The organism is Cyanobium sp. Cruz-8D1, assembly GCF_024345975.1.
Taxonomy (GTDB): domain Bacteria; phylum Cyanobacteriota; class Cyanobacteriia; order PCC-6307; family Cyanobiaceae; genus Cyanobium.
This window is the reverse complement of sequence record NZ_JAGQCD010000021.1, coordinates 1-56115: the sequence shown is the minus strand read 5'-3', so window position 1 is coordinate 56115 and position 56115 is coordinate 1. Positions and strand designations below refer to the sequence as shown.

Sequence of the window (56115 nt, the reverse complement as noted above, 5' to 3'; positions counted from 1 at the left end):
AGCTGGAAGTCGCAGGCCACCGGGATGATCCGCAGGTCCGGGGCGGCCCGACGCAGGGTGGCCAGCGAACGGGGCAGGTGGGTGGCGCTGGTGACCAGCAGCAGGGAGTTCCAGCCCCGCTGCCGGGCCACCCGCACCAGGGCGCCGGCCTCCTCGCCGGTGTTGCGCCCCTCCTCGCTGGTCACGATCCGATCGGCGGCCACCCCCAGGCTGGTGGCCAGGGCCTTGGCCAGCAGGGCTTCACCGGCCGCCGGGTCATTGGCCATGAAAGTGACCTTGCCGCCGGTCACCAGCAGCCAGGGGGCCTTGCCCTCCCGCATCAGGGCCACGGCGCGCAGCAGCCGGTCGCCGGCTTCGTTCACCTCCACCCCCTGACGGGGCGGCAGGGCGGGCCGCAGGCCGCCGCCCAGCACCAGCACCGCATCGGCGCTGGGGATCGGCGAGGGCGTCAGCCGGGCGGCCCGCTCCTCCAGGCTCCAGACCAGCTGGCGGCTCAGCAGGGGCGTGGCCGCCAGCCAGAGCAGGGCGATGCCCACCCCGGAGAGCACCGGGCCGAAGCGGCGCTGGCCGCCCAGCAGGCCGGCGATCTGGAGCAGCAGGGCCACGCCGAGGGGGTAGAGGCCGAGCGGCAGCAGTTTGGAGAGCAGGAAACCCATGGGGTGGCAGGGTTCAGCGCTGGCTGCGGCGCTTCAGCTCCTGCAGCTCCTGCTGGGCCTCGAACCGGGCCCAGTCGGCCTCTAGGTCGGGGGTGGGGGCAGGGCCGGAGTTGCGCTGGCGGGTCAGTTCGGCCAGCTCCTGCTCGACGCTGGCGAAGCGCTGGCCCAGGTCGGTGAGGGCCTGCCAGCGCTGGCGGCCCTGGTCCATCAGGCCCGCCACATGGCTTTCAGCGCGGCCGGCCAGCTCCCCGGCCCCGGCGCTCCGGGCCCGACCGATCCGCCCCTGCCACTGGCGGATTTCCTCGGCCAGCTTCAGCAGCTGCTGCCGCTGCTCCTCGGCCTGCTGCCGCAGGCGCACCCGTTCGGCCAGCAACTGTTTCTGACGGTCGCGGGCGGCCTGGCCCCGCAGCAGCTCCTCCTGTTGGGGATTGGTGCGCAGGAAGCCCTCCAACTGCTGATCCAGCCGCGCCTCCAGTTCCTCCAGCCAGCTGCTCATGGCACGGGTTCGCCGGGGGCGCGGGTGATCAGGGGCGCTTCGATCTCCTCCTGCAGGGGGGTGATGGCCGCCTCGCGGGAGCGCAGCAGCAGCTGGGTGAGCCGGGCGATGGCCCCTTCCCCCAGGTCCTGCTCGCCGATGCGGTCGAAGGCCCGGCGGTAGAGATCCTCGAGTTCCTCGATCAGCCCTTCACGCACCCCGCGCATGGACTGGCGCTGCTCCTCCCTGCTCATCGATCGCTCCGCTGCTGTTCCGAGTCTGCCTGCACCAGCAGATGCAGGGCGAAATCGCCGGCCGGATCGCTCCAACGGCCCGCCCCCTGCCAGCCGGCGCTGGCCGCCAGGGCGAGGAAGGCCTCGGGGGCGTACTTGTAGCTGTACTCCGTGATCAGCGGTTCGCCGGCCGCGAACGGCCAGCACCGGCCCGCCAGGCGTACCTCCAGAACCCGCTGGCTCACCAGGGCCATGGCGATGCGGGACTGGCCGGCCTCCCACCAGGCCCGGTAGTGGAAGTCGTCGGGGTGGAAATCGCCCTCCAGATCCCGGTTGAGTCGGGTCAGCAGGTTGCGGGCGAAGGCCTCCGACCAGCCGGCGGCGTCGTTGTAGGCCGCCTCCAGCCGCTCCACCGCCTTGGGCTGGTCGATGCCGATCAGCAGGCGGCTGTCCGGCCCCAGCAGCCGGCGGAACTGGCGCAGCAAGTCCCGGGCGCCGACGGGGTCGAAGTTGCCGATCGAACTGCCCGGGTAGAAGCCCAGCCGGCCGTGGCCCTCCAGGGCGGGGTGGTCGGGCAAGTGCTCGAGGCGGCTGTAGTCGCAGCAGATGCCGAGCACCGGCAGGTCGGGATGGCGTTGCTGCAGGGCCCGGCAGGCGGGCGCCAGATGGTCGGCGCTGATGTCGAGGGCCACATAGGCGGCCGGTTGCAGGGCGCTGAGCAGGGGGCTCACCTTGCGGGCGCTGCCGGCCCCGAACTCCACCACCACCCCCGGTCCGAGGGCGGCGGCCAGTTCGGCCGCCCGCGCTTCCAGCAGGGCCGTCTCGGTGCGGGTCAGGCCGTATTCCGGCTGCTCGCAGATGGCGTCAAACAGCCGCGACCCCTCGGCGTCGTACAGCAACCAGGCCGGCAGTTGCTTCGGGCAGCGGCCCATGCCTTCGATCACCAGCCGGGCCATGTCGGCCGGCTCGGGATGGAGGTCGATCAGCATCGGTCGGTGGCACCATCACTGGCCAGCCGCAGGCCGGCGGCCATCCAGCGGCAGTGGGGCGCAAAGAAGTTGCGGTAGGTGGCTCTGGCATGGTCTGCCGGAGTGAGGAAGCTGCTGCCCCGGAGCACGAACTGGGAGGTCATGAACTTGCCGTTGTATTCCCCCACCGCACCGGCGGCGGGCCGGAAGCCTGGGTAGGGACGGTAGGGGGTGGCGGTCCACTGCCACAGGGCGCCGAAGGCTTGTGGCAGGGGGCGGCCGCAGGGTTGCGCGGCCTCTGTCGCCACGAGCTCCCATTCGGCCTCGCTGGGCAGCCGGGCGCCGCTCCAACGGGCAAAGGCCTCGGCCTCGAACCAGCTCAGGTGCCGCACCGGCGCCTGGGGGTGGCGCGGCCGGCGGCCGGCCAGTCCGAATTCCCACTCCCCACGCCAGTAGCGCGGAGCGCACCAGCCACGCTCCTGCACCACCGCCCAGCCCTCGCTCATCCACAGCTCCGGGCGCTGGTAGCCCCCATCGGCGATGAAGGCGGCGTAGGCCTCGTTGGTCACGAGGGTTTCGGCGAGGCTGAAGGGCTCCAGCCACTGCCGGTGGCGGGGGGCTTCGTTGTCAAAGTGGAAGCCGACGCCGTCATGGCCGATCGCCACCAGGCCGCCGGGGTGGGAGCGCCAGCCGGCGGGGGCCTCAGAAGCCTCTGCCCCAGACGGTTCCTGGCCGTAGGCGGGCTCCAGCGGGTTGCGGCTGAAGCCGTCGAGCAGATCCATCAGCAGCAACTCCTGGTGCTGCTGCTCGTGCTGCAGGCCCAGTTCCACCAGCTCCAGCAGGGGGGGCGCGGCCTCAGCGGGGCCGCGATCCAGCTCCAGCAGCAGCGTCTCCAGCCCGGCGTCGACGCGCCGGCGCCAGGCCAGCACCTCGCCGATGGCCGGGCGGGTGAGCAGACCCCGCTGGGGGCGGGGGTGGCGGCTGCCGATCGCCTCGTAATAGGAGTTGAACAGATGGCCCCAGCGGCGATCGGGCGTTTCATGGCCCGGGAGGTGGGGTTCCAGCAGGAAGGTTTCGAAGAACCAGGTGGTATGCCCCAGGTGCCACTTGGCCGGACTGGCATCGGCCATGCCCTGCAGGCAGAGGTCCTCCGGTTCCAGACCCTCGATCAGGCGCTCGCTGTGCTGCCGTACCGCCTGGAGCCGTTGCAGGAGCCTGGTGATGTCCGCCGGGGTGTGTGCCCTGGAGCCCATGGACCTGCCCTTCTCTGGGGCCGACCATAGGGATGTTCCCTACGATCCGGCCACGCAGCCAAGGAGAAGGCCAGCCGGATGGGAGCCCACAGCGATGGCATGACCACAGGGATCACCGAGGGCTTCAGCGGCGCGGTGGGCCGGACGCCACTGATCCGGCTCCATGCCCTCAGCGCCCTCACCGGGTGCGAGATCCTTGGCAAGGCGGAGTTCATGAACCCCGGTGGGTCGGTCAAGGACCGGGCCGCCCTTGGGATCCTGCAGGAGGCGGAGGCCAGCGGCCAGCTGCAGCCGGGGGGCACGGTGGTGGAAGGCACCGCCGGCAACACCGGCATCGGCCTGACCCACCTCTGCAATGCCCGCGGCTACCGCTGCTTGATCGTCATCCCCGAAACCCAGTCGGCGGAGAAGATCGGCCTGCTGCGCAGCCTCGGCGCCGAGGTGCGCACGGTGCCCGCGGTGCCCTACAGCGACCCGGCCAACTACGTGCGCCTCTCCGGCCGCATCGCCGCGGAGACGCCCGGGGCCCTCTGGGCCAACCAGTTCGACAACCTCGCCAATCGGCGCGCCCATTACGGCAGCACAGGGCCAGAGATCTGGCAGCAGACCGGCGGCCGGCTGGATGCCTGGGTGGCCGCCACCGGCACCGGCGGCACCTATGCGGGGGTGGCCCTGTATCTCAAGGAGCAGGATCCCAGGGTCCGCTGCGTCCTGGCCGATCCCTGCGGCAGCGCCCTCTATCGCTGGGCCACCGACGGCACGCTCAAAAGCGAGGGGAACTCGATCACCGAAGGCATCGGCAACAGCCGTGTCACCGCCAACCTTGAGGGGGCCCCGATCGACGATGCCGTCCGCATCGATGACCCCATGGTGCTGCGCACGATCTACGGGCTGCTGTGGCAGGAAGGCCTGTTCATGGGGGGCTCGGTGGGCATCAACGTGGCGGCGGCGGTGGAGACGGCCCGGCGTCTCGGGCCGGGCCATCGCATCGTCACCGTGCTGTGCGACAGCGGCGATCGCTACCGCTCCCGCCTCTACGACCCTGATTGGCTCGCGGGCCGCGGCCTGGAGCAACCCGAGCGCAGCGGCGCCGCCCTGATCCCATGACGGCAGCCCAGGGTCAGGTGATCGGCGGCCGTTACCGGCTGGAGCGCTGCCTTGGCACGGAGAACGCCGGGCCGCAGGGGTCGCTGTGGTTGGCCAGCGACCAGCTCGCCGCCGATGCGCCCGTGGCCCTGCGCCGCATCGGACCGGAGCAGGACCAGGCCAGGGCCCGCGAGCTCTGGTCGAGGCTGCAGGGGGTGCTGCATCCCCAGGTGCCTCGCATCGGCGCCGTGATCGAGGCCGACGACCAGCTCTGGCTGGTGCGGGAGTGGCAGGCGGGCCGCACCTACCAGCAGCTGCTGGAGCTGCGCTCGGAGCGCCAGCTGGTGTTCGGGGCCGGGGAGGTGCTGCTGCTGCTGCGCCAGCTGCTGCCGGTGATCGCCGCCCTGCACAGCCAGGATCTGCTGCACGGCGACCTGAGTCCCGCCAACCTGTTGCGCCGCGACAGTGACGGCTTGCCGGTCCCCCTCGATTTCGGCCTGCTGCGGGGCACCGCCGGCGGCGGCGCCGGGGAGCGACTGCTGGGCGCCACGCCGGGCTACGCCCCGCCGGAACTGGCCAGGGGGGAGCCCGCCCAGCCCTGGATGGATCTGCACGCCCTCGGGGTGGTGGCCCTGGTGCTGCTGAGCGGTGAGGCCCCAGGGGGCCTGCTCGATCCGACCACGATGCAGTGGCGCTGGCCGGCGGCGCTGGAGGCCGAGCCGGAGCTGCGGCATCAGTTGCAGCGCCTGCTGAGCCGCCATCCCGACGAGCGTTTCGCTTCGGCGGGCCAGGCCCTGGTGGCCGTCCAGTCCCTGGCCATGCCCGACAGCACGGGACCCGTGCCCCGGGCTGATCGCACCGTGATCCTGGTGCCTCCTGCGGCGCCGGCGGCGCCCGGCGCCAGCGAGGTGGTCGCCGCTGACATCCGCACGCCCGAAAAGCCCCGGGTGGAGCCCCAGCTGCCGCTTCGCATGGCGCCGCCGCCCCCGCCAGCTCCGGTCGTGACGGCCCCCGATACGTTGCGGCGCCGCTACGAGGAGCGGGAGGAGGCCGCTGAGGGGGGCTTCTGGCCGGTGCTGATCGCCCTGGTGCTGTCGGCCGTGGTCGGCACGGCGGTGGGCTGGTGGTGGCTGAGCCGCGGCAAGGTGGCTACACCGCCCCCCGGCGGGGTGCCCGAGCTCCCCAGCAGCCTGCCCCCCTCGGAGGTGGATCAGCGCCAGCAGCTGCTCAACCGTCTGCGGGCGATGCAGGTGGACCGGGCCTGGTTCCTCAGCCTGGTGGATGCGGCCCTGCTGGCCCAGTACCCCGAACGCAACGGGCGGCTCCCCTCCGACACCCTCGAAGACGCCCCCCTGCGGCGCGTCTGGAACGAACTGGCCGAAGAATGGCTGGCCCGGGTGGAGCAGCTGCCCCTGCCCCTGCGCCGGCGCCTGGGGAACTTCAGCGCCACCGACTGGGAGGCGCGCCAGGCCGGCTTCGTGCGCCAGGGCCTGAGTCCGGCGGTGCTGCGGGAGCTGGTGTCGGCGAGTGTGCAGAACCTGCTGCCGAGCCGCGCCTCCCAGGCGATGCCACCGGAGCCCTTCCGCCAGATCTGGTATGCCGCCGGCGAGCTGACCCTGGAGAACCTCAGGATCGAGCCGATCGAGGCCCCCTCCGGCGCCACCCAGGTCCTGAGTGCCGAAGTGCCCGCCAGCGGCGCCCGGCTGTTCCCGATCCGGCTCCCCGCCGGCCATGGCCTGGCCCTCGGGGTCAACGGCTCCCCCCTGCTGCAGATGAGCGTCTTTTCCGCTGAGGGCACAGCCCTGGAGGCCAGGGGGCCGCTGCGGGTGGTCACCCTCGGCTCCCAGAAGAGCTCGCCGGTGCAGCTGCTGCTCACCAACGACGGCGTCGCCCCGGCCCTGATCCGCTTGTCGTTGCGGGCCGATCCGCCGGCTCCCACCCCCCAACCGGCCCTGGAGGCCCGACCGGCTCCTGAGGAGACACCGGAAACGCCGGACGTGCCCGCACCGGCCAGCCCCGTCCCCAGCCAGACGCCCGCCAGCCCAGCGGCCCCCACACCGCCACCGCCGGTGGAACCCGCCAACCCCTGAGGGCGCTGCTCAGAGCCGGGCGACGGCGGCCCGGGTCTCCTTGGCGATCTGCTTGTTCTTTTCGTCCTGGCGCTTGTCGTGCAGCTTGCGGCCCTTGCCCAGGCCGATGGTGATCTTGATCCAGGAGCCCTTCAGGTGCAGGTTGAGCGGGATCAGGGTGAGGCCCTTCTGATCCAGGGAGACGCGCAGCTTGTCGATCTCGCGCCGATGGGCCAGCAGCTTGCGCACCCGCAGTGGCTCGTGGTTGAAGAACTTGCCGGCGTGGCTGTGGGGGGAGATGTGGACGTTGTGGAGCTGCATCTCGCCGTTGCGGATCAGGCAGAAGCCGTCGCGCAGGTTCACCTGGCCGGCCCGGATCGACTTCACCTCGGTGCCGAGCAGTTCAACCCCGGTCTCGAGCGTTTCGAGAATCTCGTACTGGTGTCTGGCCAGACGGTTGTCAGCCAGCAGCCGGTTGGCCGGATCAGCGCTCTTGGCGCCACCGCCCTTTCTGCCTGGCCCCTTCGCCATCGGATCTGAACAACGTTCAACATCATGAGGCTAGACGCAGGCTAGGCAGATGATCCCCGGTCATTCCCAGGACGGGAAGGACGGGGTGGTTGATGGCAGGTCATCGGAGCGAAGCAACAGAACAGATCAGAGATCAGGAGAGATGCCAGTTGGTGGTCGAAAACCAGAGGCGGTAACTCCACACATTTACGGCGATGGCGAGAGTCAGCCAGCCTGCAAGCAGCGCCCTGTTGCGGCCGAAGAAAAGAGCTATGAAAAGCAGTACTGGCGCCTGCCACCAGATGTAACGGGAGAGACCCCAGCAGTCGGAGGTGAGTGGGATAATTGTGCTGAATAAACTGAACGAGGCAAGCGAGGTATATCTGCCCCGTAGAATGAAGAAGAGGCTAATTAGCAAAACTACAATTCCAGAAATGCCCCAATAGCGATAAAGCCACCAGTCGCTTGATAGTGCTTTGCTCAAGGCCACCAGCCAACTGGTTGGCCCAGCAGGAGTAGCTCTTCCCCACGCTCGTTGGATATGGATGAAGGCCAGCGGGTCACCAGTGCGTTCTTGAAGATGCAGCATGAAGACGACAAGTCCCGTAGGGATCAGTGCCATGGCCCCCAGAGCCTGGAAGCGATTCTTCCATCGCCATGATGGCCAAAGCGGCGTCAAGCTGATCAGGTAGGAGATCACTGAAACCACCCCGACCAGTCTGGTTGCAGAAAGTAATGCCCCGGCTATACTTGCCTTCAGATACAGCCTCCTCTCTAGAAGCGCAAAGAAGATACAAGTAAGAAGCAGAAACAGGGGTTCTGTATAGCCTGCATTGCCATAGATTGAATAAGGATTAAATGCTGCGATGCTGCCATTCGTAATTGGGTTGGTCGATGGCGCTATTGTTTGGACCATTTTGATAAATGCATAAATAGAGATCATGAAAAAAAACTTGGAAGTCAGCACCACGCCCGTCTGCGATGTCAGGCCAAGCAAATGGGACATCACAGAAGCGGCGCCAGGGAATAGGGGAAAGAAGGCAACATTAGCCATTCTTGAGTAATCGAACTGACCTAGTTGCAACCTCTCGTAGCCTTCTCCGGCAATCTTTCTGTACCAATGACAATCGAGTTGGCAGAGATCACTGTATCCATTGGATGCAAACCAGTGTAATAAGATGCTTTCCATGGCTTGGTGGGCTAGAAACAGCGTCACAGAGATGATTATGAGGCGAAGCTCACGCTGGATTCTTTGACTTCCCATTGCATTGGCCAGTCTCATCTCGTCTCTCTAGAGGTCTTTCTCCTTTCATTATGGCATCATGCCGTGACCTTGTGGACTCGTCTGCTCACCGTCGAAACTGGGGTAGTCCTGATGTCACATAGAGCAGAAGATAGTTGATGGCAGCGGGTACAAGGGGAAGGAGTACTCGATACTTGTCACGCAGGAAGGCTCCAAGTGCGATTGCGACCAAAATGTTGACGAGGAAAAGAACACCCATGGCCAACAGGTTGAGCTTCTGCTTGCCCAGCCTGTCCTTAAACGTGAACGCCTGCTGGGCCTTGAACGAGAAAGCAAACGCAATCACAAAGCTGATCATATTGGTGACTCCGCCCCCCAAGGAAGTCAACGAGGAGAGAATGATCAGGGAACTGGAGTGGATTGCTGTAGCGACAATGCCCACTGTCCCAAAGCGCACAATGCGAAGCTGTTTCACTCCAATTCGGTAGTGCTTTCAATGATGTATTGGGGTCTTTGCTTCGTCTCAATATAGACGCGGCCTATGTACTCCCCAAGCACTCCTATGCCCACCAATTGCAGCCCTCCGAGAAAAGTCACAGCGGTGAAGAGTGATGCATATCCGGGAACATCTACGCCGAAGAACAGGGTGCGAACCATCGCAACCATCCCGAGAACAAAAGCGATCAAGGTGACAATGAGTCCAAGATAGCTCCAGATTCTGAGAGGGGACGTGGAAAAGCTGAAGATTCCATCCAAGGCATAATTCCACAGCTTCCAGCCCCCCCACTTGGTTGCCCCATCCTTTCTCGGTGGACGTTTGAAGTAGACATTGGCTTGCTTAAAGCCGACCCAGGCAAAGAAACCCTTGGAAAAGCGTATGCTTTCGTTGCAGGAAAGGATCGCGTCAATGGCGACACGATCTAGCAATCTGAAATCGGAGGAATTGAACTGAATTCTGAGGTGGCTGAACCGATCAAAGATTTTGTAGAATGCCTTTGCCGTCAGTCGCTTGAAGAGCAGGTCGTCCGAGCGATCCATGCGTACCGCGTTGACTATCTTGTAGTTGTTCAGCCAAAGGTTGATCATCTCTAGTATAAGATGAGGTGGATCTTGAAGATCCGCATCCAAAATGATGCAGGCTTCGCTCCGGCACTGCCTAAGCCCTGCCAGCAGAGCCGCTTCCTTGCCGAAGTTTCTGCTCAAGTTGATCAGGATCTTCCGATCGAAGCCGGCGAGAACCTCAAGTTCGTGGGTAGCAAGCGACTGGGTGTCATCGGTGCTGCCGTCATTCACGAGTATCAAGCCAAGGCTCAGTGGCTCGGAGAATGAATTTCCAATTTCCTCGGCAAGGCGCGCTATCTCCATCAACAGTGCAGGGATACTCTCCTGCTCGTTGAAACAGGGAATCAGGCAATCGATGGTGCGTGATGGACTCATGTCACTTGAAATGTGAATATTGCCACATGTCCCTCAGGAAGTAGCCTTCCCAGGCCAGTGTTCCTATGCCACACGTCCATAGGATCGGCTTGGCCCACTTGTTCGTGGTGCTCAGTTCATGGCAGCCGCCCACGACAATCACCACAATAGCTGGAAATAACTTTACCACATATCGTAGTCTGACGTAGATCACTAGCCAGGCGGGGATGAGGGTGCAGCCAATGGCCAACAGAAGGATGATCAGAAAGGGGCGAAGCGTTGAAAGTTTCTTGTTCTGAATCACAACCAGACCAAGTGGGAACAGCAACAGCTTTCCCGCATGAATGACGTTTGGCAAACTGCGCGCCGCTGAGACGGCGACGAAGTCGAAATACAGCTGAGGATACTTCGTGACAATATCCAGAAGGTTGTTTACGCCTGGGAAAATTGCCTCCTTGGCTATTTTCATGGTGTCGATCCCAGCAGCTGCAGGAATGCCTGTGAACTGGTGATAACCCAGGAATTCTGTATAGGCACTCATGAATGCCAGCAGACTCCTATTGCCGGCCAATGGATCCGAGCCTTGGATCAGGAATGCTGGCGCAAGAAAGAGAAGCAGCCAGCCGAAGGTGAATAGTGCAAGTCTTTCGGGATTCTGTCGGCCTTTTTGTTGCTCCCAGAACCCCCAGAGAACTGCGATCATGATCGCCGCCACGATCATGTCGACCTTGGTGAGCCCAAAAATTGCCAGCAACAGTGACGTAATAAGAACAGGCCATGCCTGTCTGAGTGCGACCAGGGAAAGGTTGAAGAAGGAGCCAGCGAACAAATCACTGGATGGCTGGATGAATTGAAACCCTGAGATGCAGATCAGCAAATAGGCTAGGATTCTGATTGGTGCCGCAGAGATCAAGCTGCGAATCATCCACCAACTGCTGCCCAGGTACATGACCATGGCCAGAATTCTGATGTGCCAGTTGAGGTTTGTCTTCGACGTGGGAATGATCAGCTTGTAGATCCCGGCGATCAGACTTGATGTGATGCCACCCGAGTTCTGCAGAGCAGGATAGTGAAAGGTCCAATTGCCTTTTGTGTAGCGGATTGCAAGGTCAACTGACTCGACGAAGTGCTGATCCATCGGATGACTAGGCACAACACCGCTGTCGCGCAGAATCAATGTGGCTGAGATGATCACGGAGGCCACCAGCAGTGCGGTTAGGATCACGGGGAATTGACGTTGCCCCCTTGCGATGGCCGTGCTGAGATTCATAGAGCTTTTAAAACCTGAGGCGATTACCTTACTGTGATCGTTGCGTTCAAGACACCATCTCGACTGATGCCATCGACCCTGTCCCAGAATTGAACCCTGATCGCTAAATGGACATGGACATGCCATCGGATGGTTTCGTGCCCCTCACCATCTGAGGCTGGGGGCCGGTACCCTCCACCCATGGCGATCATCTCTTCGGGAGGAACGACCTCACCCGGTCCTCCGGTCCAGCGGCTGGTGGATCCCACCGCCCGACCCGAGGAGGAGCCGGTGGTCCGGGAGGACGGACTCCGGCCCCGACGCCTGGACGACTACATCGGTCAGAGCGAGCTCAAGCAGGTGCTGGGCATCGCCGTGGAGGCCACCCGCCGCCGCCAGGAGGCCCTCGACCACGTGCTGCTCTACGGGCCCCCCGGCCTCGGCAAGACGACCATGGCCCTGGTGCTGGCCGAGGAGCTGGGGGTGCGCTGCCGGATCACCAGCGCCCCGGCCCTGGAGCGTCCGCGCGACATCGTTGGCCTGCTGGTGAATCTGCAGCCCCGTGAGGTGCTGTTCATCGATGAGATCCACCGGCTCAACAGGGTGGCCGAGGAGATCCTCTACCCGGCGATGGAGGACTTCCGCCTCGATCTCACCGTGGGCAAGGGCACCACCGCCCGCACCCGCAGCCTGGCGGTGGCCCCCTTCACCCTGGTGGGGGCCACCACCCGCGCCGGTTCGCTGAGCTCGCCGCTGCGGGATCGCTTCGGCCTGATCCAGCGGCTGGAGTTCTATGGACTCGACGACCTTGAGGCGATCGTGGTGCGGGCCGCCGGCCTGCTGCAGCTGCCCCTGCGGCCCTGCGCCGCCCAGGAGGTGGCCCGCCGCTGCCGTGGCACGCCCCGCATCGCCAACCGCTTGCTGCGACGGGTGCGGGACGTGGCGGCGGTGGGCGGGCACGGCCAGATCGATGCGGCGCTGGTGGAGGAGGCCCTCTCCCTGCACCGGGTGGATGGCCGCGGCCTGGATGCCAGCGACCGCCGCCTGCTGCAGCTGATGCTCGGGGCCTACGGGGGCGGCCCGGTGGGGCTCGACACCCTGGCGGCGGGCCTGGGGGAGGATCCCGCCACCTTGGAGGCCGTGGTGGAGCCCTATCTGCTGCAACTGGGGTTCCTGCAGCGCACCCCCCGGGGACGGATCGTCACGGCCGCCGGCCGCGCCCACCTCGATGGCCCTGCTGCGGTGGCGGCGTGAGACACCGAACGGGGGCGGTTCTGTCTGTGCTGGCCCTGCTGCTGGCCGGGCTGCTGACCTGGGCGCCGGCGGTGTGGGCCGCGGCGGGGGAGGGGACAGCCTCGTTGCCGGTGCTGTTCGACCGGGCCCTGGTCGCCAGCCGTGAGGGCCGTTTCGGCGACGCCCTGCCCCTGTGGGACCAGGTGCTGGAACTGGCGCCGCAGGACGCCTCGGCCTGGAGCAACCGGGGCAACGTGCAGCTGGCGCTGGGGGATCCGGTGGCGGCGATCGCCGACCAGGACCGGGCCATAGAGCTGGAGCCCGGCAGCGCCGACCCCCACCTCAACCGCGGCACCGCCGAGGAGGCCCTGGGCCTGTGGCCAGCGGCCGCCGCCGATTACCGCTGGATCCTGGAGCGGGATCCCCTGGAGGCCTCCGCCCTCTACAACCTGGGCAATGTGGAGGGCTCCCAGGACGACTGGCCGGCGGCCCGCCAGTGCTTCGAGGCGGCGGCCGCCGCCCGGCCGGGCTTCGCCATGGCCCGCTCCAGCGCCGCCCTGGCCGCCTTCCAGCTGGGGGACACCACGGCCGCGGAGAAGCAGCTGCGCGACCTGATTCGGCGCTACCCCCTGTTCGCCGATGCCCGGGCCGGACTCACGGCGCTGCTCTGGCAGCGGGGCGCCCGGGGGGAGGCGGAAAGCCACTGGGCCGCGGCCTCCGGCCTCGATCCCCGCTACCGGCAGGAAGAATGGCTGCAGCAGATACGGCGCTGGCCGCCCGTTCCCGTGCAGGCTCTGGCCCAGTTCCTGGCCCTCGCCCCCTGAACCGGTTTCGCACCTCCGCCCATGACCCCGTTGTCCTTTTCCCCCATGGCCCCGGCTGATGCCACCTGGGAGGCGCTGGGGATGGACGCGACCCTGCAGGCGGCGTTGCCGGAGCTGATCCAGCTGCGGCGCCACATCCACCGCCACCCCGAGCTGAGCGGCCACGAGCAGCAGACCGCCGCCCTCGTGGCCGGGGAGCTGCGGCGCTGGGGCTGGGAGGTGCGCGAAGGGGTGGGTCGCACCGGCGTTGTGGCCGAACTGGGTCCGCTGGGGGCTCCCCTGGTGGCCCTGCGGGCCGATATGGACGCGCTGCCGATCGAGGAACGCACCCAGCTCGCCTATGCCTCCAGCCGCCAGGGCCTGATGCACGCCTGCGGCCACGACATCCATACCACCGTGGGCCTGGGGGTGGCCCGGCTGCTGTCCAGCGTGGCCGACCGACTCACGGCCCGGGTGCGGCTGCTGTTCCAGCCGGCGGAGGAGACGGCGGAGGGGGCCGCCTGGATGTGCGCCGACGGTGCCATGGACGGCGTCCAGGCCCTGTTCGGGGTGCATGTGTTCCCCAGCCTGGAGGTGGGCACCGTGGGGGTGCGCAGCGGCAGTCTCACGGCCGCGGCGGGCGAACTGGAGGTGGAGGTGCTGGGGGAAGGGGGGCACGGCGCCCGACCGCACCAGAGCACCGACGCGATCTGGATCGCCGCCCGGGTGGTGAGCGGGCTGCAGGAGGCGATCAGCCGCCGGCTCGATCCCCTCCATCCGGTGGTGGTCAGCTTCGGGCTGATCGAAGGCGGCAAGGCCTTCAACGTCATCGCCGACCATGTGCGGCTGCTCGGCACGGTGCGCTGCCTGGATCTGGAGGTGCATGCCCAGCTGCCGGGCTGGATTGAGGACACCGTCCATGCCCTCTGCCGCGGCCACGGCGGCGAGGCCCGGGTGCACTACCGCTGCATCTCGCCGCCGGTGCACAACGATCCGGAGCTCACCCAGCTGGTGGCGGATGCGGCCGTGGCCCTGCTGGGCCGCTCCCGGGTGCAGTGGCTGGAGCAGCCGTCTCTGGGGGCCGAGGACTTCGCCGAACTGCTGGAGGGCACCCGCGGCACGATGTTCCGCCTGGGGGTGGCCGGACCCGCTGGCTGCTCGCCCCTGCACAGCAACAGCTTCGATCCGGACGAGGGCTGCCTGGAGGTGGGCATCAAGGTGCTGGCCCTCAGCCTGCTGCGCTGGATGGAGCGGCCGGTTTGAACGGCCGTCGCCCCCCCCGGTTCCGGGCCGCCCTGCTGGCGCTCTCCGCGCCGCTGCTGATCCTGCTGGCCCTGCTGGTGCTGCTCACCCGCCAGGGGGCCGATCGGCTGCCGGCCCTGCCGGCCCTGGTGATCGGCTGCGGACTTTTAACCACCAGCGTGCTGCGCCGCCGCCGCCGCCGGGCCGAACTGCTGCGGGCGCTGCGCCAGGGGCCGCAGGCCTGAAGCGTGCTGCGCCAAGGTGAAGGATCCCCGCCGTGATCCCCGTGAGTGAAGCCACCCCCGATCTCGAAGCCGCGCGGCAAGCGATCGCCTCCGGTGACCCCAGCCGGGCGATGCCCGCCCTGGCGGGACTGCGGGCGGTGGAGGCCGAGGCGGCCATTCCTTTGCTGTTGCTGGGGCTGGAGCAGACCACCTTCGTGATTCGTTCCCTGGCCTGTGCTGGTCTGGGGGTGAAGCGCAATGAGGTGGGCTGGCAGGCCCTGGAGACGGCGGTGCGGCAGGACGAGGATGCCAATGTGCGCGCCGAGGCCGCCAATGCCCTGGCCAGCTACGGCGTGGTGCGGGCCTGGCCCCTGTTGCGGGACGCCTTTGTGGCCGACGACCAGTGGCTGGTGCGCTGCAGCATCCTCTCGGCGCTGGCTGAGCAGGAGGCGATGCCGGCGGGGTGGCTGCTGGAGCTGGCGCAACTGGCCATCGTCGATGGCGACGGCACGGTGCGGGCCGGTGGGGCCGAGATCCTGGGCCGCCTGGTGCGCGAGGGGGAAGAGCCGCAGGCGACCCAGGCCCGCGAGGCCCTGGCGGGCTTGCAGAGCGATGGCGACCACCGGGTGACGGCCGTGGCACTGGACGGTCTGCAGGCCTGACGGCTCGTCTTCCCTGGGGAGGTGGTGGCGCGCTGGTTCCCGATTGTGTACAGCCTGTACAGAATCGGGAATCATTGCTGCGCAGCCCTGCCCCCGTTCAGCCTTGGCCCCACCCCCTTCCAGCCTTGCTAGGTTTCGGGCGTCACTAGGGGTGCCCGGCGCAGGATCCACCGATCGCTTCGCCCAGGGCTGAGATCACACCCTCCGAACCTGATCCGGGTCATGCCGGCGCAGGGAAGTGCGGAAGCTCTCAGGCTGCGCCCAACAGTCCTTCGTCATTCCTGTCATGCGCAGCGCCTGGATCCAGAAGCGTCGTGGTCAAGCCAACGTCACCCAGCTGCATTACGCCCGCCAGGGGCTGATCACCGAGGAGATGGCCTTCGTGGCCAGCAGGGAAAATCTGCCCGAGTCGCTGGTGATGGAGGAGGTGGCCCGGGGCCGCATGATCATCCCGGCCAACATCGAGCACCCTGGCCTGGAGCCGATGGCGATCGGCATTGCGTCCCGATGCAAGGTGAACGCCAACATCGGCGCCTCCCCCAACGCCTCCGATCTCAACGAGGAGGTGGAGAAGCTGAAGCTGGCGGTGAAGTACGGCGCCGACACGGTGATGGACCTCTCCACCGGCGGGGTGAACCTCGATGAGGTGCGCACGGCGATCATCAACGCCTCCACGGTGCCGATCGGCACGGTGCCCGTGTACCAGGCGCTGGAGAGCGTGCACGGCTCGATCGAGAAGCTTGGCGAAGACGACTTTCTGCACATCATTGAGAAGCACTGCCAGCAGGGGGTCGACTACCAGACGATCCATGCCGGCCTGCTGATCGAGCACCTGCCGCTGGTGAAGGGCCGCCTCACCGGGATCGTGAGCCGCGGCGGCGGCATCCTGGCCCAGTGGATGCTCTACCACCACCGCCAGAACCCGCTGTTCACCCGCTTCGACGACATCTGCGAGATCTTCAAGCGCTACGACTGCAGCTTCTCCCTGGGGGATTCGCTGCGGCCCGGCTGCCAGCACGATGCCTCCGATGCGGCCCAGCTGGCCGAACTGAAGACGCTGGGTGAACTCACCCGCCGCGCCTGGAAGCACGACGTGCAGGTGATGGTGGAGGGTCCGGGCCACGTGCCGATGGATCAGATCGAGTTCAACGTCAAGAAGCAGATGGAGGAGTGCAGCGAGGCGCCCTTCTATGTGCTCGGTCCGCTGGTCACCGATATCGCCCCCGGCTACGACCACATCACCAGCGCCATCGGCGCCGCCCTGGCCGGCTGGCATGGCACGGCCATGCTCTGCTACGTGACGCCGAAGGAGCACCTGGGCCTGCCCAACGCCGAAGATGTGCGCGAGGGCCTGATCGCCTACAAGATCGCTGCCCACGCCGCCGACATCGCCCGCCACCGCCCCGGCGCCCGCGACCGCGACGACGAGCTGAGCCGGGCCCGCTATGCCTTCGACTGGAACAAGCAGTTCGATCTGAGCCTGGATCCGGAGCGGGCCCGCGAGTACCACGACGAAACCCTGCCGGCCGACATCTACAAGCAGGCCGAGTTCTGCTCGATGTGCGGCCCCAAGCACTGCCCGATGCAGACCAAGATCACCGACGAGGACCTGGCGGGCTTGGAGGAGGTGCTCAAGGCGCAAGCAACGCTCAAGCCCGTAGGGATCGTGGGCAGCTGAGCCGTCAGGCATTCGAGCTGGAACTTGTCTCCAAGGTGTGATCTGGTCGTTTGATCCGGCTTGCTAAGTTGCCCCAGCGCCTTGGCCTGCAGCCATGTAGGACATCGCAGGGCAGCACCCCACCCCCCCACTTTCCTTCCTGATGAAAGCCGTCATCCTGGCCGGTGGACTGGGTACCCGATTAGCGGAAGAAACCCACCTGCGGCCCAAGCCGATGGTGGAGATCGGCGGCAAGCCGATCCTGTGGCACATCCTCAAGATCTACAGCCACCACGGCATCAACGATTTCATCATCTGTTGTGGCTACAAGGGCTATGTGATCAAGGAATACTTCGCCAACTATTTCCTGCATACCAGTGATGTCACCTTCCATATGGATCTCAACCATATGGAAGTGCACCGCCAGAAGGCCGAACCCTGGAAGGTCACCCTGGTCGACACCGGCGACGCCACCCTCACCGGTGGTCGTCTGGCCCGGGTGCGCAGCTACCTCCCCGACGACGAGTCCTTCTGCTTCACCTACGGCGACGGCGTCGCCGATGTGGACATCACGGCCCTGATCGCCCACCACCAGCGCGAGGGCCTGCAGGCCACCCTCACCGCCGTTCAGCCCCCCGGCCGCTACGGCGCCCTGCACCTGGATGGCGATGGGGTCACCGATTTCGAGGAGAAGCCCGACGGCGACAATGCCTGGATCAACGGCGGTTTCTTCGTGCTCGAGCCCCCGGTGATCGACCTGATCGACGGCGACCAGTGCGTCTGGGAGCAGGCGCCGCTCAAGGCCCTGGCCACCAGCGGCCAACTGAACTCCTTCAAGCACCGCGGCTTCTGGCAGCCGATGGACACCCTGCGCGACCGCCAGCGGCTGGAGGATCTCTGGCAGCAGGGCCGCGCCCCCTGGAAGGTCTGGGGTTGACCATGACCAGCACCTCCCCTGGGCGGGCCTGGCAGCAGCCCGATCCCACCTTCTGGCAGGGCAAGCGGGTGCTGCTCACCGGCCACACCGGCTTCAAGGGCAGCTGGCTGGCCCTCTGGCTGTGCGAGCTGGGGGCCCATGTGTCTGGTTTCGCCCTGGCGCCGGACACCGAACCCTCCCTGTTTGACCAGCTGGGCCTGGCCGGCCGCCTCGATCACCACGTGGGTCATCTGCGCGATCTGGCCGCCCTTTCTGCGCTGGTGGCCGCCACCCAGCCGGAAGTGGTGCTGCACCTGGCGGCCCAGCCCCTGGTGCGCCGCAGCTACGCCGAGCCGGTGCTCACCTGGCAGACCAACGTGCTGGGCACCATCCACCTGATCGAGGCCCTGCGGCCCCTGGCCCATCCCTGCGCTGCGGTGCTGATCACCACCGACAAGGTGTACCGCAACAACGAATGGCTCTACGGCTATCGGGAGAACGATCCCCTCGGCGGCCACGACCCCTACAGCAGCAGCAAGGCCGCCGCCGAGCTGGCGATCAGCTCCTGGCGCGCCAGCTACTGCGGCACCCTGCCCCACCAGTCGCCCCAGCTGCGCCTGGCCAGCGCCCGGGCCGGCAACGTCATCGGCGGTGGCGACTGGGCCGCCGACCGCATCATTCCCGACACCGTCCGCTCCCTGCGCGCCGGGGAGCCGATCACCCTGCGCAACCCCGCCGCCACCCGTCCCTGGCAGCACGTGCTCGAACCCCTCGGCGGCTACCTGGCCCTGGCCGAGGCTCTCGCCGAGCCGGCCGGTGGCGCGGCCATGGCCGAGGCCTTCAACTTCGGGCCCCAGCTGGAGGCCAACCGGCCCGTGCAGGAGCTGGTGGAGCAGGCCCTGCACCACTGGCCCGGCCGCTGGATCGATGCCTCCGATCCCAGCGCCCCCCATGAGGCCGGCCTGTTGAACCTGGTGGTCGACAAGGCCCACCACCGCCTCGGCTGGTCGCCCCGCTGGGATTTCGCCACCACCACCGCTCGCACGCTTCAGTGGTACCGCCGCGTGATCGAGGCGGGCGACGACCCCCTGGCCTGCTGCCTCGACGACCTCACCGCCTATCTCGCTTCTCTCCCGCCGGGCCGATCCACCCCATGACCGCCGACCTCGACCAGCTCAAGCAGGAGATTCTCCGGCTCACCCGTGATTACGCCCGCCGGGCCCACGCCGGCTTCCGTCCCGGCGACGACCCGGAGCGCACCCCGCACGCCGACGGCCAGGCCATCCCCTACGCCGGCCGTGTCTTCACCGAAGACGAAGTCGAGGCGGCCGTGGGCACCACCCTCGACTTCTGGCTCACCCTCGGCAGCGAAGGGGCGGCGATGGAGAGCGAGCTGGCGGCCTTCCTGGGGGTGCGCCACAGCCTGCTGGTGAATTCCGGCTCCTCAGCGAATCTGGTGGCCATCTCGGCCCTCACCTCCCACCGCCTGCCCGCCGAGCGGCGTCTGCGCCCCGGCGATGAGGTGATCACTGTGGCGGCGGGCTTCCCCACCACCGTGGCGCCGATCCTGCAGGTGGGTGCGGTGCCGGTGTTCATCGACGCCGATCCGGTCACCGGTAACGTCCGCTGCGACCAGCTCGAAGCCGCCTTCACCCCCGGCCTCACCAAGGCCGTGATGATGGCCCACGCCCTGGGCAACCCCTTCGACCTGGCGGCCGTGCTGCGCTTCTGCCGCGCCCACGACCTCTATCTGGTGGAGGACAACTGCGACGCCTTGGGGTGCTCCTATTCCATGCCCCGGGAGCTGGCCGAATCCCTCGGCTTCAGCGACAACAGCCCCGGCCTTGATGAGGGCCCCGAACGCGTCATCCGCTGGACCGGCACCTGGGGCGACCTCAGCACCCAGAGCTTCTACCCACCCCACCACCTCACCATGGGCGAGGGCGGCGCCGTCAACATCGTGAGTGACCAGAAGCTCAAGGTGGTGGCCGAGAGCTTCCGCGACTGGGGCCGCGACTGCTGGTGCCCCTCCGGCAAGGACGACACCTGCGGCAAGCGCTTCGACTGGCAACTGGGCGAACTGCCCGCCGGCTACGACCACAAGTACATCTACAGCCACCTCGGCTTCAACCTCAAACCGCTCGATCCCCAGGCTGCCATCGGCCGGGTGCAGCTGCGCCGCCTGCCGGAGTTCATCGAGGCCCGCAAGCGCAACTGGCAGACCCTGCGCGAGGGCTTGGTGGCCACCGAGCACGTGCTCGAGTTCTCCCTGCCCACCCACGCCACCGGCTGGGATCCGCAGGCCGGCTTCTCCTGGGACGCCAGTGGCTGCCGCACCGACTGCTCCTGGTTCGGCTTCAAGATCGCCGTCAAGCCCGACGCCCCCTTCCGCCGCACCGACCTGGCCCGGGAGCTCGATGCCCACCGCATCGGCAACCGCATGCTGTTCGGCGGCAACCTGGTGCGCCAGCCGGCCTTCGTGCAGCTGCGCGCCGATCGCCCCGACGCCCTGCGGGTGGTGGGCGATCTGGCCGGTGCCGACGCGATCATGGTCGACACCCTCTTCCTCGGCACCTACCCGGGCCTCACGGCGCCGATGCTGGCCAAGGAAATCGATGTGATCCGGGCCTTCTGCCAGGCCTGATGCGGCTGTTCCTCACCGGCGGCACCGGCTTCATCGGCTCCCACGTGCTGGCGGCGGCCCTGGCGGCGGGGCACCGGGTGCTGGCCCTGCGGCGCAGCCCGGCGTCCACCCCGGTGATTCTGATGCCGCGCCAGCCCCAGTGGTGCGAGGGCGATCTCGCCAGCCTGGAGGCCGCCCAGCTGGCGGGGGTCGATGCGGTGCTGCACCTGGCTTCGGCGGGGGTGAGCCCCAAGCAGGTGCCCTGGGCCGAGCTGGTGCAGGCCAATGTCGCCGGTAGCCTGCGGCTACTGGAGCTGGCGGCGGAGGCGGGGGTGCGCCGCTGCGTCGTCACCGGCACCAGCCACGAGTACGGCAACGCCGCTCGCCATTTTGCGGCCATTCCCCCCGATGCCCCCCTGGAGCCCCTGAGCGCCTACGGGGCCAGCAAGGCGGCGGCTTTCCAGCTGCTGCGCACCTTCGCCATCGAGCGGCGCCTGGAGCTCTTCTACGGCCGGATCTTCACCGCCTACGGCGAGGGCCAGTTCGCGGGCAACTTCTGGCCCTCCCTGCGGCGCGCCGCCCTGGCCGGGGAGGATTTCCCCATGACCTCCGGCCGCCAGGTCAGCGACTTCATCCCAGTCGCCGCCGTGGCGGCCCATCTTCTCGAGGCCTGCAGCCGGCCCGATGTGGACCCGGGCCGCCCCCTGGTGACCAACATCGGCTCGGGCGTCGCCACCAGCCTGCTGGCCTTCGCCGAGGCGGAATGGGACCGCCTGGCGGCGACCGGTAGATTGCACCCCGGTGTGCTTCCCGACCGCCCCGATCAGATCGAGCGATACGTTCCGGACCTGGCTGGTTTGAGGCTTCCCGCGTCCCCTCTGCCCTGATTCCGATGAAGGTCCTGATCACCGGTGGTTGCGGCTTTCTGGGCTCCAACCTGGCCGCCTCCTACCTGCAGGACGGCGCCGAGGTGATCGTGGTCGATGCCCTGTTCCGGAGTGGTTCGGCCGCCAACCTGGCCTGGCTGGAGCAGCAGGCCGCCCCCGGGCGCTTCCATTTCATCCAGGCCGACCTGGCCGGCGCCGAGGCCGTCATGGCGGTGTTCCGCCGCCACGCCCCCTTCGATTACATCGCCCATGTGGGCGGCCAGGTGGCGATGACCACCTCCCTGACCGATCCCGCCCGCGACCTGCAGACCAACGTGCTCGGCACCTTCGCTGTGCTGGAGGCCGCCCGGGCCCTCTCCCCTGAGGCGCTGATCGCCTACAGCAGCACCAACAAGGTCTACGGCGACCTGGAGGGGCTGCGCTACGAGGAGACCCCCACCCGCTACCAACTACCGGATCATCCCGAGGGGCTTGACGAGTCGCTGGGCCTGGATTTCTCCACCCCCTACGGCTGCTCCAAGGGGGCCGCCGATCAGTACGTGCGCGACTGGGCCCGGGTGTACGGCCTCAAAACGGTGGTGTTCCGCCATTCCTCGATCTTCGGCGGCCGCCAGTTCGCCTCCTTCGACCAGGGCTGGGTGGGCTGGTTCTGCCAGAAGGCGATCGAGCAGAAGCGTGCCCATCAGGCGGGCGCGGCCCCCGAGCCCTTCACCATCGCCGGCACCGGCAAGCAGGTGCGCGATGTTCTCCACGCCGACGACCTGATCCGTCTCTACCGGGCCGCCTACGACCACCGCCAGCCGATGAACGGCGAGATCTTCAACATCGGCGGCGGCGCCGCCAACTCCCTCAGCCTGCTGGAGCTGTTCGCCCTGCTCGCGGAGCTGCTCGCCATCCCGCCACTGGTGTACACGCCCACCCCCCGCCGCGCCAGCGACCAGGACTGTTTCATTGCGGATATCGGCAAGGCCCAGCGGCTGCTCGGCTGGTCGCCGGCCATCTCCTGCCGCGAGGGCGTCGGCCGCATGCTCGCCTGGACCGAAACCAACCTGAAGCCAACCTGAAATCAGCCTGAAACGGACCTGATGGCAGACTGAGCGGAGCCATTGCGCACACCCATGGCGAACGTACTCCACAAGATCCAGCAGTTCCGGCAGTCAGCGCAGCAGCGGTTGCCTCCCCGGCTGCACGGCTTTCTCGTGTCCGCCGCCCTGATCGGCCTCTGCGCCCTTGGCTACCACCTGCGGCGCCCTTCCGTTTCGCTGCAACCCGGGCTGTATGCCGAGGACGGCTCAATCTTCCTGCAGCAGGCCATCGACCAGGGCACCGGTTCGCTGCTGCAGCTGTATGCCGGATACAGCCATCTGCTGCAGCGCCTCACGGCGCTCTCGGCCGTGAACCTGCTCTCGCCGCTGGCCTATCCCGGCTTCTTTCTGCTGGTGGCCTGGGTGTCCTGGCTGTTGCCCCTGGTCAGCGTCGAGGCCCTGATTGGCGCCAACGTCTTCAGCCGGGCGATGCGCGTGGCCTACATCCCCTACGTCTACTACCCCTACGCCGGCGAGACCTATCTGAATCTCCCCAACGCCTACATCTTTTTTCCGCTCGGCTTCATCCTGATCGCCTATGGCGTGGTGGCGCAGCAAGGGAGTGGTCGCCCGGAGGTCTTCAGACCTCCGCTTCTCCAGGTCCTGCTGCTGCTCTACGGGCTGGTGGCAGCGTTGACCGGCCCCTTCATGGCCATCTATACGATTCCGCTGCTGATCTTCCATGGCCTGCGTCGCCGGCGGCTGCCGATCAGGCCCCTGTGGCTGAGCCTGCCGGTGCTGCTGTCGTCCCTGCAGATCTACTTTTCCCAGCTGCAGACCAACTACCCCCTCTCGACGGCCCAGGCGCTCGCCAAGCTGTTGAGGCGGCCCGCCCTGCTGCTCGACTGGTTCACGGTTCACCTGATCAGCCCGCTGCTGGGGGGCTACAAGCCCTGGTGGGTCCTGCGGGGCCTGCCTGATCCCCTGCAGTTGCTAGCCGTTCTTGTGGTGCTTGCCCTGGTGCTGCTGGGCTTGCGCGTGCTGACAGCGCGCATGGGACAGCCGGCCCTGCTGTATCTGGCCATCTTCTCCACCCTGGTGCTCTCCTTCTCCAGCCTGTTGGTGGCCACCCGTCGCGGGGTGGAGCTCGAGCTGATGGTCGTCGAGGATGCGGGCGGGCGCTTCTTCTATTGGAACACCGTCCTGTTTCTATCCGTGTTGCTGATGGCCTTCGTTTGTCTGGTCCGGGACCAGCGAACGCGTAACAGTGCAACAGCTCGTGCCCTGGCCGTCTGGCTGATGCTGACCGTCGTTTTCTATCACAACAATGTCATCAACAGGCCTGTCTCTGAAATGAGTGCCACGGGCCAGATCAGGACCCTCGTCTACGAGGATCAGATTAGGGAGCAATGCAGCCGTCCACAATCGCTGCCAATTCAGATCTTTGGAGGTCCAGCGTGGAACTTCCAGTTGGGCCAGCCCCAGATCGATCGACTCTGCCCCGGCCGAACCTAACGCCCGAACATGCCCACAGCAACGATGGCGTAACCAAGGCTGATCGCCACCAAGCTGGCCGGTGGCAGTGCGGCCGAATCCTTGATCGCGAAGAGCACATAGAGCAGCGGATACTGCAGGCTCAGCATCAACACCGCCAGTTTGCGATCGGCGGCGGGCAGCACAAGGGCCGTGATTCCGAAGGACGCGCCATAGCAAAGCAGCGAGGCCACCAGATAGAGAAATGTTGTCCGGATGCCTTCGGACGGGGGGCGGATCCGCAAGATGAATTGGCCCAGGCATGCCGCTAGAACGGCAGCCAAAAGATACAGTGCCTGCAACAGGCCTTTCGTCAGCATGGTTTCATGACGACATCGACTCATCATATCGCCATTTGCATCCCATGCTACAACGAGTCTTCCAACGTAGAAGCCCTTTATGTGCGGCTCTCCAGGGTACTTGAACAGTTTCCGGACGATGCCTTTTCGATCGTGTTCGCGGATAATTGCTCCACAGACCACACCGTCGCTCTGATCGAGGGATTGGCGGCAAGGGATTCGCGGGTTGGCCTGATTCGCAATGTCTCGAACTTCGGTTTCGTGCGCTCCTCAGCCAACGCCCTGCTGGTGCCCGATGCCGATGCCAATGTCTTTCTGATGGCGGATCTGCAGGATCCCCCCGAGTTGGTGGCCGATCTGATCACGGCCTGGAAGCAGGGCGACAACCAGGTGATCTTTGCCGTTCGGCGTTCGAGCCATGAAAGCCCGATCCTGTTTCTCTGCAAGAAGATCTACTACGCCACGCTGTCGTGGCTTTCCGACTATCCGATGGTGCGTGACACCACCGGTTTCGGTATCTATGATCGCTCGGTGATTCTTGCCCTGCGGCAGTCGATCGATTCCTATCCCTTCATCAAGGGTCTGGTCTGCGCCATCGGCTTCAAGTGGTCCACGATTCCCTACGTGAGTGCCGATCGCAAGGGGGGCAGCAGTTCGGCCTCCCTGTCGTTCCTGGTCGATTTCGGTGTGCTCGGCATCGTTACCTCCTCCCGTAAGCCGATGCGGCTGATCACTACCGCGGGCCTGTCCTTGGGGGCGCTGTCGATCCTGCTGTCGATGGTGGTGATGCTCAGCAAGCTGATCTTCTGGGACAGCTTCCAGTTCGGGGTGGCCATGCTGTCGGTCTCGGCTCTGTTCTTCGCCGGTGCGATGATGTTCGCCCTTGGCATCCTGGGCGAGTATATCGGCTTCATCAACCAGCGCACCCTGCGCCTGCCCCTGGTGGTGGAGAGCAGCCGCATGAATATTCCAACTATGCACGCGGTCGACGATTGAGCCAGGCCACCAGCAGATGATCCCTGTGCGGATGATCGTGCATGGGAGGAGTTGTTTGCCACAGGAGTAATACCCTGAGCTGATTCAACAAACGAAGTTTGGACAAAAGGCTCGTAGCATTAAAATCGTTCCGATCGGCCGCTCCAATTATTACCTGTAATCTTCTTTCCGGAGCTTTCAGAAATGGCAGCCGCCCTACCTCAAGTCTCTCGGTATCACCAGGGGTGCTCCCAGAGTGCCAATGAACGATAGGACACTGGATCTTTCGCCGTGTTTATGACGGTGTAAATGGCAATGTCAGGGCTTTTGCTTGCTGAGGATTGGCTTGTACGGTCTTCGACCGTGAGAATAGCTTGCCGGCTATTCAAGATCTCCCTTGAATCCTTAATAGCTATTGCCATTATCGCATTGTCGACTATCCTAGACTTGTCCAGCGCATTCGAGCATGCTTTTTGCGTGCCCAATCTATCTTTTACGCAGAACGTCACCTGTCCGTCGCTGGATCGCCCATAGGTACCAATTCGGATGTGGATTCCATCTGTTGTTGTCAGGCGGCGTGCTGGAATCTTGAATCGGATACGCTGATTCTTTGGCACTCCAACATACATCGTTTGGTCTGCCATAGTGCCGCTCGAATGCCATAATGGAACCATGTAGGATGCCTTCTTTGGCCATGTATCGAGCAGCTCTCTTGCTAGCTGCCTATGCATTTTATGAATGTAGGTTGAGGCGCCAAGCTTTAGGTACTCTTCGTTTTGAAGCTTGATTAGGCAGTTTCCATAGACTTCAGATTGATGCCCTGAAAGTTTGTCGAAGTTTGCTGAGCTGGCATAGGAGATAATCGAGGGCCTTTCGGTATCCTCTCGATTGCAGACCCTATAGTCCGCCAAGCTGGGATCTTTTTCGATATCAGTATGATACCAAAGGTACCAAGTGCTTGGATATGGGGAAGCGCGATCAAGAGCTGCATAGAAATCGGGATTGAAAGGCCAAGAGTAAATCTTTGCATGTATCCCCCTTTCTGATTCAATTGCGGAAATCAACTCTACCAGGAACCTGTTGGTATCATTTTTCTCTCCATCTATCATTCTTTCGAGGACTGGATGCATGGAGTAGCCTATTGGCTTATTGGTTTGAGTCTTGTACCTAAAAAGTCCGAACAGAAAAAGGGGTAAAATGCAGGCAATGCCAATAGCCCGGTTTTTAAGGTTAGATCCAGGTGATTCAATTGAGGCTAATATTGTGTTTCTTCTGACTTCTAAAAGGCGCAGACATCCGACTAGGACAAGCGCAGAGGCGGGAACTGTGTATGGGAGCGAGTGGAACTCGGCTAGGTTGAATGGTCCAGAGCGGTAAGCGAGGGAAAGGATGGACGAGGATGTAAAAAAGCTAATGCAAACTCGTTGGAACTGACTGTTCGAAAAGCCCGACCGCTGCTGAGGGTATGGACTTTCTGTCTCAGGAGCCTTGGTTGTATGCTGATTGATTAAAAGGGGAAGTGTTACAACTCCAAGAACTAGCAGAGCGGGGAGAAGCTGTGAATGAATGTCAAAATCCCTGGGAACAAATGGCAATGGAGGGTTGAACTTCGCAAAAACTACTTTGTTGAAGTAAAGATGCCCTAGGTAAAGCCCGATAGGTGTGATCGCACCAAGGCTAGCCAGGATGAGTAGCGTGAATACCGGTGAGAATGAGGCTGCAATGGCCATGAAACGTATGATCTCTGTTTGTATGGAATGCCGTGCGGAATTTCTTGATTGGATCGCTTTGCTGAGGCTGTCTCTGCGCCCTGCCAGCCCTAGTAGGCAGGCCAAGCTGGTGAGAAGTATGAACGGCAAAAACGTTGCCGAAAGGCTTAGAAGTAGAGAGCTTAGGCCGGCAAACTCCCAGAGCTGGGATCTTGATGGTTTCTCGTTGTTGTTTAGGATCGGCACGATCACGCGCAGTAAGACAAGGCAGGCAATCAAACCGCCCATCCCGTGATAGAGGCCCATGCGCAAAACCCCTTTGGACCAGAATATTCCTAACAGCACGCACCATAAAGCCTGGGCTCTTGAGGAGCTAAGAGATGAGGAGAACAGCCTTTTTGATCGAATCACGACCGCTGTGGCTATCGCCAAAAGGATTGGTACAAGCCTTAGGGCGATCAGAGAGCCTACGGAACCACCAGCCCAGTAGCCAAAGGACCCTATGAGAAATGGGAATGGGCCGTGATTCAGTAACACGTCCCTGTACGGCATCATCCCGTTGGCAGCGAATATGCCAACAGCGATCTTTTCGTCTTCATCAACAAAGGAGCCCAATGGTGCCAAGGCTATGGCGATAGTGATGAAACCTGCGAAAGCCAACTTTGCAAGTAAATCGTCCAAGGACGTCTTGTTCATGTGCTCGGCTCGCAAATGTTGTCGGGACGCCTACGGTTTTTAGGGTTTCACCGGCCCCATTGCCTATGTCCGCTGTTCGGTTGCCGCATGGGTTTGATGCAGCCACTGAACATCTTGTGCCCATCTACCAAAAAAAAGACCCCCTTGAATACTGGAGGTCTTGTGTCTGTTGAACGTCTCGGCTAGCTCAGCCCAGCGCTTTCGCGGTGGCCACCACGTTGTCGACGGTGAAGCCGAACTTCTCGAGGCAGATGCCGCCTGGGGCTGAGGCACCGAAGCTGTCGATCGACACGGTGGCGCCATCGAAGCCGGCGTACTTGTGCCAGCCGAAGGAACTGGAGGCTTCCACCACCACCCGCTTGCGCACGGCCGCGGGCAGCACCGACTCGCGGTAGGCGGCGTCCTGCTCCTCGAACAGCTCGACGCAGGGCATCGACACCACCCGCACGGCTTTGCCTTCGGCGCTCAGCTGGGCGGCGGCCTTGACGCAGAGGTCGAGTTCGGTGCCGCTGCCGATCAGGATCAGATCGGGGGTGCCGCTGCAGTCCTCGAGCACGTAGCCGCCCATGGCCACCTTGTCGGCGGCGGAGTTGGCCTGGTTGACCATGGCCTGGCGGCTGAGGGCCAGCACCGTGGGGCGCTTGCGGTTGGTGACGGCCACCTTGTAGGCCCCCACGGTCTCATTGCCGTCGCCGGGGCGCATCACCAGCAGGTTGGGGATGGCGCGCAGGTTGGCCAGGGTTTCCACGGGCTGGTGGGTGGGGCCGTCTTCGCCCAGGCCGATCGAGTCGTGGGTGAGCACGTAGATCACGCCCAGCTGGGAGAGGGCCGACAGCCGCATGGCGCCGATCATGTAGCCGGCGAAGACCAGGAAGGTGCCGCCGTAAGGAATCAGGCCGCTGTTGTGGTAAGCGATGCCGTTGAGGATCGCCGCCATGGCGTGCTCCCGCACACCGAAGTGCAGGTAGCGGTTGGCCTCATGGCCCTTCTGGAAGCTGGCCTCGCCCTTGATGTCGGTGAGGTTGGAGTGGGTGAGGTCGGCGGAGCCGCCGATCAGCTCGGGCAGGCTGGGGCCGAAGGCGTTGAGGGCGTTGTAGGAGTGCTGGCGGGTGGCCAGGCCCTTGTCGGCGGGGGTGAAGACGGGCAGCGAGGCATCCCAGCCCTCGGGCAGCTCACCGCGCAGCAGCCGTTCGAACTCGGTGGCTTCGGCGGGGTACCGGCTGCGGTAGGCGGCCAGGCTTTCGTTCCAGGAGGCTTCATCGGCGGCCCCGCGCTGGATGGCGGCGCGCCAGTGCTCGTAGGCGGGCTCGGGCACTTCGAAGGCCCCGTAGCTCCACTCCAGCTGCTGGCGGGTGAGCTCGGCCTCCTCGGCTCCGAGGGCGGCGCCGTGCACGCCGGCGGTGTTGGCCTTGTTGGGGGAGCCGTAGCCGATGGTGGTGGTGACCTTGATCAGGCTGGGACGATCGCTGACCGCCTTGGCCGCTTCGATCGCCTTGGTGATGGCGGCCACGTCGGTGTTGCCGTCCTCGACGTGCTGCACATGCCAGCCGTAGGCCTCGTAGCGCTTCATCACGTCCTCGGTGAAGGACACGCCGGTGTTGCCGTCGATGGTGATGTGGTTGTCGTCGTAGAGGGCGATCAGCTTGCCCAGGCCCAGGTGGCCGGCCAGGGAGGCGGCCTCGCTGGAGACGCCCTCCTGGTTGCAGCCGTCACCCATCAGCACATAGGTGTAGTGGTCGACGATCGTGGCGTCGGGCCTGTTGAACTTCGCCGCCAGGTGGGCTTCGGCGATCGCCAGGCCCACGGCGTTGGAAATGCCCTGGCCCAGGGGGCCGGTGGTGACCTCCACGCCGGGGGTCTCGAAGGTTTCCGGGTGGCCGGGGGTGCGGGAGCCCCACTGGCGGAACTGCTTGAGGTCCTCCAGGGTGACGCTGTCGTAGCCGGTGAGGTGCAGCAGCGCGTAGAGCAGCATGCAGCCGTGGCCGGCCGAGAGCACGAAGCGGTCGCGGTTGAACCACTGCGGATTCTTCGGGTTGTGGCGCAGCACCTTGTCCCACAGGGAGAAGGCCATCGGAGCGCAGCCCATCGGCAGGCCGGGGTGGCCCGAGTTGGACTTGTTGATCGCATCGACCGCCAGGAAGCGGATGCTGTTGATGCAGAGCGTCTCTACGTGGCTATCGACCTGGGTGGTGGGGGCGGCGACCATGGCTTGACGGGGGAGTGCAGGGAGAAGGGAGGTGGTCCTGGGCGGGCGCACCGGGTGATCAGGTCATCCGGCGGAAGGCGAGGCAGACGTTGTGGCCGCCGAATCCGAAGGAGTTGGAAAGCACGACGTTGACGTTGTGTTCCCGGGCCTGGTTGGGCACCACATCCAGATCGCAGGCGGGATCGGGCGTGCTGTAGTTGATCGTAGGCGGTACCTGGTTGTGGGCCACCGCCAGCACGGCGGCGATCGCCTCGATGCCGCCGCTGCCGCCCAGCAGGTGGCCGGTCATCGATTTGGTGGAACTGACCGGGATGGTCATGGCGTGGGCCCCGAGGGCTGCCTTGATGGCGGCGGTCTCGTTGCTGTCGTTGGCCTGGGTGCTGGTGCCGTGGGCATTGACGTAATCGACGGCCTCCGGCTCCAACCTGGCATCGGCCAGGGCCAGCCGGATGGCCTCCGCCGCCCCCACACCGCCCGGGGAGGGAAGTGTGTAGTGGTACGCGTCACAGGTCATGCCGTAGCCGATGATCTCGCCGAGCACCCGGGCGCCCCTGGCCATGGCGTGCTCCAGGCTTTCCAGCACCAGCACGCCCGCCCCCTCACCGATCACGAAGCCGTTGCGCTCGGCGTCGAAGGGACGGCTGGCCGTGGCGGGGTCATCGTTGCGGAACGAGAGGGCCCGGGCGCTGGCGAAGCCGGCCACCCCGAGGGGGGTGATCGCAGATTCGGCACCGCCGCAGACCATGGCGTCCGCCAGGCCCATCTGGATCAACCGGAAGGCGTCACCGATGGCGTTGGAGCCGGCGGCGCAGGCGGTGGCCACAGCGCTGCTGGGGCCCTTGGCGCCGATGGCGATGGCCGCCAGTCCCGTGGCCATGTTGGGGATCATCATCGGCACACAGAACGGGCTGACCCGGTCGGGACCGCGGTCGGCCAGCACATGGGCCTGGGTTTCCATCATCAGCAGCCCGCCCACGCCGGAGCCGATCGCCACCCCAACGCGCTGGGCATTGCTGTCGTCGATGCTCAGGCCGGCATCGGCCACGGCCTGTTTGGCCGCGACCACCCCGAACTGACAGAAGCGGTCCCAGCGCTTTGCTTCCTTCGGTTCGAGCCAGCCGGCCGTATCGAAGTCCTTGACTTCGGCGGCGAAGCGGCAGGCATGGCGGGAGGCATCAAAGAGGGTGATCGGCGCCACCCCATTGCGGCCGCTGATCAGCCCTTCCCAGTAATCCGCGACGTTGTTGCCGATCGGTGTGACCGCGCCCAGGCCGGTGACGACGACGCGGCGGAGACCCTCCACCATGGACGCCTCAGGCCTGCTTCTCTTGGATGTATTTGACGGCGTCGCCCACCGTGAGGATTCCTTCAGCCGACTCGTCGGGGATCTCGATGTCGAAGGCTTCCTCCAGGGCCATCACCAGCTCGACGGTGTCGAGGGAATCAGCACCCAGGTCGTTCTGGAAGTTGGATTCCGGCTTGACCTCGTCCGCCTCCACGCTGAGTTGTTCGGCAACGATCGACCGGACTTTCTCGAAGATCGCTTCCTGGGACATGGCTGCTGTGAGGGAGGCAGCATCCTACGGGTCGCCCTGGTCGGCCCCTTTCGCCGTATGAACAAGGGTGACGGCCGACGCCGGGTCCGGCCCTGCGCCGGAACGGTGTGGGTACTTTGGGCACCTCGCCGTTCGTTCCCGGCCCTGGCATGTCCCACGCCGTCAAGATCTACGACACCTGCATCGGCTGCACCCAGTGCGTCCGTGCCTGCCCCCTCGACGTTCTCGAGATGGTGCCCTGGGATGGCTGCAAGGCCGCCCAGATCGCTTCCTCTCCTCGCACCGAAGACTGCGTCGGCTGCAAGCGCTGCGAAACCGCTTGTCCTACCGACTTCCTGAGCATCCGCGTCTACCTGGGCGACGAGACCAGCCGCTCCATGGGCCTGGCCTACTGACGCCGGCGGCGCCGCTGCCCTCCCATAAGCTCTTGCCCGGCGCCAGCGCCGGGCTTTTTTTTGGCCCACCATTCCCGTTGGGCTCACCATTCCCGTTTCCCGCCGGATTGCTTCTCCTATGTGCGGCATCGTTGCCCTGATCGGCTCGCGGGAGGCGGCCCCCCAGCTGCTGGAAGGTCTGCGCCAGCTGGAGTACCGCGGCTATGACTCGGCCGGCATCGCCACCGTCGACGCGGCCGGCCTGCACTGCCTCAAGGCCGAGGGCAAACTGGTCAACCTCACGGCCCGCTACGAGGAACGGGGGGCCCCGGGCCAGTGCGGCATCGGTCACACCCGCTGGGCCACCCACGGCAAGCCGGAGGAGCGCAACGCCCACCCCCATCTCGATGGCAGCGGCCAGCTGGCCGTGGTTCAGAACGGCATCATCGAGAACCACCGCAGCCTCAGGGAGGAGCTGCAGGCCGAAGGGGTCGCGTTCCGCTCCGACACCGACACCGAGGTGATCCCCCACCTGCTCGCCCGCCGGCTGCGGCAGCGGCAGGCCGAGGGGGCCGTGGCCTCGCCGGCGCTGTTGCTGGAGGCCCTGCAGCAGGTGCTGCCGTTGCTGCAGGGGGCCTATGCCCTGGCGGTGGTGTGGGCGGCGGTGCCGGGGGCCGTGGTGGTGGCCCGGCGGCAGGCGCCACTGCTGATCGGCCTGGGGGAGGGGGAGTTCCTCTGCGCCAGCGACACGCCGGCCCTGGCCGGCTTCACCCGCACGATCCTGCCCCTGGAGGACGGCGAGGTGGCCCTGCTGACACCCCTGGGCATCGAGCTGTACAGCGGGGCCGGCACGCGGGTGCAGCGCAACCCCACCCTGCTGGTGGGTACCGAGCACGTGGCGGACAAGCGCAGTTTCCGCCACTTCATGCACAAGGAGATCCATGAGCAACCCGAAACGATGGCCCTGTGGGTGGCCCGCCACCTGCCAGAGGGGGCCTTGGTGGCGCTCCCCCTTGATGAGTCCGTCTACGAGGGGGTGGAGCGGATCCAGATCCTCGCCTGCGGCACCAGCCGCCATGCGGCCCAGGTGGGGGCCCACCTGCTGGAGCAGCTGGCGGGGCTGCCCACCTCGGTGTTCTACGCCAGCGAATTCCGCTATGCCCCGCCGCCGCTGGAGCCCCACACGCTCACCATCGGCGTCACCCAGTCAGGCGAGACGGCCGACACCCTCGCCGCCCTGGCCATGGAGCAGGACCGCCGCTTCCTGGTGGCCGATCCGGCCTACGCGCCGCGCTTGCTGGGCATCACCAATCGCCCCGAGAGTTCCCTCGGCCGCCTGGTGCCCCATCTGCTCGACATCGGTGCCGGCATCGAGGTGGGGGTGGCCGCCACCAAGACCTTCCTCGGCCAGCTGCTGGCCTTCTACGGCCTGGCGCTGGCCTTCGCCGAACGCCGCGGCGGCACGGCCCATCCCCTGGGCGGCGGCCGCACCCCCGCCGAGCTGCGGGCCCTGGCCGAGCAGCTGCGGGCGCTGCCGCCGGTGCTGCAGCAACTGGTGGATGACCACGACCGCTGCTGTGCCGAGCTGGCCCACCTGTTCGCCGACACCCAGGACGTGATCTTCCTGGGGCGTGGCATCAACTACCCGATCGCCATGGAGGGGGCCCTCAAGCTCAAGGAGATCAGCTACATCCACGCTGAGGGCTACCCGGCCGGGGAGATGAAGCACGGCCCGATCGCCCTGCTCGATGCCCGGGTGCCGGTGGTGTCGATCGCCGTGCCGGGAACGGTGTTCGAGAAGGTGCTCTCCAATGCCCAGGAGGCCAAGGCCCGCGATGCCCAACTGATCGGCGTGGCGCCCGCCTGCCCGGACACCGACCTGTTCGATGTGTTGCTGCCGCTGCCGGAGGTGGACGAGCTGCTCAGCCCCCTGCTCACGGTGATCCCGATGCAGCTGCTCAGTTACCACATCGCCGCCCACCGCGGCCTCGACGTCGATCAGCCGCGGAACCTGGCCAAGAGCGTCACCGTCGAATGAGGGTGTCGTTCCGCGGTGGGCCTGCGGCGGGCGAGCCCGCTGGCGCGGGCAACGCCGCCTCCGAGCCCACCGCGGAACGACACCCTCCCGGGGGGAACGGGCTCGAGAGCCTTCCATGGCCTCCCTCCCCTGCCCAGCCCCTGGCGCGTTGAGGGCGCCGGCCTAAGGCGGCGTTGCCCGCGTAGCGGGCTCGCCCGCCGCAGGCCGGCGCCCTCAACGCGGGGTCAGGGGCTGGACGTCACTGCGTCCGTAACGGTCGTCGAAGCGGACGATGTCGTCTTCGCCCAGGTAGGGACCGCTCTGCACCTCGATCAGCTCCATGGCGATCTTGCCGGGGTTGGTGAGGCGGTGGCGGGCGCCCAGGGGGATGTAGGTGCTCTGGTTCTCACCCACCAGTTCCTCCACGCCGTCTTTTTCCACCACGGCGGTGCCCCGCACCACCACCCAGTGTTCGGCCCGGTGGTGGTGCATCTGCAGGGAGAGGCTGGCGCCTGGCTTCACGGAGATCTTCTTGACCTGCCAGCGCTCCCCTTCCACCACCCCGTCGTAGTGGCCCCAGGGCCGGTAGATGCGGCGGTGGGCGCGGCCCTCGGGGGCGCCGTCCCGCTCCAGCCGGCCGACGATGCCCTTCACCTCCTGGGCCCGGTCGCGGTGGGCCACGAGCACCACGTCGTCGGTTTCGACCACGACCAGGTCCTCCACGCCCAGCCCCACCACCAGGCGGTGTTCGCTGCGCAGGTAGCAGTTGCGGCTGCCCTCGCTGATCACCCGGCCCCGCAGCACGTTGCCTTCGGGGTCCTGCTGGGAGGTTTCCCAGAGGGCCGCCCAGCTGCCCACGTCGCTCCAGTCGGCATCGAGGGGGAGCACCACACCCCGGTCGGTCTTTTCCATCACCGCCACGTCGAGGGCGATGCTGGGGCCGTTGGCGAAGGCCTCCCGCTCCAGCCGCAGGAACTCCAGGTCGGCGCTGTCGTGCTCCAGGGCGCTGCGGCAGGCGCTGACCACCTCGGGGGCGAGTCGCTCCAGCTCCGAGAGGATGGCGCTGGCGCGGAACAGGAACATGCCGCTGTTCCAGGTGAAGCGGCCGGTGGCCAGAAACGCCTCGGCGGTGGCCTTGTCCGGCTTCTCGACGAAACGGGCGATCGGCACGGGTGTGGCGGCGGCCATGGGCCCGGCGGCCTCGATGTAGCCGTAGCCGGTTTCGGCGCTGGTGGGCACGATGCCGAAACTGACCAGCTGGCCGGCGCTGGCGGCCGCCATGCCGGCGGCCACGGTGGCGCGGAAATCGGCGGCCCGGCGGATGACGTGATCGGCGGCCAGGATCAGCAGCAGCGGGTCGTCACCCCGGGCGGTGGCCTGCAGGGCCGCCACCGCCACCGCCGGGGCGGTGTTGCGCCCCACCGGCTCCAGCAGGATCGCCGCCGGCTCCACGCCGATCTGGCGCATCTGTTCGGCGACGATGAAGCGATGGTCCTCGTTGCAGATCAGCAACGGCGCTGCCAGGTTCGGCAGGCCCTCCAGGCGCTGGTGGGTCTGCTGGAGGAGGGTTTCCTCTGTGGTGCCGGCCAGGGGCCAGTACTGCTTGGGGTAGCTGGCCCGCGACAGGGGCCAGAGGCGGGTGCCGGTGCCGCCGCAGAGGATCACCGGAACCAGGGAGGGGGAAGCCATGGCGGCCGCAGTTGTCCCGCAGGACCATCAGTCGGGCCCATTCAACCCGAGGCGGCCGCGCTCGTCAGCGTTCCGCCGCACTGGGGGGCACGTCAGAGGTCGAGCAGGCCGGGGGGCGGCGTCAGGCCGATCCAGCCTTCGGTCAGGTTCACCTCCGGAACGATCGCCTCCACGAAGGGGATCAGCAACCGCCGGCCCCCCGCCGTGAGCTCCACCTCCAGCAGATCGTTGCCGGCATGGAGCAGGTCGGTCACGGTGCCGAGGGGGGTTTGGGGCTCCTCCAGCAGCCGCACCTGGAGCCCCACCAGATCAAGGAGATGGAATTCCCCCGGCTCCAGCCTGGGGCGGTCGTTGGCGGGTACCAGCAGGTGCTGGTCCACCAGGGCTTCGGCGGCGTTGCGGTCGCTGACGCCTTCGAGGCGCAGCACGAACAGGTTCTTGCCCGGCAGGGGCCGGCCAGCCAGTAGCCGCACCGGCCGCGGTTCGCCCTTGGGGGCCTGCAGCCAGCGCATCCCTGGTCTGGTGAATCGCTCGGGGAAGTCGCTGAGGGGCAGCAGGCGCACCTCCCCGCCCATGCCCTGGGCCGCCACGAACCGTCCCACGGCCATCAGCTCCCCGGGGTCGTCGGCTCCGGGCGCCTCGTTGCTGGTATCGGCCACGGCCTGAGCGCTTGCTTTGCGGGCGCATCATCGCGCCATGGCACCGGGGCCCGATAATGCCCCCACTTGATGGCTCCAGGGGGCCTCCGTCATGGCCAGCAGCCCGATCCTGCCCGGTTCCACCGTGGTGGTGCGCGATCCCCGCTCCATCTACAACGGCTATCAGGGCTTCGTGCAGCGCATCAGCGGGGCGATGGCGGCGGTGCTGTTCGAAGGCGGCAACTGGGACAAGCTGGTGACCGTGCCCCTCAGCACCCTGGAGCAGGCCTGAGTTCGAGCGCCTCCAGGGCAGCCCGGGCGGCCTGCTGTTCCGCCTCCCGCCGTGAACCGCCCCGGCCCACGCCACTCAGGCCGGCCACCTCCACCCGGCATTCGAAGCGCTCCGGATCCCCATGCACCCGGCTGCGCTCGCGGCAGCTGTAGGCGGGCAGACCCTTCCCCTGGCCCTGGCTCCATTCCTGCAGCACCGACTTCCAGTTGTGGCGCAGGGGATCGGCCAGCAGCTCGGCGACGCTGGTTTGCCAGTGGGGGGCCAGCCAGTGCTGCACGGCCGCCAGCCCGCCCTGGGGCCCGCCGCCCACGCTGTAGATGGCCCCCACCAGGGCCTCGCAGCATTCGGCCAGCACGGTGGCGCGGCCGGCCTGGTCACCGGCGGCCATCGGCCCCAGCAACAACACCGGCTCCAGGGCAATGGCGCGGGCCAGCTCGCTCAGCCAGCGGTCGGACACCAGCTGGCCCCGCAGGGCGGAGGTGTCGCCGACGCTCAGGGACGGGTGTGCGGCGCGCAGGAACTCGGCGGCCGCCAGACGCAGCACCGCATCGCCGAGGAACTCCAGGCGGTCGTGGTGGCGGGGCTGGCCGGTGGAGCTGTGGGTGAGCGCCTCATCCAGGGTGGCCAGGGCCTCGCTGGCGGCATCCGGATCCAGGGGCCGCAGGCCGGAGCCGGCGCCGAAGCCGAGACTCTCCAGAAAAGCCAGGAGTTGCTGGCGGCGCTGGGGAGTCATCGCGGGGCAAGGGGGGAAAGCAGGACGTAAGCCGGGTTCTGTTCTCCCCTGCCAGCGGCACGCCGACGGCAGGGGGGGTGATCATCTGTCTGGGACCGCCGTCACCGGCGGCCTCGAGCGGCGCATGGGAATCGGGACGGGGAAGATGGCCAACCGCTGTCCCTGGGCCTTGCTCCCAGCCGGGGTTTACCAAGCCGGCACCTCTCGATGCCGCTGGTGCGCTCTTACCGCACCTTTGCACCCTTGCCTGTGCCACCGGGCGAGCCCGGCCGGCCATCGGCGGTGTGTTTCTGTGGCACTGTCCTCACGGTCACCCGCACTGGGCGTTACCCAGCAAGCCTGGCCATTGGGGAGCCCGGACTTTCCTCAACCGGCCGCGGCTGTGGCCCGAAGGCCGCACCGCACCGATCGCGATCACCTCGCCTGCTTTCCGGGGTCAGTGTAAGGAGCCCTCCCCCCACGCCCTCATGCCGTGCGGCTGCGCCGGCGGGACTTGTTGCCGAACAACCCCTGAGCCTTCTTCAGCAGGGTGGGTCCACCCTCACGCCCCTGGGCGAAGGCGGCGAATCCGGCGGCAAACAGCAGAGACTTGAGGCTGTTGTTCGCCGCTTCGCCGATGAAGCCCTGCAGGCGCTGGGAGCGGGCCTGGTTGGTCTGGTAAATGAGGGCATTGAAGCGGGAATCCGCCTGGGTCACGATGGCCTTTTTGAACGCAGGGAAGGGCAGGTCGAGCTTGGCGGGCAGGTTGATGGGCTGGGGCAGTTGCCCGAGCAGAGCACGCAGCTCCTGCTCGTTGCCGGTGGCCTCAAGCTGCTTCCTGAACTTTTTCCAGCTTGCCTGTGTTCGTCCCTCCTCGCCCGATTTCTGCTGCAGCACCCGTACGCCTGCATACAGCTGAATCGGAATCAGGGCGAGATAGAGAATCGCCACCCAGGTGCAGACTTCACGCAACAGCTTCACGTTGGCTTGGATGGGCGGGGGCGAGACGGGCAAGGCGCCGGCCGTGCAGACCAGCAGCGTACCGATCAGGAGCGAGAACCCCCCCGCCGTCAGCGCGCCTGAGAGCTGCAACTGCCAGACGGGGTCCATCAGGCGCACCGGCAGGGAACTGAACACCAGCACGACGAGACCCAGGCCGATGGAGACGACCCCTACGACGGAGAAGGCACGGGCGGCCTCCTTCCTGATGCGGATCTCATTGCTGCTGGAAGATCTGAGTTCCGTTGCACTCATTCCGGGCATTTTTCAGACGGGAGGCCAAATCTACCGGCGTGCCGCCGTCTGTCAGGAGGGCCACCGCCTGCAGGAGCGATCTCCAGGCCTGGAGTAAGCCCAAAAAAAAACCCACCGAAGTGGGGGGGCAAACCCGTGAGCAGAGGGGCTCAGACGGTCTGCTTAATGCGGCTGCGCAGCTTGCGGGAGAAGCCGAAGGCAGCGGCGGCACCCAGGATGGGCAGCGGGCCGGGAACGGTCTCGCCTTCGTCAAACTTCTGGGTGATGGTGTCGGTAATCCCTTGAACGGCGTTGTTCGCCAAGGGCGCAACGACCAGCTTCGAGATGAAGTCGGCCGAAACGGGCTGGACAAGAACACCGAAGGTCTTGGGGCCGTCGGAGGTCACAACCGGCCCACCGGCTTGGCTGGTGGTGATGAACAGGGACTCGTCGTTCGTCGCGATATCCAGGGTCTTGGTCCAGGCCGGGATGCCGGCGCCGATGTTGGAGGAGGTGGCCGACGTGGAGGCACTCGCCAGTCTCTGACCGGTGTTGAGGGCGTCAAAGACGGTCATCGTGTAGCCGAACTCGTAGGTGCCCGGCGTGAAGCTGTTGATCGCAGACAGGGTGTGGTTGGTGCCCTGGAAAGCGAACTGGAAGATGCCGTTGGCCAGCTGGTTGCTGGTGTCCGTGGTATTGAAGAAGTTGCTGTAGATCTTGTCGCCGGAGGTGCAGGCGAAGCCGGCACCGAAGACGACGGCACCGGGGACGAAGGTGGCGCAGTCAGCGGGCTTGCTGGTGCCGTCGACCCCGCCGGGCCATTCGTTGCCGGAGGGAGCGTTGGCCTGGGCTTGGGCCGGGCTGACGGAAAGAAGAGAGGCGGTCAGGCTTGCGCTGAGCGCAGCCCTAAGGCCTATGGGCGTTCTAGGCGAAAGCATGATGAGTAGAAGGAAAGAAGCCGTACCGACGAAATACTACCACCTTTCACCCTTTTCACAGAATCCGCTTTCTTTCGTTCGTGAACCCGCACAGCCTGGTCCCGGGCCAGGATCCCCAGTCCAGCGCTGGGTTTTCAAGTGAAGACGTCCGAGCAGGCCCTTGCCCTGTTCCGGGGTTCAGGGTGTCAGGCACTGGCCGTGGCGGGGTCCGGCAGCCTTCATAATCACAGGGATGGGGCTGTAGCTCAGCCGGATAGAGCGACGGTTTCCTAAACCGTAGGTCGTGGGTTCGAGTCCCGCCAGCCCCGTTCTTAAAACCCCCAGTCGCAGAGAGGGTTTTCAGGGAAGAAAGGCCCCGGAAAAGCCCTCTGCCCACCCCTGGTTGTTAGGCAAAAAGCTAGGCAAATCGGCACGGATCGACCACGATTAGGCAAGTGGTTAGGCAAGTCCGGTGCCCCCCTCAGATCCCTGGCTCAGCCGCCAGAACGCTGCTCTGAAGCTGAAAGGCCACGGAGTCACCCTCGATGTGGTGGGTGCTCGGGTGCGGCTACGGGCGACCATGCCGCCGCGGCCGACCGATCCGCTTGGGACGGGACTCAGGCAACACCGAATCAGCACGGGCCTCGCCTATCCGGATCAGGCCAGCGAGGCACTGCAGCTGGCCGAGCAGCTTGGCAATGCGCTGGAGCGCCACCGGCTTGGGGCAGAGACCTTTGATTGGATCCCATGGCTGCCGAAGGGGCGTCAACGGCAGGACCCGCAATCGGAAGCGACAGAAGAGTCGCAGGGGGTCAGCGGACGCCAGGCGATCCGCCTGACCCGCGGCTGGTGGGGGAAGCAGCGGCGCCGAGGACCTTCCGCTGACGACAGCTGGAAGGTCGACTACGAAGCACCGCTAGCGCCGCTGATCGCGATCAGCAACCTCGAGCCTGCGCACCTGGTGGCTGTGGTGGAGGCCACAACGGCTGGCAGTCGGTCGCGCCGGCGGGCCTCCCAGGCTGCGGCCACCGTGGCCAGGGCGCTCGACTGGCCCGAGGAGCTGGTGTCCCAACTGCGGGAACTTGGCAAGGGCTACAGCGCGGCACGCAGTCAGTCTCCGCGCGAGCTGCCTCGCGACGAGGCAATCGAGGCGTTGATCGATGGCCTCTCTGCGTCATGGCAGTGGCCTGTGGCGGTAGCCGCCACCTACGGCTGCCGGCCTCACGAGGCGCTGCTGTTCGCAGAGGTGCAGCCGTCCGGGCTACTCCGCATTACTGATGGCAAGACCGGTTCACGTCAGTCGCTGGCGTTACCGGCCGACTGGATCGAACGCTGGTCGCTGCAGAACAAGCGCCTCCCGGCCTTCAACCAGAAGCGCAGCCACCGGGATGTCGGTGCCTTGATGGGGCAGGCGTTTCGCCGTGCTGGGGCTGCATTTCAGCCCTATGACCTGCGCCATGCCTGGGCGGTTCGGGCGATTCACAACCCGAAGATCTCCCCGTCGCTGGCCGCTAAGTCGATGGGCCACAGCCTTGCGGTGCATAGCAGCGTCTACCAGCGCTGGTTTGATGCCCACGAGATGGAGTCACTGCAGGCCGTGCTCAGCGCAGCGTCTTGAGATAGCGCTCCACATTCACCAGATAGGAGTGGCGCTTGCCAGAGGGTGAGGGCAGCTGCCGGTAGCAGTCGGGAGGGAAGCCGCCGCGCAAGATCCGGGCCTTGAGGGCGCGGGGTGATTTGAAGTGCAGTAGTTGTGCTGCTTCGCGCAGGGGTAGCCAGGGGCTTGCTTTATGCGCGGGCTGCGGCTGGTTCTGTGCATTCAGCAGCTTGAGTTGGGCTGAGAGCTGTGCCAGCTGAGCAGTGAGTTCAGTGACCACGTTGTCCATTTTGTGCCGTCTTGTGGCGTACTCAAAGCATTGCTTCTGGTGCCCTATCTAATCCACTCCCAACTTGCCTCCCAAATTGCCTCCCAAACTTGGGAGTGGATTATCCGAGTCAGCTGAATAACACTTCTGTATGTTCCTGGTATTCCTCCAGTGATCAGGATTGAGCCCCGTCCGACAGAACAGCTGAACATCAAGGTTCAGCCCGATGTCATTGCTGAGATCGACCGTGCTGCGTTGCGTCTTCGGGCGACACGCTCAGCGGTCGCAAGGGCCCTGATCCGGAGTGGGTTAGATCAGCTGCGCTGTTCTGCCGAGAAATCAGGTCAATAAAAAATCCCCGCGCCTGGCAGGGCAACGGGGACACGAGAGGGATCTCATGAGGCTACTGCAGTTCATCACAGCGCGGTTGGTGCTGTTACATCCAGAGAAGGCAAGTGTCTGGCTGAGGGGTGATGTCTGAACCCTCTGCTTACGACCTGCTCTGGGAGGAAGTTAGTCGCCTGTCGTCTCAGGGCATCCAGCTGCAGACCATCATTCCGGTGGAGCTACCAGCGGAGCTATGCCCCAGGCGCCGCAAGAGCCAGGCCACCGGTGAGTGGGAGCCTGTTCTCAAGAGCGGCGCCTTGCAGCCCGCGATCACGGGCAAGAACCCATCGTTCTGGCGTGGAGATGGTGAGCCCCAGCTGATCAGCCATGCGCGCCCGGTACCGCCCGAGATGCTGTTGGAGCGGATTGCGATAGCTGAGCGACTGGGCAAGGAGATCGGCCTGGCTGTCATCCCCGGCGGGGAAGTGGTGTCGATCGACTTCGACACCAAGCACTACGGCAGCGTTCAGAACCTGGAAGAGGACTGGATGAACCTGGTCGACAGGTACCCAGTGCTCGCTGACACCCGCATGGAGCGCACCCCCAGCGGCGGGGTGCACATCTATGTCCGGGTCACGGATCGGATGGTCAGCTGGCAGCGACCTGGAGGTGGCCTGCACTGCAACTTCACGACAGAACAGGGCGGTCCGCATCGCGGCGAAGTTCTTGCCGGCACGCGGGTGTCGGTCTGTGCCCCGACCCGCAATGGCAAGGGCCCCTATGAGCTGATCAACCCCGAGGCGGCCTACCGCTTTATGGAGGTGCCTGACCTGGCTTCCATCGGCATCTTCCCGGAGGTCAAGGTCGCGCCAGAGCCGGCCGCCCCATCGCCACCGTTGCTGCCGCCGCCGGCCAGTGAGCGGCGAGCACCGACGGGCGTAAGCACCTGCCCGCAGCTGGCTGACCTGATCGGCAGCAAGGCGCAGGACGTGCTGGCGGGAGGACGGCCCTATGGCGGGGATGCATCAGCCGCGCCCGATCGGAGCCTCCAGCTCACCGGCTTCGTGAAGGAGCTCTGGAGCTGGCACAACCTCCTGCTGGATCAGGGATTGAGGTTTGAGGGTGATCCTGACCAGCTGCTGGGGCAGGCAATTGCCGCCCTCGACATCGGCGACAAGGCGGAGCGGGTTCTGGCGTCCATCGATCGGGCGGGCTGTCGCCCCAGCGATCCCGATAAGGCGGAGCGCCACTACGCCTGGCTGTCTGGTGATCGCACCCGCCGTTGGCGCGGCCGCGGCGAGTCCCAAGGCGCAAGCAGTGGGGCATCCGCTGATGCCTCTTCCGGTCCCAGCAAGCCACCGCCGCTGAGCCGTGAGGAGTGCCGCGATCGGCTGCGGGAAGCGGTTGCAGCCCATCAGTCGCCCACCGAGTTGGAGCTGTTGCTCGGGGATCTGGTGGATGCAGCCGAGCTCCATCCCCAGGAACTCAGGCAGTTGCTCGCCGCCGTCCGGCTGGAGGAGGAGCAGCGGGATGTCCTGCTGCAGGAAGCCAGCGCTCTGGAAGAGGACCTGGCTCGGCACCAGGCGCGTGCACCCATCACTTTGGATCGCCTGTTCCCGCTGCCGTTGGCGGATGCGCTCAAGCGAATCACGGAATACTTGCCGTACTGCGATCACGTGGTGGCGACGGCCTATCTGGCTGGCATCAGCGGCCTGGTGAAGCTGGGCACGACGATCTGCGGCAACCCCTACACCGATTTCGTCACCCCGGCGAATCTGTATGTCGCCACGGTGGGCCGCTCCGGTCAGAAGAAAACGCCATTAGAGAAGCTGCTGGTCCGCCGACCGGCGCACGAGCTCAAACGGGAAATGGCTGCCGCCAACACCCGTGCGATGGAGGCCTGGCGTGAGCAGTGCAGAGGCTGCAAGACCAAGGACGAGCGACCGCCCAAGCCGGTGGCGATCTACCTGCAGATTCAGGACTACACCGGAGAGGCCTTCGTTCAGCAGTTGCAGGAACTCGATAAACGAGGCCTGAGTGTGCTGGTGCTGCGCGATGAGCTCTCGGGCCTGTTTGGCTCGATGAACGCCTACCGATCGGGCAGAGGCTCCGATGAACAGCAGTTGCTCGAGCTGTTTGACGGGCAGGCCTACACCTCGCTGCGGGTGTCAGCCGGTGATCGCAGTTATGACCGCTGCCAGGTGAGCATTTACGGGGCCATTCAGCCCGGTGTGTTGCGGGAGCTGATCAAGGGCGGCGACCCATCAGGCAAATGGGCACGTTTCCTGTTTTCGCCCTTGCCGGAGAACACGGTGCCCCTGCCCACCCTGATCAGCGACGAGGGCGTGGCAGCCGTGAACGGTGCGAATCAGGCTCTGCAGGCCTATGCCCGCCGGATCTACACGATGCCGGCGCATCGCTACCAGCTGGATCTTGAGGCGATCGAGGCCTTCAGTGTCTACGAGCACAACAAGCAAATCCAGGCGCAGCAGGCCCGGCTTGATGCTCAGGGTGCGCTGTATGGCAAGTCAGCGGGCAAGGTGTTGCGGGTCGCGGTGTTGCTGCACCTGCTGGAGCTGGCGGTGCTGAATGAGCAGGGTGAGCTGGAGGTTCCGGTGGCCACGCTGCAGCGGGCCATCGAGTTGGTCGACACGATGGATGACTGGGCCTTGGGCTTCCATGAGCAGGCCGCGGCGGGTGACGAGGAAGGAGGCGTTTCGTCGCTGATGCGGCGCATTCACACCCTGGCGCGCAAGGCCAGGAGCGCGGTCACCTGGGGGCAGCTGCGCCAGCAGATGAACTCCAAGGAGAAGAAGGGAACCAATGCCGCCCTGGCCGAGCAGGCCATGCAGGCTCTGGCAGAGCTGGGTGTCGGAGAGGTAAGCGAGGGCCCCAGAGGTGGGCTGCTCTACCGGGCCACTGGTGAACTCCCCGCATAGGGGAGCAGGGGAGGTGATGGGGGAGCAGGGCTTCTCCCCCAGAACAAACAAGTGATCACAAGGGATCTGAGGTAAGGGGGGAGAGGGGGACTGGTTTTGGCTCTTCTTTTTCCTACCCCCCTTGTTGTGGACATGAATGGAAAAAACAAGGATCCCCGCTCCCCCTGATCCCCCCATTGGGAGATCGCAGTCAGGGCTCCTGCTCTGGTGGGGGAGTGAGGTGTCTCCTCCGGTGCATCCCCCACTGATTGGGGTGGCCCTGGAGCTCGCCGGTCGACGCGGTTTCCCGCGTGCCAAGGAGGCTGCTGTTGCAGGGCTGGGCTTCAGGTGAAAGTGCTGCCGATGGCATTGCACTGCTGCTCCAACAGTGCGATTCGCTGCAGCAGCTCGGCGAAGCTCGGGATCTCGCCGCGCAGCATGCCCGAGTCGGTCATGGCTTTGTAGTCAGCCTCCAGGGCCTGCCGAGCGGCGTCGATCGGCACCAGCTGCAGGTTGCCATTGAGGGCGTGGAGGTAGTTGATGGGCTGCTCATCGGCGTCGGTGGCACGCCAGAAGTCCTCCTTGTGCTGTGCCACCTCAACGGCGAGGGGCCGGTCACGGATCGCCGCCTCCGCGATACCTGCACGGGCCAGGCGATCGAGGTCATACCAGTGCCGTGAATAGCGCTCGCCCTCGCCGCTGCCCCAGCGGCCCTTCCTGCATGAGACATGGATGGCCGCGGCCTTCTCCAGGAAGGTGCGCTTCGGGTCCATCACCAGTGGCCTGGCGGCAGGGAAGTCAAGCATCGCCAGATGGGTCGCCGCTTCGCATGAGATGGGCATCGGCCCATGCGGTTCACCGGTGGAGTGGGCGCCGAACTCCAGCCGCACCGTCGGCCGCACATAACCGGAACTGTTGTCTGCCGCTGGGATCAGCGGTTGGTAGTGGATGACGATGGTGGGTGGCTGCCGGCGGCCTGCTTCTGGCTGCTCCAGATCCAGCTCAAGGGTGACACCGGCTGCAGCGGCAGCAGCCTGGAGCAGCGGCATGGGGATCTCCCGGACCCACTGTTTGAGTTTTCTATCTGCGGCTTTTCGGCGCTTGTCCGCCTGGCTGGGATTGACTGCTGCTGAGAGATCAACCTCAGGCCAGAGGTGCTGGATGTTGAGGGTGAGATCGACGTCTTCCGAGAAGCGATCGATCAGCCCATAGGCCTTCGAGAGCGAAGTGCCCCCCTTGAAGGTGAGGGTCTCCAGCAACTGTTGCTCTGCCCCCAGGGTCTGCAGGGCCCAGACCACCCAGATGTCCTTTTCCAGCAGGTTGGCCGGCCAGCCAGATTCGGCAGCAGCGACCGCCAGGGCTTCCTTCTGGTCCTCTGGGGAAAGCGCGAACCAGGACTCAGCCATGAGCCTTCTGCGGCTCTAGAGCCTGTTCACTCAGCAGCTCCGCCAGCCACAGGGGCAGCTCGGCGCGAACGGCGAGCAGGCCATCCCACTCCACCGGCGGCAGCACACGGCGGAGCGTCGGCATGGCTGCTGAAGCCTGATCGGGGCCAAGCCAGATGAGTGCTCGGATCGCCTGGCCAGCAGGGCGATCGGGCAGCAGGAAGTTACAGGCGGCTGCCGGACGGATCGTGACCTGCTGCTTCCCGAAGACGTAGCGCTTCTGGCTGCGGGTGCGGGCCAGGAAGGTCTGCTGCACCGGCATCTGGGTGGTGAGGCCAAGGGCATTGGCCGCGGCGGCACCGCTACTCACCAGCTGCTGGGCACCCTCCTGGTTGAGCTGAGCGATCACCACCTCCGGCGCCGGAGGCCTGATGCCAAAGCGACTGGTGATGGGCAGGGCGTAGCGGCCGCGGGTGATTTTCACGAGCTTGCCGCGAGCGGCCAGGCGCCTCAGGGCCTGGTCCACCGCAGCGCGGTTGGCCAGCGCCAGGAACTGCTTGGCAGCCAGCAGGGATCCATCCGGGCGCTTGCCCGCGGCTTCCAGGATCTGCTCGCTCAGTACTGACATGGCGGCTCTGTGGGCCTTGTTGTGCTCTGTTGTGTCAGAAGACTACGTGAGTTTCTGACACTCTGTCCACAGAGCTCTTGCCATCACCCTCGGCAGGCCGTTGACACCTGGCTGCGCTGGCGAGCTGCTCCGGTCAGCGGCGGCCGTCCTGAACTTGCCACGGCTGGGCCGTGGCTGACGTCAGACAGCCGCCGCTGCCCTCCGCGCTGGGGCCGTGGTGGGGGTATGAGGCGGAAGGGCATGCCCGCGGCTGCGGTGCCCGTGGTGATTCGGCGAGCGAGGGATGAATCAAGGGGCTCTGATTGCAGGTCTTGCTGCGCGCGGCTGCGCGGCCATTCGCTGCTGCCTGGGTGCTGAATTTGGAGGGTTGCTGGTTGCTCAGCCAGGGCTGGTATGGGCTCGGTCTTGGTGTCCTGTGATTGCCAAGATCCACTGGCCTGCAAGCGGTCTGCTTGTGTCAAAGGTGCATCTGTACTGGTAGAATAAGGATCGCGCCAAAGGCCCCGAGCCCATCGCCTGCGGCAACTTCATCCCCTGATCTCGCTATCACTGCCGCACTCTCATCAGCGGCATGATGCCCCGATCAGTTGTCCCTCAAGGCAGCTGATTTCATGGTTGTTTGTCATTCATTCGAGCCAAGTTCTGGCCCTGCTCGTTCGTTGGTGATCGCGGCCGGTGGCGGCCGTGATCTGGCCTGGTCCCATCAGCGGGTTGCCGCCGAGCTGCTGGCCCGCAGCGGCGGGCGGCTTGTCCATCTGCTGCTCCATGGCGGTGCTCGGGGCGCCGATGCCGCCATTGCCCGTGCCGCCCATCAGCTGGGCTGGTGCTCTCTTGTGATGCCGGCCGAGTGGGGCCGCCATGGCCGCGCCGCCGGGCCGATCCGCAATCGCGAGCTGCTGGAGCAGGCCATCGCCCGGGCCTTGGCCCATACATCGCCGGGGTCGATCGCCTCGGTGCTGGTGGTGGCCTTCCCCGGTGGTGCCGGCACAGCCTCGCTCGTGCAGCAGGCGCGGCGTATGGCTTCCCGCTCGCCGGTGCCGATCTCCGTGGCGGAGGTCCAGCAGCCACGCGCCTCCCTCGTCCCTTGAAGCCTTCTGCGCCTGCTGGCGCGCCCTGTTCCTCTTCTCTTCTTCTCGCCGTCATGGCCGTTCTCACCCCCATTTCCGCAGCTCCAGCCGATGCCCCAGCGGCAGCCCCCTCGGCAAAAGGTCCTGCCTGTTCCCTGCGTCGATCTGGTTCCCTATGGCAGCTGGGCATCGAGGCCCAGGAGCTCACCACCGCCATCGGCCAGCTGGCCGAGCAGCTGGAAGCCGATGATCCTGAGCAGCACGCCTCAGCTCTGGCTGAGCTGGAGGCTGCTCTTTTGGCAGAGGAGGGCAACAAAGCCGCCCTGGCCGCCAAGGCCGATGCCACCTGCTGGGTGATCGAGCACCTGCGCGGTCAGGCCGCCTACCGCCAGCAGCAAGCCAAGCGGCTTGCCGATCTTGCCCGTAGTGATGCCGGCCGGGCTGATGCCCTGGAGGAATCGCTGATCTTTGTCCTCACCCAGCTGCAGCCGGCGGCCACCCGCTTCTCGTTCCCCGATCACGAGCTCACAAGCCGCAAGTCCCAGACCGTGGTGATCGACGACGAGGAGGCCCTCGATCGCGAGTGGCTCACCGTCACCACCACCACCAAACCGGACAAGAACGCCATCAAGGAGGCCCTCAAGGCTGGCCGCCAGATCACCGGAACCCAGCTCCTCTCCCGCCGCTCTTGGCGCATCCACTGACGGGGGGCAGAGGCCCCCTCGACATGGCCCACTGCAGTGGCGGGCCCGCTTCTCCAAACCACATCCCTCCTCACGCCTGAGCACCGTCATGACCTGCACCTTCTCCGCCGAGCAGATCACTGCCCTCTCCGCCCCTCTGGATCGCGCCAAGGTGCGCCAGCGGGAGCAGGGCCGCAGCCAGGTGAGCTACCTGGAGGGCTGGCAGGTGATCGCGGAAGCAAACCGCATCTTTGGCTTTGACGGCTGGCAGCGGGAAACCGTTGCTCTCCGCTGCGTCAACCAGAGCGAACGCACCATCGGGCGGGAGCAGAAACCCGGCTGGGGTGTCACCTACACCGCCCGAGTGCGTATCAGTGTCAGCACCGCCGGCCAGCCGACCCTGATCCGCGAGGGCAGCGGCGCCGGCCACGGCATCGACGTGGATCTTGGTCAGGCCCATGAATCGGCCCTCAAGGAAGCCGAGACCGACGCCATGAAGCGCGCGCTGATGACCTTCGGCAACCCGTTCGGGCTGGCGCTGTATGACAAGCAGCAGCGGGAGGTCACCGGGGCAGTGGAGACGGGGGAGCGGCCCAGTTCCAGGTCGCCAAGCAGTGTCAGGCCCACTCAACTGCGGGTGGTGGCTCAACCGGCGTCCAGGCCTCTGCGTGCCCAGGAACACGAGGTGGCGGCGACATCGAAAACTGAGCCACCCATTGAAGAAGGATCAGCACCGTCTCCTGATCCAGGCCTAGCGCCCCTCGATCCAGCCACCATCCACCAGCTGTGCGACACGATCAGGGCTCTCCCCCGGCCAGTCCTGGAGGGGTTCACCAAGGCCTTCCGCAAGCGGTTCCAGGTGCCCCCCGAGGACCACACGATCGCTGATCGGATCTGCCAGCGCAGGCATCACGACTGGATCGAGGCCTTTCTGGTGCAGCACACCGACGGCGGGAATCTCACCATGGTTACTGGCGCTGCAGCCCAGGCCAGCTGAGCTGGTCAGACTTCAGTCCACCTGATGGGGCCATGACCTTGGCCCCTGCGTCACCTTCGACTTCTTTACACCATGCGCCACTCCCTCGGCAAGGTCGTCGCCACGGCCGCTGTCGCCGCTGCCGTATCCCATGAGGTGATCATCAGCCTGCTTGATCGGCATGCCGCCCGCGATTGGGGCAACCTCGATGCCGAGGACAAGGCGGCCAATAACTCAGACCACAGTCACGCAGAAGGGCGCCTGTTCTCCAGCTACGACACCCCGGGGCACGGCACCATCTGGGTGATCACCCAAGACCTGCGCGGCGAGGGTGGCGGCCCGATCACCACGCTGCTTTTTCCCGAGGACTACTGAGCACCAATGGCGTCCCGAGCCAGGCCGAGCAAGGCAAGGGAAACCGTGCTACAGGCAGAAGTGCAATCCATGCTTGCAGCCTCGTGGAACCTGCCGACCACCCCGCAGGCTGGTCAGGTTTCTGATGCAAGGGGTCTTCAGGATCAGGTCGGCCGATGCGGATGAAGTGAATGTGTCAAGGGCTCACAACCTCTTGCCTCTGGTGCCAGGCCTGCCAGGCTAGCTTCACAGTCCACTTCACACTTGGGCGCTCAGCCCAGCATGCTCCCGGCCCAGGCACCCCATGGTTGCTTTCAATGATCCCCTCACGGACCCACCCCCCGAGGAGGTGGCGCTGGAGCGAGCCCCGTTGGTATGCGTGATCGCCCAGATTCGCTTCTCGGAAGTTCTCGCTGTCGCCACGGATGAGTTCGTGGCGCCCTTTCAGCAGGAGATCTTGTCGAAGTACCCCTTGTTGACGCACGGTAAAGTACAACAAATAAACTTTGAGTCTTCTGGTTCAATTTCCACCAAAACAGAGAAGGTGTGGAGATTTGCCAACCTTGAGAGCACATGGACGGTTTCCCTGGCTCAAACATTTCTGGCTATTGAGACGAGTTCTTATACTAGTCGAGCCGACTTTCTTGCTCGTTTGCGCGAGGCTGTTTCTGCACTCATTGAGCATGTCAACCCTGCCGTAGTCGACCGCTTAGGTGTTCGCTATGTCGACCGGATTAGCGGGGAAGCCGTGCATCAAATTAGATCACTGGTCAGAGATGAAATATGCGGCATTGCTGGATTGCCTCAGTTCAATCAACAAGATTTTAGTATTACTGAAAATAAATTTAATCTCCCTCATGCCACCCTAGTCGCTCGATGGGGGCAGCTAGCCAAGAACGTTGGCCTAGACCCGTTGATCATTCCAGCCTTGGACTCACCAAGCTGGATCCTTGATCTTGACATGTCAACACTTGATCATACGTCAATTAATGTTGACGTGGAAGCTATAATCAACCGTGCACAGTTATTTTCCGAGCGTATCTACACTTTTTTCCGCTGGGTGGTGACCGATGATTTCCTGGCATTCTATGGAGGTGAGCAACAATGATCTCTTTGCAGTCGCGTGGAGTGAGTCACTCGCAGTCCACAGGCTCTGGGCTGTCCCAGGTGTTTGGGCAGGCCGACGTTGTAACCCGAGGGTTCGGTACCGGATCCTATCCCTATAGCGGTGATCTTCTGGATTTCCTGATCAGGCTCTATTCATCAGAGCATACCTCTTCTGGCGGGTGCCTGAGTGTTGACCAAGACCTGGATCTCCCCACGAGCAAAGCCATTCACGAGCTGCGATTCAAAACAGGGCTGTCTTGGGATCAGCTGAGCAGGTTGTTTGGTGTTCAGCGCCGCTCCTTGCATTTCTGGGCAAGCGGGAAGCCGCTGTCAGAAAAGAATAAAGAAAAGTTGTATCACCTACTAACTTTAATCCGTACGATTGACAGGGGGTCAGCTCGTGCCAACCGTACGCTCTTGCTCGAGCCTCTTGAAAATGGTGATCGCTCACCATTCGAATTGCTCATTCAGGATAAATATGAGGAGGTGCGAGATCAGCTTGGTGTAGTGAAAACGCATCGCCGGCGGCCGCCCCAAGCCAACCCTGTTCAAATCAAGGATAAAATGCCACCCTCGCTGACAGGTTTTGATGCTGAAATAGACGACACACCCATCTCTTCTTCAGGACGGGTCAGAGTTGCCAAGGCGAGGAAAGTGAAGCGTGGACAAATCCTCTGAACCAGATCCTCGCCTGGAGGGAGCCGACGATTCTCTCGATGATTGGCAGCAGGGAGATTGTGTACTTGGGGAGTTCTGGTTCGCTTGGCGATTTTGTGACACAATGCCCATCACGCCATCGGCAAAGCAGCTTATAGCAGAGAACGATGTAGATGGCGACATTGTTGAAGAGCAGGTAGACGGATTGGCTATCGTGACTCAGACTTGCGACATCGTGCGTCCATTTCAGCAGAGACCTTTTCTTGAAGTTTCACCATTGGTCTCCGTTGGTGATGTCCGCTCAGTCGAATGCGGCAAGCGGCCACGTTTTGCTTATTTACGTGGGCTTCAAGAGAAAGGTCTAGTTGTGGATCTCGACCGCGTGATGGTCATAGAAAAGCCATTTTTTCTTCAGTATCAGCGAGTTCGTGGCTGTCTGACGGATGAAGATGTACGCCACTTTTCTGATGCATTGAAACGTAAGCGCTCACGCTTTGCCTTTCCGGATGACTTTGTGGTAATGGCAAAGCCTCTCCTCGCACGCCTCTCGGACAAGTACAAGAAGAACTCTTCTGAAGGAGAAGCCCTTCGCCAGCTGCGTGAAATACGTGTCCAGGCTAGCCCCTCATGGGGAGATGAGCAGGTCGAGCTGTTCTTTCATTTCATCCAAAAAGATGATGGACTTCCAGGCAGTCCCACCCCGTATGAACAGCTAGATGCCTGGCTCGCACTGATACAGCCGAATGGTAGATTTACCTCAGTTGAGGGCCAGGTTGCATATCTGGATGATCTCACCGCCGCCGAATATGTGTACAGTGATCGGCTTGACTTTGACAGTCTAACTCTCTCTTTTCTCCTCTATGAATGACTTTTAAGTGAATTGAAAAGCCGCTTCATGGGTCACTGCGGAGTTCCGTTCTTCTAATCCGATGTGGCCAGAACAACCCCAACCAGAAGCACCAACTGCAGCGGTACGAGGGATGCACCACCATCTCAGTCCTACAGGTGGCCTGCTGCATCCTCTATGTGGGTGCGCAGCAGCTGCTGCCGGGGCAGGGCGCCGGGATCGACTTAGCGAGGAAGTACGAGCTGGCAAAGGCATGGCGGGGGGGAGTGACAGAGCTTTGGGCGCCTGCCTCCAAGCCCTGCAGCTGTTGAGGGAATGGATCAGCAGCGCTTCATGGCGCTGCCCAGCGAGGTGGCGCCCGTCGGTCAGGGTGGGCTGCAGATCAATGAGCCCGGCACCTCCCGCAGCATCAAGACACTGCTCGGCAGCTGAAGCGACCTGGCCCTGGCCTGCCTGATCCACGTGGGCATGTAGCCGAAGGCCCGCGCAGCGGTAGCGATTGACCCCAGATGAGGACTCAGGGCTGGGGATCGGTGCTGAATACGAGGAGGCGCTACGGTTGCAAGGAAGCACGATACAAAGCAGCAGCGCAGACAATAAATAGGATAAATCTGCCGAATAGAAGAAACTGCTGTTTTACTGATGATCCAAAAGTATCCTGCAAAAACACTTTTCAGTGAAAAAATCAAGCGTTCTATGAGAAGGCAGCTAAAGAGGCTTGACAGGCTCAAGTTTCGTGTAGGGCTTCTACTGGCCAAGGCAGCGCTTGCTAGGGCAACCGAGCGATTGTGTGTTGGCAGTATTCCAAGATCGGGAGACGATGCTCGTCATGTGAATTGCCAGCGCGTTCATATTCTCGAAAATAGAGAGCCTTGCTTCCTCGTGCTTTCATGCCAAGGCCTTGTCATTAAAGGCAAAGCGTGGGACAAGGCTGCGCAGCAATACTCGGGTGACTCCAAGATGAGCATCGCCAGACTAAAAGGCAGAAGAATTCAGTTTGTTCAATATTGGGGAATTCACGATATCATCATTAATGGCATTATTGATTATTATCTAAAACGGCTTACTATGTTCCCCTACGGCATTGCCTTGTTTAGGCAGGTCGTATCTTTTGTACGAAAGAAGCTATTTCAGCTTAAGACATTGGAGGAAGCCGACAGGGACAAGCTGCTTGAGTATGTGATTGCGCAATACGCATTTAATCGAACTCGCTTTCATGTGCACGATCTTTTAACGAGGAAGTATTCGATCTACTGGGCTAGTCACCCAGATGTCGACTCGATTAAGCTAAAGACTGAGTATATTCTTGACTCACTGTGCAACACTGGAGAGCTGAGCAAGGATCCCTATCAGCAGTATATTGTGGAACCGCTTGCCATCTCAACTTTGGCAAAGACAAGGCAAGCTGACCTGCGTCATTGTCAATTGCTGCAGGTCCAATGGCTGAGCATTGCGATTGGGTTCTCGGTGATGCTTACCGCAATCATAGAGGCAGGAATTGTTCAAGCCCCTTGCCTGCTAAGCTTTGACGGAGAAGTTCTCAAGAGCAACGAAAAGAAATGCTTGCTTGACTTTCAGCTCTAGCATTGCCTGTTGTATTTTAGCCGCCATAATAGCCATGCCAATTTATCGCTATTGCCTATTTCAAGCAACTGCCTTAGGGGAGGCCGAAGTATGTAAATAACTTGAATTGATAATCGATTTGCCTAGCTCTAGGCAATTTCCGTTACGGCTATCCATCCTTGGGTTCGCTTTACTGATAACAGATACTTAGAAATGACTTCCTGCTCCACCCACTCCGGCATCAGGTCCTGAAACTTGCTGAGCCTGTAGTTAGGGAGTGATTCAGCGACATCTTTCCAGAGCTTGGCGTCGTCCCAGATATCAGGTAAGGCCAGCCGCTGGATCGCATCGTGAAACCGCTCGGGCGTTATGCCTTCACCCTTGGCCTTGACGAGGATGTTGTCGGTGGTGATTTTCCAGTCACCGCCGACAGCTTCAAGGCCATAGCGCAGCGTGGCGTTGATCTTGCCGCCAGCGAAGGTCCACCAGCGGAGTTCGCCATCTTTCACCTCGATGCCGCCGCGGCCGGACTGAAAGAGCGGCTGGATCACCTCTCGCTTCTCCTCGAGGACAGCCGCGGCTTGCGTATCGAGATAGGGGAAGGCTGTTGAGGAGAGCAAGATGTCGCGCATCTTCTGGCACACCTCCAGGCCGAGGAATTGGGGGATGTAGCCACCCCAGGTGGGCTGCTTGCCGCGTGGAGCGGGATCCACAAACACGCGGCGGTCATCGTGCTGGATGCGCTGCACCACCCAGCCCCGGCCGCCGAGCAGAAAGCTGCTGACCCCATCGACCAGGCGATCGACGAACTCCTGCTGCAGCGAACCGAGGGGCTGCCCTGCGGCCGTCACGACCGTGTAGCTGACCGGGCTGGTGAACACCGCAAACAGCTCCATGAAGTTCTTGCGGCCAAAGCGCTTCTCCGCTTTGGGACCGATCACCAGCTGGCCTGAGGCCTCCCGCAGCCCGCCATCAGCGAGCAGCCAGCGGATGAGGCGTTCATACTCTGGTCGGCTGATTCCGGCGAAGTCCGGCACCTTGGAGAGGTGGTTCCAGGCGTCTTCTGCTGTTATGCCACCACCGGCCAAGGCCATGGTGAGCAGCTGGTGGATGAGCACAGGCCAGCAGCGGCCCTGAATCGGCACGTCCTCTACCCATCCCTGCTTGGCCAGCTCGATCAACGCCGTGGCCTGCAGCACGCTCTCGCTGGATTCACAGAAAAAAGTGGTGTTGGCAGCCTGGCCATCACGCCGGCCGGTGCGGCCCATGCGCTGCAAAAACGAGCTCACCGTGTCCGGGGCATCGGCCTGGAGCACCAGATCGAGATCACCCACATCGATACCCAGCTCGAGGGTGGAGGTGCAGACGATGCAAGCACCACTGCCATCCGCCGTGCTCCGATGAAAAGCCTCCTCGGCGAGGAGGCGCTCCTCCTTGGAGACAGCGCTGTGGTGCACGAACACGGTGGTGCCAGCCCGCCGCATGGTTTCGGCCACCTTCTCTGTGATGGCGCGGGATTGGCAGAAGAACAGGCTCTTCTGGCCCTGGGCCATCCGGGCAGCATCGTGGGCGAGCAACCGCAGCTCCGGCCGGTGAACCACCAGCAGTTGGCGGCGGCTCGCAGGTTTCGGTGGATCTACAACCTGACCCGGCCGCTGAGAGGAACCCTGCAACCAGATGAGGATCGCAGCAGGATTGCCGACCGTGGCGCTGAGGCCAACTCGTTGCAGGTCATGGCGTGACAGCCGGGCGATGCGCTCCAGCACGCTCATCAGGTGCGCACCCCGGTCCGAGCCAGCGAGGGCATGCACCTCGTCGATCACAACAATCCGCAGATCACCGAACAGCTTGGCTTCGTCCACCCGCTGGGAGACGAGCATCACCTCCAGGGATTCGGGGGTGGTCATCAACAGCTCGGCCGGCTCCTTGAGGAACTTGCGGCGGGAGGAGTCGTCGGTGTCGCCATGCCACACGAAGCGGCGCAGGCCCACCATTTCGGTGTAGAGGCCAAGGCGCTCGGCTTGGTTGTTGAGCAGGGCCTTGATCGGCGCGATGTAGAGGGCGCCAACGCCATCAGGGGCCGACTCCACCATTTGGGAGATGGTGGGGAACATGGAGGCTTCGGTCTTGCCGCCGGCCGTCGGCGCCAGGATCACCGCGTTGGCACCAGCCAGCAGCGCCTCGCCGGCCTGCTCCTGCACCGGGCGCAGGCTGCTCCAGCCCAGCCGGGCAACGATTGCCTCCTGCAACCGGGGCGCTAGGAGCCTGTTGCGCATAATGCCTGCGCTCACGCCATCCACCTCAGCCCGGCACTTTGTGTGAGCCGGCTTGTGCGGATTTTAGGGTACAAATCATACAAGGACAAGGCGATTAGCTACGGATGGCTTCCCATCTAGCCGTGGGAGCCTGGCCCCCCTATCCCGTTGCCATCACCTCCTGCTGCTTCTGCCTGTTGAAGTGGC

Annotated in this window: 53 protein-coding genes, 1 tRNA gene, 1 other RNA gene and 1 riboswitch (1 of these 56 only partly in view); of the genes, 30 read left to right on the top strand and 25 right to left on the bottom strand. The window is 64.6% G+C overall.

What is annotated here, in order from left to right; genetic code table 11:
* The 5 genes in view from KBZ33_RS13370 to egtB are tightly spaced (at most 13 nt apart) and all read right to left on the bottom strand, a layout consistent with a single transcriptional unit that may run on beyond the window.
* Positions 1-656: the 5' portion of a YdcF family protein gene (locus KBZ33_RS13370; protein WP_254953649.1), read on the bottom strand. It extends 145 nt beyond the left edge of the window; 656 of the gene's 801 nt are visible here — the first part of the coding sequence; it begins with the start codon at positions 654-656; its stop codon lies beyond the left edge, outside the window.
* A gap of 13 nt (positions 657-669) precedes the next feature.
* A complete protein-coding gene (locus KBZ33_RS13365) occupies positions 670-1152 on the bottom strand; it encodes a hercynine metabolism protein (RefSeq protein ID WP_254953650.1) in 483 nt (160 codons plus the stop codon).
* A complete protein-coding gene (locus KBZ33_RS13360; protein ID WP_094584291.1) occupies positions 1149-1385 on the bottom strand; it encodes a hercynine metabolism small protein in 237 nt (78 codons plus the stop codon). The genes KBZ33_RS13365 and KBZ33_RS13360 overlap by 4 nt, the downstream gene beginning before the upstream one ends.
* Positions 1382-2353: an L-histidine N(alpha)-methyltransferase gene (gene egtD, locus KBZ33_RS13355; RefSeq protein ID WP_254953652.1), complete on the bottom strand. Its 972-nt coding sequence runs from the start codon at positions 2351-2353 to the stop codon at positions 1382-1384. The genes KBZ33_RS13360 and egtD overlap by 4 nt, the downstream gene beginning before the upstream one ends.
* Entirely contained in the window at positions 2347-3585 is a 1239-nt protein-coding gene (gene egtB, locus KBZ33_RS13350; protein WP_254953653.1) for an ergothioneine biosynthesis protein EgtB, read from the bottom strand. The genes egtD and egtB overlap by 7 nt, the downstream gene beginning before the upstream one ends.
* 99 nt (positions 3586-3684) lie before the next feature.
* Between egtB and KBZ33_RS13345 the strand changes: the two genes are divergently transcribed.
* Positions 3685-4692: a cysteine synthase A gene (locus KBZ33_RS13345; RefSeq protein WP_255011797.1), complete on the top strand. Its 1008-nt coding sequence runs from the start codon at positions 3685-3687 to the stop codon at positions 4690-4692.
* Positions 4689-6761, top strand: a complete 2073-nt coding sequence (locus KBZ33_RS13340) for a protein kinase domain-containing protein (protein ID WP_254953656.1) — start codon at positions 4689-4691, stop codon at positions 6759-6761. Before KBZ33_RS13345 ends, KBZ33_RS13340 begins: the two co-directional genes overlap by 4 nt.
* A gap of 9 nt (positions 6762-6770) precedes the next feature.
* On the opposite strand, the gene smpB is transcribed toward KBZ33_RS13340, so the two are convergent.
* The 5 genes from smpB to KBZ33_RS13315 form a co-directional block, all read right to left on the bottom strand.
* Positions 6771-7271 carry an SsrA-binding protein SmpB gene (gene smpB / locus KBZ33_RS13335; RefSeq protein ID WP_254953658.1) on the bottom strand — a complete coding sequence of 167 codons (501 nt, stop codon included), beginning with the start codon at positions 7269-7271 and terminating at the stop codon, positions 6771-6773.
* 133 nt (positions 7272-7404) lie between these two features.
* Positions 7405-8532: a hypothetical protein gene (locus KBZ33_RS13330; protein WP_254953660.1), complete on the bottom strand. Its 1128-nt coding sequence runs from the start codon at positions 8530-8532 to the stop codon at positions 7405-7407.
* A 67-nt stretch (positions 8533-8599) separates the two neighbouring features.
* Positions 8600-8968, bottom strand: coding sequence for a GtrA family protein (locus KBZ33_RS13325; RefSeq protein WP_254953661.1), 369 nt, complete (start codon positions 8966-8968; stop codon positions 8600-8602).
* Entirely contained in the window at positions 8965-9930 is a 966-nt protein-coding gene (locus KBZ33_RS13320) for a glycosyltransferase family 2 protein (protein WP_254953663.1), read from the bottom strand. The genes KBZ33_RS13325 and KBZ33_RS13320 overlap by 4 nt, the downstream gene beginning before the upstream one ends.
* 1 nt (position 9931) lies before the next feature.
* Complete coding sequence (locus KBZ33_RS13315; RefSeq protein ID WP_255011795.1) at positions 9932-11179, bottom strand: hypothetical protein; 1248 nt, start codon at positions 11177-11179, stop codon at positions 9932-9934.
* Between the two features lie 180 nt (positions 11180-11359).
* Here KBZ33_RS13315 and ruvB point away from each other — a divergent pair, with 180 nt between their 5' ends.
* From ruvB to KBZ33_RS13250, 12 genes are all read left to right on the top strand, one after another.
* Positions 11360-12412, top strand: coding sequence for a Holliday junction branch migration DNA helicase RuvB (ruvB, locus tag KBZ33_RS13310; RefSeq protein WP_254953668.1), 1053 nt, complete (start codon positions 11360-11362; stop codon positions 12410-12412).
* Entirely contained in the window at positions 12409-13215 is an 807-nt protein-coding gene (locus KBZ33_RS13300; RefSeq protein WP_396108490.1) for a tetratricopeptide repeat protein, read from the top strand. The genes ruvB and KBZ33_RS13300 overlap by 4 nt, the downstream gene beginning before the upstream one ends.
* 81 nt (positions 13216-13296) lie before the next feature.
* Positions 13297-14457: an amidohydrolase gene (locus tag KBZ33_RS13295; protein WP_254953768.1), complete on the top strand. Its 1161-nt coding sequence runs from the start codon at positions 13297-13299 to the stop codon at positions 14455-14457.
* A complete protein-coding gene (locus KBZ33_RS13290) occupies positions 14454-14681 on the top strand; it encodes a DUF3188 domain-containing protein (RefSeq protein WP_254953670.1) in 228 nt (75 codons plus the stop codon). Before KBZ33_RS13295 ends, KBZ33_RS13290 begins: the two co-directional genes overlap by 4 nt.
* A 41-nt stretch (positions 14682-14722) precedes the next feature.
* Positions 14723-15322 carry a HEAT repeat domain-containing protein gene (locus tag KBZ33_RS13285; protein WP_254953673.1) on the top strand — a complete coding sequence of 200 codons (600 nt, stop codon included), beginning with the start codon at positions 14723-14725 and terminating at the stop codon, positions 15320-15322.
* A 137-nt stretch (positions 15323-15459) separates the two neighbouring features.
* Positions 15460-15576, top strand: a riboswitch (TPP riboswitch).
* A gap of 32 nt (positions 15577-15608) precedes the next feature.
* Entirely contained in the window at positions 15609-17000 is a 1392-nt protein-coding gene (gene thiC, locus KBZ33_RS13280) for a phosphomethylpyrimidine synthase ThiC (RefSeq protein WP_254953675.1), read from the top strand.
* A 142-nt stretch (positions 17001-17142) separates the two neighbouring features.
* Positions 17143-17916, top strand: coding sequence for a glucose-1-phosphate cytidylyltransferase (rfbF, locus tag KBZ33_RS13275; protein ID WP_254953677.1), 774 nt, complete (start codon positions 17143-17145; stop codon positions 17914-17916).
* Positions 17917-17918: 2 nt separating this feature from the next.
* A complete protein-coding gene (gene rfbG, locus KBZ33_RS13270; RefSeq protein ID WP_254953679.1) occupies positions 17919-19052 on the top strand; it encodes a CDP-glucose 4,6-dehydratase in 1134 nt (377 codons plus the stop codon).
* Entirely contained in the window at positions 19049-20539 is a 1491-nt protein-coding gene (gene rfbH, locus KBZ33_RS13265) for a lipopolysaccharide biosynthesis protein RfbH (RefSeq protein WP_254953681.1), read from the top strand. The genes rfbG and rfbH overlap by 4 nt, the downstream gene beginning before the upstream one ends.
* Entirely contained in the window at positions 20539-21405 is an 867-nt protein-coding gene (locus KBZ33_RS13260) for an NAD(P)-dependent oxidoreductase (RefSeq protein WP_254953683.1), read from the top strand. The genes rfbH and KBZ33_RS13260 overlap by 1 nt, the downstream gene beginning before the upstream one ends.
* 5 nt (positions 21406-21410) lie before the next feature.
* Positions 21411-22469 (top strand): SDR family NAD(P)-dependent oxidoreductase, encoded by a 1059-nt coding sequence (locus tag KBZ33_RS13255; protein ID WP_254953685.1) that lies wholly within the window; start codon positions 21411-21413, stop codon positions 22467-22469.
* A 54-nt stretch (positions 22470-22523) separates the two neighbouring features.
* Positions 22524-23945 carry a hypothetical protein gene (locus KBZ33_RS13250; RefSeq protein WP_254953696.1) on the top strand — a complete coding sequence of 474 codons (1422 nt, stop codon included), beginning with the start codon at positions 22524-22526 and terminating at the stop codon, positions 23943-23945.
* Here the strand turns inward: KBZ33_RS13250 and KBZ33_RS13245 are convergent.
* A complete protein-coding gene (locus KBZ33_RS13245; protein WP_254953704.1) occupies positions 23942-24283 on the bottom strand; it encodes a hypothetical protein in 342 nt (113 codons plus the stop codon). The genes KBZ33_RS13250 and KBZ33_RS13245 overlap by 4 nt on opposite strands.
* Before the next feature lie 6 nt (positions 24284-24289).
* Here KBZ33_RS13245 and KBZ33_RS13240 point away from each other — a divergent pair, with 6 nt between their 5' ends.
* A complete protein-coding gene (locus KBZ33_RS13240; RefSeq protein ID WP_254953706.1) occupies positions 24290-25258 on the top strand; it encodes a glycosyltransferase family 2 protein in 969 nt (322 codons plus the stop codon).
* A gap of 215 nt (positions 25259-25473) precedes the next feature.
* Here the strand turns inward: KBZ33_RS13240 and KBZ33_RS13235 are convergent, their stop codons facing one another.
* From KBZ33_RS13235 to acpP, 4 genes are all read right to left on the bottom strand, one after another.
* On the bottom strand, positions 25474-27642 hold the full coding sequence (locus tag KBZ33_RS13235) for a hypothetical protein (RefSeq protein ID WP_254953708.1): 2169 nt from the start codon (positions 27640-27642) through the stop codon (positions 25474-25476).
* 187 nt (positions 27643-27829) lie between these two features.
* Positions 27830-29848: a transketolase gene (gene tkt, locus KBZ33_RS13230; protein WP_254953710.1), complete on the bottom strand. Its 2019-nt coding sequence runs from the start codon at positions 29846-29848 to the stop codon at positions 27830-27832.
* Between the two features lie 58 nt (positions 29849-29906).
* Complete coding sequence (gene fabF / locus KBZ33_RS13225) at positions 29907-31154, bottom strand: beta-ketoacyl-ACP synthase II (RefSeq protein WP_254953714.1); 1248 nt, start codon at positions 31152-31154, stop codon at positions 29907-29909.
* A gap of 7 nt (positions 31155-31161) precedes the next feature.
* Positions 31162-31404 (bottom strand): acyl carrier protein, encoded by a 243-nt coding sequence (gene acpP / locus KBZ33_RS13220; RefSeq protein ID WP_254953716.1) that lies wholly within the window; start codon positions 31402-31404, stop codon positions 31162-31164.
* A 149-nt stretch (positions 31405-31553) separates the two neighbouring features.
* Between acpP and psaC the strand changes: the two genes are divergently transcribed.
* Both psaC and glmS read left to right on the top strand, forming a co-directional pair.
* Complete coding sequence (gene psaC / locus KBZ33_RS13215; protein ID WP_011377242.1) at positions 31554-31799, top strand: photosystem I iron-sulfur center protein PsaC; 246 nt, start codon at positions 31554-31556, stop codon at positions 31797-31799.
* 118 nt (positions 31800-31917) lie between these two features.
* The gene (glmS, locus tag KBZ33_RS13210; RefSeq protein ID WP_254953718.1) at positions 31918-33816 is read left to right on the top strand and encodes a glutamine--fructose-6-phosphate transaminase (isomerizing); all 1899 of its coding nucleotides are present in this window, start codon (positions 31918-31920) and stop codon (positions 33814-33816) included.
* Positions 33817-34029: 213 nt separating this feature from the next.
* Here the strand turns inward: glmS and KBZ33_RS13205 are convergent, their stop codons facing one another.
* Positions 34030-35484, bottom strand: a complete 1455-nt coding sequence (locus KBZ33_RS13205) for a mannose-1-phosphate guanylyltransferase/mannose-6-phosphate isomerase (RefSeq protein ID WP_254953720.1) — start codon at positions 35482-35484, stop codon at positions 34030-34032.
* 92 nt (positions 35485-35576) lie between these two features.
* On the bottom strand, positions 35577-36092 hold the full coding sequence (gene rimM, locus KBZ33_RS13200; protein WP_254953778.1) for a ribosome maturation factor RimM: 516 nt from the start codon (positions 36090-36092) through the stop codon (positions 35577-35579).
* A 142-nt stretch (positions 36093-36234) separates the two neighbouring features.
* Here rimM and KBZ33_RS13195 point away from each other — a divergent pair, with 142 nt between their 5' ends.
* Entirely contained in the window at positions 36235-36414 is a 180-nt protein-coding gene (locus tag KBZ33_RS13195; protein ID WP_015109734.1) for an NAD(P)H dehydrogenase subunit NdhS, read from the top strand.
* Here KBZ33_RS13195 and rnc read toward each other — a convergent pair.
* The 4 genes from rnc to KBZ33_RS13175 form a co-directional block, all read right to left on the bottom strand.
* Positions 36392-37147: a ribonuclease III gene (gene rnc, locus KBZ33_RS13190; RefSeq protein WP_254953729.1), complete on the bottom strand. Its 756-nt coding sequence runs from the start codon at positions 37145-37147 to the stop codon at positions 36392-36394. The two genes, KBZ33_RS13195 and rnc, sit on opposite strands and share 23 nt — an antisense overlap.
* A gap of 11 nt (positions 37148-37158) precedes the next feature.
* Positions 37159-37578, bottom strand: an RNA gene (gene rnpB, locus KBZ33_RS13185) — RNase P RNA component class A.
* Between the two features lie 34 nt (positions 37579-37612).
* Entirely contained in the window at positions 37613-38380 is a 768-nt protein-coding gene (locus KBZ33_RS13180; protein WP_254953731.1) for a hypothetical protein, read from the bottom strand.
* Between the two features lie 149 nt (positions 38381-38529).
* Complete coding sequence (locus tag KBZ33_RS13175; protein WP_254953732.1) at positions 38530-39297, bottom strand: hypothetical protein; 768 nt, start codon at positions 39295-39297, stop codon at positions 38530-38532.
* 234 nt (positions 39298-39531) lie between these two features.
* Between KBZ33_RS13175 and KBZ33_RS13170 the strand changes: the two genes are divergently transcribed.
* Both KBZ33_RS13170 and KBZ33_RS13165 read left to right on the top strand, forming a co-directional pair.
* Positions 39532-39605, top strand: a tRNA-Arg gene (locus KBZ33_RS13170).
* Between the two features lie 143 nt (positions 39606-39748).
* Positions 39749-40894 (top strand): integrase, encoded by a 1146-nt coding sequence (locus KBZ33_RS13165; RefSeq protein ID WP_254953734.1) that lies wholly within the window; start codon positions 39749-39751, stop codon positions 40892-40894.
* Here the strand turns inward: KBZ33_RS13165 and KBZ33_RS13160 are convergent.
* Complete coding sequence (locus tag KBZ33_RS13160) at positions 40878-41162, bottom strand: hypothetical protein (RefSeq protein ID WP_254953735.1); 285 nt, start codon at positions 41160-41162, stop codon at positions 40878-40880. The genes KBZ33_RS13165 and KBZ33_RS13160 overlap by 17 nt on opposite strands.
* Positions 41163-41312: 150 nt before the next feature.
* On the opposite strand from KBZ33_RS13160, the gene KBZ33_RS21845 reads away from it, so the two are divergent.
* Positions 41313-41492, top strand: coding sequence for a ribbon-helix-helix protein, CopG family (locus tag KBZ33_RS21845; protein WP_396108483.1), 180 nt, complete (start codon positions 41313-41315; stop codon positions 41490-41492).
* A gap of 122 nt (positions 41493-41614) precedes the next feature.
* The gene (locus KBZ33_RS13155) at positions 41615-44407 is read left to right on the top strand and encodes a DUF3987 domain-containing protein (RefSeq protein ID WP_254953737.1); all 2793 of its coding nucleotides are present in this window, start codon (positions 41615-41617) and stop codon (positions 44405-44407) included.
* Positions 44408-44730: 323 nt separating this feature from the next.
* On the opposite strand, the gene KBZ33_RS13150 is transcribed toward KBZ33_RS13155, so the two are convergent.
* Both KBZ33_RS13150 and KBZ33_RS13145 read right to left on the bottom strand, forming a co-directional pair.
* The gene (locus KBZ33_RS13150) at positions 44731-45792 is read right to left on the bottom strand and encodes a nucleotidyl transferase AbiEii/AbiGii toxin family protein (protein ID WP_254953739.1); all 1062 of its coding nucleotides are present in this window, start codon (positions 45790-45792) and stop codon (positions 44731-44733) included.
* The gene (locus KBZ33_RS13145; protein WP_254953741.1) at positions 45785-46399 is read right to left on the bottom strand and encodes a DUF6088 family protein; all 615 of its coding nucleotides are present in this window, start codon (positions 46397-46399) and stop codon (positions 45785-45787) included. The genes KBZ33_RS13150 and KBZ33_RS13145 overlap by 8 nt, the downstream gene beginning before the upstream one ends.
* A gap of 662 nt (positions 46400-47061) precedes the next feature.
* Between KBZ33_RS13145 and KBZ33_RS13140 the strand changes: the two genes are divergently transcribed.
* From KBZ33_RS13140 to KBZ33_RS13105, 8 genes are all read left to right on the top strand, one after another.
* A complete protein-coding gene (locus tag KBZ33_RS13140) occupies positions 47062-47487 on the top strand; it encodes a hypothetical protein (RefSeq protein ID WP_254953779.1) in 426 nt (141 codons plus the stop codon).
* A 53-nt stretch (positions 47488-47540) separates the two neighbouring features.
* Positions 47541-48170 (top strand): siphovirus Gp157 family protein, encoded by a 630-nt coding sequence (locus KBZ33_RS13135; RefSeq protein WP_254953743.1) that lies wholly within the window; start codon positions 47541-47543, stop codon positions 48168-48170.
* A gap of 88 nt (positions 48171-48258) precedes the next feature.
* Complete coding sequence (locus KBZ33_RS13130) at positions 48259-49146, top strand: RAD52 family DNA repair protein (RefSeq protein WP_254953745.1); 888 nt, start codon at positions 48259-48261, stop codon at positions 49144-49146.
* Between the two features lie 72 nt (positions 49147-49218).
* A complete protein-coding gene (locus tag KBZ33_RS13125) occupies positions 49219-49500 on the top strand; it encodes a hypothetical protein (protein WP_254953747.1) in 282 nt (93 codons plus the stop codon).
* A 283-nt stretch (positions 49501-49783) separates the two neighbouring features.
* The gene (locus tag KBZ33_RS13120) at positions 49784-50587 is read left to right on the top strand and encodes a TIGR04255 family protein (protein WP_254953749.1); all 804 of its coding nucleotides are present in this window, start codon (positions 49784-49786) and stop codon (positions 50585-50587) included.
* Positions 50588-50646: 59 nt separating this feature from the next.
* The gene (locus tag KBZ33_RS13115; RefSeq protein WP_255011793.1) at positions 50647-51264 is read left to right on the top strand and encodes a hypothetical protein; all 618 of its coding nucleotides are present in this window, start codon (positions 50647-50649) and stop codon (positions 51262-51264) included.
* Positions 51248-52111, top strand: coding sequence for a hypothetical protein (locus KBZ33_RS13110; RefSeq protein ID WP_254953752.1), 864 nt, complete (start codon positions 51248-51250; stop codon positions 52109-52111). Before KBZ33_RS13115 ends, KBZ33_RS13110 begins: the two co-directional genes overlap by 17 nt.
* Positions 52112-52732: 621 nt before the next feature.
* Positions 52733-53674, top strand: a complete 942-nt coding sequence (locus KBZ33_RS13105; RefSeq protein ID WP_254953753.1) for a hypothetical protein — start codon at positions 52733-52735, stop codon at positions 53672-53674.
* A gap of 128 nt (positions 53675-53802) precedes the next feature.
* Here KBZ33_RS13105 and KBZ33_RS13100 read toward each other — a convergent pair whose 3' ends face one another.
* Complete coding sequence (locus tag KBZ33_RS13100) at positions 53803-55944, bottom strand: DEAD/DEAH box helicase (RefSeq protein WP_254953754.1); 2142 nt, start codon at positions 55942-55944, stop codon at positions 53803-53805.
* Positions 55945-56115 lie beyond the last annotated feature (171 nt).

Coding starts and splice junctions, on each gene's coding strand:
- rnc (WP_254953729.1), bottom strand. CDS start 37,147: ATGACTCCCCAGCGCCGCCAGCAACTCCTGGCTTTTCTGGAGAGTCTC.
- tkt (WP_254953710.1), bottom strand. CDS start 29,848: ATGGTCGCCGCCCCCACCACCCAGGTCGATAGCCACGTAGAGACGCTC.
- KBZ33_RS13130 (WP_254953745.1), top strand. CDS start 48,259: ATGACCTGCACCTTCTCCGCCGAGCAGATCACTGCCCTCTCCGCCCCT.
- KBZ33_RS13175 (WP_254953732.1), bottom strand. CDS start 39,297: ATGCTTTCGCCTAGAACGCCCATAGGCCTTAGGGCTGCGCTCAGCGCA.
- KBZ33_RS13240 (WP_254953706.1), top strand. CDS start 24,290: ATGACGACATCGACTCATCATATCGCCATTTGCATCCCATGCTACAAC.
- egtD (WP_254953652.1), bottom strand. CDS start 2,353: ATGCTGATCGACCTCCATCCCGAGCCGGCCGACATGGCCCGGCTGGTG.
- KBZ33_RS13235 (WP_254953708.1), bottom strand. CDS start 27,642: ATGAACAAGACGTCCTTGGACGATTTACTTGCAAAGTTGGCTTTCGCA.
- fabF (WP_254953714.1), bottom strand. CDS start 31,154: ATGGTGGAGGGTCTCCGCCGCGTCGTCGTCACCGGCCTGGGCGCGGTC.
- KBZ33_RS13365 (WP_254953650.1), bottom strand. CDS start 1,152: ATGAGCAGCTGGCTGGAGGAACTGGAGGCGCGGCTGGATCAGCAGTTG.
- KBZ33_RS13160 (WP_254953735.1), bottom strand. CDS start 41,162: ATGGACAACGTGGTCACTGAACTCACTGCTCAGCTGGCACAGCTCTCA.
- KBZ33_RS13330 (WP_254953660.1), bottom strand. CDS start 8,532: ATGAGACTGGCCAATGCAATGGGAAGTCAAAGAATCCAGCGTGAGCTT.
- thiC (WP_254953675.1), top strand. CDS start 15,609: ATGCGCAGCGCCTGGATCCAGAAGCGTCGTGGTCAAGCCAACGTCACC.
- glmS (WP_254953718.1), top strand. CDS start 31,918: ATGTGCGGCATCGTTGCCCTGATCGGCTCGCGGGAGGCGGCCCCCCAG.
- KBZ33_RS13245 (WP_254953704.1), bottom strand. CDS start 24,283: ATGCTGACGAAAGGCCTGTTGCAGGCACTGTATCTTTTGGCTGCCGTT.
- rfbF (WP_254953677.1), top strand. CDS start 17,143: ATGAAAGCCGTCATCCTGGCCGGTGGACTGGGTACCCGATTAGCGGAA.
- KBZ33_RS13120 (WP_254953749.1), top strand. CDS start 49,784: ATGGTTGCTTTCAATGATCCCCTCACGGACCCACCCCCCGAGGAGGTG.
- KBZ33_RS13340 (WP_254953656.1), top strand. CDS start 4,689: ATGACGGCAGCCCAGGGTCAGGTGATCGGCGGCCGTTACCGGCTGGAG.
- rfbG (WP_254953679.1), top strand. CDS start 17,919: ATGACCAGCACCTCCCCTGGGCGGGCCTGGCAGCAGCCCGATCCCACC.
- ruvB (WP_254953668.1), top strand. CDS start 11,360: ATGGCGATCATCTCTTCGGGAGGAACGACCTCACCCGGTCCTCCGGTC.
- KBZ33_RS13360 (WP_094584291.1), bottom strand. CDS start 1,385: ATGAGCAGGGAGGAGCAGCGCCAGTCCATGCGCGGGGTGCGTGAAGGG.
- KBZ33_RS13315 (WP_255011795.1), bottom strand. CDS start 11,179: ATGAATCTCAGCACGGCCATCGCAAGGGGGCAACGTCAATTCCCCGTG.
- psaC (WP_011377242.1), top strand. CDS start 31,554: ATGTCCCACGCCGTCAAGATCTACGACACCTGCATCGGCTGCACCCAG.
- rfbH (WP_254953681.1), top strand. CDS start 19,049: ATGACCGCCGACCTCGACCAGCTCAAGCAGGAGATTCTCCGGCTCACC.
- KBZ33_RS13345 (WP_255011797.1), top strand. CDS start 3,685: ATGACCACAGGGATCACCGAGGGCTTCAGCGGCGCGGTGGGCCGGACG.
- KBZ33_RS13180 (WP_254953731.1), bottom strand. CDS start 38,380: ATGAGTGCAACGGAACTCAGATCTTCCAGCAGCAATGAGATCCGCATC.
- KBZ33_RS13255 (WP_254953685.1), top strand. CDS start 21,411: ATGAAGGTCCTGATCACCGGTGGTTGCGGCTTTCTGGGCTCCAACCTG.
- egtB (WP_254953653.1), bottom strand. CDS start 3,585: ATGGGCTCCAGGGCACACACCCCGGCGGACATCACCAGGCTCCTGCAA.
- KBZ33_RS13150 (WP_254953739.1), bottom strand. CDS start 45,792: ATGGCTGAGTCCTGGTTCGCGCTTTCCCCAGAGGACCAGAAGGAAGCC.
- KBZ33_RS13250 (WP_254953696.1), top strand. CDS start 22,524: ATGGCGAACGTACTCCACAAGATCCAGCAGTTCCGGCAGTCAGCGCAG.
- KBZ33_RS13295 (WP_254953768.1), top strand. CDS start 13,297: ATGGACGCGACCCTGCAGGCGGCGTTGCCGGAGCTGATCCAGCTGCGG.
- KBZ33_RS13105 (WP_254953753.1), top strand. CDS start 52,733: ATGATCCAAAAGTATCCTGCAAAAACACTTTTCAGTGAAAAAATCAAG.
- KBZ33_RS13145 (WP_254953741.1), bottom strand. CDS start 46,399: ATGTCAGTACTGAGCGAGCAGATCCTGGAAGCCGCGGGCAAGCGCCCG.
- KBZ33_RS13195 (WP_015109734.1), top strand. CDS start 36,235: ATGGCCAGCAGCCCGATCCTGCCCGGTTCCACCGTGGTGGTGCGCGAT.
- acpP (WP_254953716.1), bottom strand. CDS start 31,404: ATGTCCCAGGAAGCGATCTTCGAGAAAGTCCGGTCGATCGTTGCCGAA.
- KBZ33_RS13320 (WP_254953663.1), bottom strand. CDS start 9,930: ATGAGTCCATCACGCACCATCGATTGCCTGATTCCCTGTTTCAACGAG.
- KBZ33_RS13205 (WP_254953720.1), bottom strand. CDS start 35,484: ATGGCTTCCCCCTCCCTGGTTCCGGTGATCCTCTGCGGCGGCACCGGC.
- rimM (WP_254953778.1), bottom strand. CDS start 36,092: ATGGCCGTGGGACGGTTCGTGGCGGCCCAGGGCATGGGCGGGGAGGTG.
- KBZ33_RS13125 (WP_254953747.1), top strand. CDS start 49,219: ATGCGCCACTCCCTCGGCAAGGTCGTCGCCACGGCCGCTGTCGCCGCT.
- smpB (WP_254953658.1), bottom strand. CDS start 7,271: ATGGCGAAGGGGCCAGGCAGAAAGGGCGGTGGCGCCAAGAGCGCTGAT.
- KBZ33_RS13135 (WP_254953743.1), top strand. CDS start 47,541: ATGGCCGTTCTCACCCCCATTTCCGCAGCTCCAGCCGATGCCCCAGCG.
- KBZ33_RS13260 (WP_254953683.1), top strand. CDS start 20,539: ATGCGGCTGTTCCTCACCGGCGGCACCGGCTTCATCGGCTCCCACGTG.
- KBZ33_RS13155 (WP_254953737.1), top strand. CDS start 41,615: ATGTCTGAACCCTCTGCTTACGACCTGCTCTGGGAGGAAGTTAGTCGC.